The organism is Streptomyces sp. NBC_01261 (genome assembly GCF_036226385.1).
Classification (GTDB): domain Bacteria; phylum Actinomycetota; class Actinomycetes; order Streptomycetales; family Streptomycetaceae; genus Streptomyces.
In genome coordinates, this window is sequence record NZ_CP108463.1 from 1,432,719 (window position 1) to 1,488,752 (window position 56,034).

The 56,034-nt window shown below is 70.0% G+C and carries 54 protein-coding genes and 1 riboswitch (2 of these 55 running past the window's edge); of the genes, 26 read left to right on the forward strand and 28 right to left on the reverse strand.

The genetic code is table 11. The features are described 5' to 3' along the window. Positions 1-941 carry the final stretch of a hypothetical protein gene (locus OG226_RS06275; protein WP_329348243.1) on the forward strand. The gene continues 1,846 nt to the left of window position 1, outside the view, so 941 of the gene's 2,787 nt are visible here — the last part of the coding sequence; its start codon lies beyond the left edge, outside the window; the stop codon is at positions 939-941. Positions 942-1,057: 116 nt separating this feature from the next. Here the strand turns inward: OG226_RS06275 and OG226_RS06280 are convergent, their stop codons facing one another. The 3 genes from OG226_RS06280 to OG226_RS06290 are packed head-to-tail and all read right to left on the reverse strand — an operon-like array spanning position 1,058 to position 2,721. Beyond that, positions 1,058-1,528, reverse strand: coding sequence for a DUF1003 domain-containing protein (locus OG226_RS06280; protein ID WP_329348244.1), 471 nt, complete (start codon positions 1,526-1,528; stop codon positions 1,058-1,060). Between the two features lie 37 nt (positions 1,529-1,565). After that, entirely contained in the window at positions 1,566-1,952 is a 387-nt protein-coding gene (locus tag OG226_RS06285; RefSeq protein ID WP_328675716.1) for a PPOX class F420-dependent oxidoreductase, read from the reverse strand. A gap of 10 nt (positions 1,953-1,962) precedes the next feature. After that, positions 1,963-2,721 carry a type 1 glutamine amidotransferase domain-containing protein gene (locus OG226_RS06290; RefSeq protein ID WP_329348245.1) on the reverse strand — a complete coding sequence of 253 codons (759 nt, stop codon included), beginning with the start codon at positions 2,719-2,721 and terminating at the stop codon, positions 1,963-1,965. A gap of 166 nt (positions 2,722-2,887) precedes the next feature. On the opposite strand from OG226_RS06290, the gene OG226_RS06295 reads away from it, so the two are divergent. Together OG226_RS06295 and OG226_RS06300 are read left to right on the forward strand one after the other, a co-directional pair. Then, positions 2,888-3,871, forward strand: coding sequence for a hypothetical protein (locus OG226_RS06295; protein WP_329348246.1), 984 nt, complete (start codon positions 2,888-2,890; stop codon positions 3,869-3,871). Positions 3,872-4,012: 141 nt separating this feature from the next. Continuing rightward, entirely contained in the window at positions 4,013-5,380 is a 1,368-nt protein-coding gene (locus OG226_RS06300) for a S1 family peptidase (protein WP_329348247.1), read from the forward strand. Between the two features lie 140 nt (positions 5,381-5,520). On the opposite strand, the gene OG226_RS06305 is transcribed toward OG226_RS06300, so the two are convergent. Further along, positions 5,521-5,706: a hypothetical protein gene (locus OG226_RS06305; RefSeq protein ID WP_328675720.1), complete on the reverse strand. Its 186-nt coding sequence runs from the start codon at positions 5,704-5,706 to the stop codon at positions 5,521-5,523. A 99-nt stretch (positions 5,707-5,805) separates the two neighbouring features. Continuing rightward, positions 5,806-6,966 carry an ROK family transcriptional regulator gene (locus OG226_RS06310; protein ID WP_329348248.1) on the reverse strand — a complete coding sequence of 387 codons (1,161 nt, stop codon included), beginning with the start codon at positions 6,964-6,966 and terminating at the stop codon, positions 5,806-5,808. Between the two features lie 182 nt (positions 6,967-7,148). Between OG226_RS06310 and OG226_RS06315 the strand changes: the two genes are divergently transcribed. Genes OG226_RS06315 through OG226_RS06330 form a run of 4 tightly spaced genes read left to right on the forward strand, consistent with a single transcriptional unit; the run spans position 7,149 to position 11,648 of the window. Beyond that, complete coding sequence (locus OG226_RS06315) at positions 7,149-8,066, forward strand: carbohydrate ABC transporter permease (protein WP_329348249.1); 918 nt, start codon at positions 7,149-7,151, stop codon at positions 8,064-8,066. 15 nt (positions 8,067-8,081) lie between these two features. Beyond that, positions 8,082-9,038: a carbohydrate ABC transporter permease gene (locus tag OG226_RS06320; RefSeq protein WP_328675723.1), complete on the forward strand. Its 957-nt coding sequence runs from the start codon at positions 8,082-8,084 to the stop codon at positions 9,036-9,038. Between the two features lie 10 nt (positions 9,039-9,048). Then, positions 9,049-10,392: an ABC transporter substrate-binding protein gene (locus OG226_RS06325; RefSeq protein WP_329348250.1), complete on the forward strand. Its 1,344-nt coding sequence runs from the start codon at positions 9,049-9,051 to the stop codon at positions 10,390-10,392. Between the two features lie 56 nt (positions 10,393-10,448). Continuing rightward, positions 10,449-11,648 (forward strand): Gfo/Idh/MocA family protein, encoded by a 1,200-nt coding sequence (locus tag OG226_RS06330; protein ID WP_329348251.1) that lies wholly within the window; start codon positions 10,449-10,451, stop codon positions 11,646-11,648. Between the two features lie 32 nt (positions 11,649-11,680). Here the strand turns inward: OG226_RS06330 and OG226_RS06335 are convergent, their stop codons facing one another. Continuing rightward, on the reverse strand, positions 11,681-12,379 hold the full coding sequence (locus OG226_RS06335; protein ID WP_328675726.1) for a L,D-transpeptidase family protein: 699 nt from the start codon (positions 12,377-12,379) through the stop codon (positions 11,681-11,683). Between the two features lie 335 nt (positions 12,380-12,714). Here OG226_RS06335 and proP point away from each other — a divergent pair, with 335 nt between their 5' ends. Together proP and OG226_RS06345 are read left to right on the forward strand one after the other, a co-directional pair. Next, complete coding sequence (gene proP / locus OG226_RS06340; RefSeq protein WP_328686240.1) at positions 12,715-14,199, forward strand: glycine betaine/L-proline transporter ProP; 1,485 nt, start codon at positions 12,715-12,717, stop codon at positions 14,197-14,199. A gap of 85 nt (positions 14,200-14,284) precedes the next feature. Then, positions 14,285-15,685, forward strand: coding sequence for a pyridoxal phosphate-dependent decarboxylase family protein (locus OG226_RS06345; RefSeq protein WP_329348252.1), 1,401 nt, complete (start codon positions 14,285-14,287; stop codon positions 15,683-15,685). On the opposite strand, the gene OG226_RS06350 is transcribed toward OG226_RS06345, so the two are convergent. After that, a complete protein-coding gene (locus tag OG226_RS06350; RefSeq protein ID WP_329348253.1) occupies positions 15,659-16,462 on the reverse strand; it encodes an SDR family NAD(P)-dependent oxidoreductase in 804 nt (267 codons plus the stop codon). The two genes, OG226_RS06345 and OG226_RS06350, sit on opposite strands and share 27 nt — an antisense overlap. Before the next feature lie 50 nt (positions 16,463-16,512). Between OG226_RS06350 and OG226_RS06355 the strand changes: the two genes are divergently transcribed. Continuing rightward, positions 16,513-17,040 (forward strand): hypothetical protein, encoded by a 528-nt coding sequence (locus OG226_RS06355; RefSeq protein WP_329348254.1) that lies wholly within the window; start codon positions 16,513-16,515, stop codon positions 17,038-17,040. A 9-nt stretch (positions 17,041-17,049) separates the two neighbouring features. On the opposite strand, the gene OG226_RS06360 is transcribed toward OG226_RS06355, so the two are convergent. The 3 genes from OG226_RS06360 to OG226_RS06370 form a co-directional block, all read right to left on the reverse strand. Then, a complete protein-coding gene (locus tag OG226_RS06360; protein WP_328675730.1) occupies positions 17,050-17,964 on the reverse strand; it encodes an SDR family oxidoreductase in 915 nt (304 codons plus the stop codon). Positions 17,965-18,053: 89 nt separating this feature from the next. Further along, positions 18,054-18,683 carry an MBL fold metallo-hydrolase gene (locus OG226_RS06365; RefSeq protein WP_329348255.1) on the reverse strand — a complete coding sequence of 210 codons (630 nt, stop codon included), beginning with the start codon at positions 18,681-18,683 and terminating at the stop codon, positions 18,054-18,056. Continuing rightward, on the reverse strand, positions 18,683-19,771 hold the full coding sequence (locus OG226_RS06370; RefSeq protein ID WP_328675732.1) for an S-(hydroxymethyl)mycothiol dehydrogenase: 1,089 nt from the start codon (positions 19,769-19,771) through the stop codon (positions 18,683-18,685). Before OG226_RS06370 ends, OG226_RS06365 begins: the two co-directional genes overlap by 1 nt. A 185-nt stretch (positions 19,772-19,956) precedes the next feature. Here OG226_RS06370 and OG226_RS06375 point away from each other — a divergent pair, with 185 nt between their 5' ends. Next, positions 19,957-20,850 (forward strand): patatin-like phospholipase family protein, encoded by an 894-nt coding sequence (locus OG226_RS06375; RefSeq protein WP_328675733.1) that lies wholly within the window; start codon positions 19,957-19,959, stop codon positions 20,848-20,850. A 28-nt stretch (positions 20,851-20,878) separates the two neighbouring features. Continuing rightward, a complete protein-coding gene (locus tag OG226_RS06380; RefSeq protein WP_329348256.1) occupies positions 20,879-22,633 on the forward strand; it encodes an ABC transporter ATP-binding protein in 1,755 nt (584 codons plus the stop codon). 79 nt (positions 22,634-22,712) lie between these two features. Here OG226_RS06380 and OG226_RS06385 read toward each other — a convergent pair whose 3' ends face one another. After that, positions 22,713-23,009: a hypothetical protein gene (locus tag OG226_RS06385; protein WP_328675735.1), complete on the reverse strand. Its 297-nt coding sequence runs from the start codon at positions 23,007-23,009 to the stop codon at positions 22,713-22,715. Positions 23,010-23,180: 171 nt separating this feature from the next. Here OG226_RS06385 and OG226_RS06390 point away from each other — a divergent pair, with 171 nt between their 5' ends. Then, the gene (locus tag OG226_RS06390; RefSeq protein ID WP_328675736.1) at positions 23,181-23,546 is read left to right on the forward strand and encodes a nuclear transport factor 2 family protein; all 366 of its coding nucleotides are present in this window, start codon (positions 23,181-23,183) and stop codon (positions 23,544-23,546) included. 258 nt (positions 23,547-23,804) lie between these two features. Further along, positions 23,805-23,889, forward strand: a riboswitch (ZMP/ZTP riboswitch). A 21-nt stretch (positions 23,890-23,910) separates the two neighbouring features. Then, the gene (locus OG226_RS06395; RefSeq protein WP_329348257.1) at positions 23,911-24,759 is read left to right on the forward strand and encodes a bifunctional 5,10-methylenetetrahydrofolate dehydrogenase/5,10-methenyltetrahydrofolate cyclohydrolase; all 849 of its coding nucleotides are present in this window, start codon (positions 23,911-23,913) and stop codon (positions 24,757-24,759) included. Here OG226_RS06395 and OG226_RS06400 read toward each other — a convergent pair whose 3' ends face one another. Further along, positions 24,760-25,659, reverse strand: coding sequence for a CU044_5270 family protein (locus tag OG226_RS06400; protein WP_328675738.1), 900 nt, complete (start codon positions 25,657-25,659; stop codon positions 24,760-24,762). An 87-nt stretch (positions 25,660-25,746) separates the two neighbouring features. Next, a complete protein-coding gene (locus OG226_RS06405) occupies positions 25,747-26,268 on the reverse strand; it encodes an RNA polymerase sigma factor (protein ID WP_328675739.1) in 522 nt (173 codons plus the stop codon). 105 nt (positions 26,269-26,373) lie between these two features. On the opposite strand from OG226_RS06405, the gene ctaD reads away from it, so the two are divergent. Further along, positions 26,374-27,990: an aa3-type cytochrome oxidase subunit I gene (gene ctaD / locus OG226_RS06410; protein WP_329348258.1), complete on the forward strand. Its 1,617-nt coding sequence runs from the start codon at positions 26,374-26,376 to the stop codon at positions 27,988-27,990. Continuing rightward, positions 27,987-28,337 carry a hypothetical protein gene (locus OG226_RS06415; protein ID WP_443066870.1) on the forward strand — a complete coding sequence of 117 codons (351 nt, stop codon included), beginning with the start codon at positions 27,987-27,989 and terminating at the stop codon, positions 28,335-28,337. Before ctaD ends, OG226_RS06415 begins: the two co-directional genes overlap by 4 nt. Positions 28,338-28,400: 63 nt before the next feature. Here OG226_RS06415 and OG226_RS06420 read toward each other — a convergent pair whose 3' ends face one another. Then, positions 28,401-30,359, reverse strand: coding sequence for an RICIN domain-containing protein (locus tag OG226_RS06420; protein WP_329348260.1), 1,959 nt, complete (start codon positions 30,357-30,359; stop codon positions 28,401-28,403). A gap of 183 nt (positions 30,360-30,542) precedes the next feature. On the opposite strand from OG226_RS06420, the gene OG226_RS06425 reads away from it, so the two are divergent. Continuing rightward, positions 30,543-31,769, forward strand: a complete 1,227-nt coding sequence (locus tag OG226_RS06425; RefSeq protein WP_328675743.1) for a glycosyltransferase — start codon at positions 30,543-30,545, stop codon at positions 31,767-31,769. Here the strand turns inward: OG226_RS06425 and OG226_RS06430 are convergent. Next, positions 31,766-32,164 carry a VOC family protein gene (locus tag OG226_RS06430; protein ID WP_328675744.1) on the reverse strand — a complete coding sequence of 133 codons (399 nt, stop codon included), beginning with the start codon at positions 32,162-32,164 and terminating at the stop codon, positions 31,766-31,768. The two genes, OG226_RS06425 and OG226_RS06430, sit on opposite strands and share 4 nt — an antisense overlap. Before the next feature lie 108 nt (positions 32,165-32,272). Between OG226_RS06430 and OG226_RS06435 the strand changes: the two genes are divergently transcribed. Next, complete coding sequence (locus tag OG226_RS06435; protein WP_328675745.1) at positions 32,273-33,274, forward strand: helix-turn-helix transcriptional regulator; 1,002 nt, start codon at positions 32,273-32,275, stop codon at positions 33,272-33,274. Positions 33,275-33,290: 16 nt separating this feature from the next. On the opposite strand, the gene OG226_RS06440 is transcribed toward OG226_RS06435, so the two are convergent. The 6 genes from OG226_RS06440 to OG226_RS06465 all read right to left on the reverse strand — a co-directional run bounded on the left by OG226_RS06440 (position 33,291) and on the right by OG226_RS06465 (position 40,309). Next, positions 33,291-33,578: an ArsR/SmtB family transcription factor gene (locus OG226_RS06440; protein ID WP_329348261.1), complete on the reverse strand. Its 288-nt coding sequence runs from the start codon at positions 33,576-33,578 to the stop codon at positions 33,291-33,293. Next, positions 33,560-34,312 (reverse strand): transcriptional regulator, encoded by a 753-nt coding sequence (locus OG226_RS06445; protein WP_329348262.1) that lies wholly within the window; start codon positions 34,310-34,312, stop codon positions 33,560-33,562. The genes OG226_RS06440 and OG226_RS06445 overlap by 19 nt, the downstream gene beginning before the upstream one ends. 710 nt (positions 34,313-35,022) lie before the next feature. Then, positions 35,023-35,373 carry a hypothetical protein gene (locus OG226_RS06450; protein ID WP_329348263.1) on the reverse strand — a complete coding sequence of 117 codons (351 nt, stop codon included), beginning with the start codon at positions 35,371-35,373 and terminating at the stop codon, positions 35,023-35,025. A 114-nt stretch (positions 35,374-35,487) separates the two neighbouring features. After that, positions 35,488-36,177: a TetR/AcrR family transcriptional regulator gene (locus OG226_RS06455; RefSeq protein ID WP_328675748.1), complete on the reverse strand. Its 690-nt coding sequence runs from the start codon at positions 36,175-36,177 to the stop codon at positions 35,488-35,490. Positions 36,178-36,352: 175 nt separating this feature from the next. Beyond that, complete coding sequence (locus tag OG226_RS06460; RefSeq protein WP_328675749.1) at positions 36,353-38,209, reverse strand: cellulase family glycosylhydrolase; 1,857 nt, start codon at positions 38,207-38,209, stop codon at positions 36,353-36,355. 87 nt (positions 38,210-38,296) lie between these two features. After that, positions 38,297-40,309, reverse strand: a complete 2,013-nt coding sequence (locus OG226_RS06465; protein WP_329348264.1) for a translation factor GTPase family protein — start codon at positions 40,307-40,309, stop codon at positions 38,297-38,299. 253 nt (positions 40,310-40,562) lie between these two features. Here OG226_RS06465 and OG226_RS06470 point away from each other — a divergent pair, with 253 nt between their 5' ends. Next, the gene (locus tag OG226_RS06470; RefSeq protein ID WP_329348265.1) at positions 40,563-42,029 is read left to right on the forward strand and encodes an XdhC family protein; all 1,467 of its coding nucleotides are present in this window, start codon (positions 40,563-40,565) and stop codon (positions 42,027-42,029) included. A 310-nt stretch (positions 42,030-42,339) separates the two neighbouring features. Here OG226_RS06470 and OG226_RS06475 read toward each other — a convergent pair whose 3' ends face one another. Beyond that, positions 42,340-42,843, reverse strand: coding sequence for a metallophosphoesterase family protein (locus OG226_RS06475; protein ID WP_329348266.1), 504 nt, complete (start codon positions 42,841-42,843; stop codon positions 42,340-42,342). Positions 42,844-42,970: 127 nt separating this feature from the next. Here OG226_RS06475 and OG226_RS06480 point away from each other — a divergent pair, with 127 nt between their 5' ends. From OG226_RS06480 to OG226_RS06505, 6 genes are all read left to right on the forward strand, one after another. After that, positions 42,971-43,432, forward strand: a complete 462-nt coding sequence (locus tag OG226_RS06480) for a MarR family winged helix-turn-helix transcriptional regulator (protein ID WP_328675753.1) — start codon at positions 42,971-42,973, stop codon at positions 43,430-43,432. Continuing rightward, a complete protein-coding gene (locus tag OG226_RS06485; protein ID WP_328675754.1) occupies positions 43,429-44,832 on the forward strand; it encodes an MFS transporter in 1,404 nt (467 codons plus the stop codon). Before OG226_RS06480 ends, OG226_RS06485 begins: the two co-directional genes overlap by 4 nt. Before the next feature lie 39 nt (positions 44,833-44,871). Continuing rightward, entirely contained in the window at positions 44,872-45,465 is a 594-nt protein-coding gene (locus tag OG226_RS06490) for a hydrolase (RefSeq protein WP_328675755.1), read from the forward strand. Between the two features lie 137 nt (positions 45,466-45,602). Then, entirely contained in the window at positions 45,603-47,570 is a 1,968-nt protein-coding gene (locus OG226_RS06495; protein WP_328675756.1) for a glycosyltransferase family 2 protein, read from the forward strand. A gap of 70 nt (positions 47,571-47,640) precedes the next feature. Beyond that, the gene (gene rfbC, locus OG226_RS06500; RefSeq protein ID WP_318020658.1) at positions 47,641-48,249 is read left to right on the forward strand and encodes a dTDP-4-dehydrorhamnose 3,5-epimerase; all 609 of its coding nucleotides are present in this window, start codon (positions 47,641-47,643) and stop codon (positions 48,247-48,249) included. Positions 48,250-48,566: 317 nt separating this feature from the next. Beyond that, positions 48,567-48,941, forward strand: coding sequence for a hypothetical protein (locus OG226_RS06505; protein WP_328675758.1), 375 nt, complete (start codon positions 48,567-48,569; stop codon positions 48,939-48,941). Between the two features lie 65 nt (positions 48,942-49,006). Here the strand turns inward: OG226_RS06505 and OG226_RS06510 are convergent, their stop codons facing one another. The 6 genes from OG226_RS06510 to OG226_RS06535 form a co-directional block, all read right to left on the reverse strand. After that, positions 49,007-49,861 (reverse strand): class I SAM-dependent methyltransferase, encoded by an 855-nt coding sequence (locus tag OG226_RS06510; RefSeq protein ID WP_328675759.1) that lies wholly within the window; start codon positions 49,859-49,861, stop codon positions 49,007-49,009. A gap of 24 nt (positions 49,862-49,885) precedes the next feature. Then, a complete protein-coding gene (rfbD, locus tag OG226_RS06515; protein ID WP_328675760.1) occupies positions 49,886-50,752 on the reverse strand; it encodes a dTDP-4-dehydrorhamnose reductase in 867 nt (288 codons plus the stop codon). Continuing rightward, a complete protein-coding gene (gene rfbB / locus OG226_RS06520) occupies positions 50,752-51,723 on the reverse strand; it encodes a dTDP-glucose 4,6-dehydratase (protein WP_329348267.1) in 972 nt (323 codons plus the stop codon). Before rfbB ends, rfbD begins: the two co-directional genes overlap by 1 nt. Next, positions 51,720-52,787 carry a glucose-1-phosphate thymidylyltransferase gene (locus tag OG226_RS06525; protein WP_329348268.1) on the reverse strand — a complete coding sequence of 356 codons (1,068 nt, stop codon included), beginning with the start codon at positions 52,785-52,787 and terminating at the stop codon, positions 51,720-51,722. Before OG226_RS06525 ends, rfbB begins: the two co-directional genes overlap by 4 nt. Before the next feature lie 91 nt (positions 52,788-52,878). Continuing rightward, positions 52,879-53,163 (reverse strand): hypothetical protein, encoded by a 285-nt coding sequence (locus OG226_RS06530; RefSeq protein ID WP_328675763.1) that lies wholly within the window; start codon positions 53,161-53,163, stop codon positions 52,879-52,881. A 93-nt stretch (positions 53,164-53,256) separates the two neighbouring features. Further along, a complete protein-coding gene (locus OG226_RS06535; RefSeq protein WP_329348269.1) occupies positions 53,257-55,701 on the reverse strand; it encodes a SpoIIE family protein phosphatase in 2,445 nt (814 codons plus the stop codon). 207 nt (positions 55,702-55,908) lie between these two features. On the opposite strand from OG226_RS06535, the gene lanKC reads away from it, so the two are divergent. Beyond that, positions 55,909-56,034, forward strand: the start of a protein-coding gene (gene lanKC / locus OG226_RS06540; protein ID WP_329348270.1) for a class III lanthionine synthetase LanKC. 2,475 nt of this gene lie beyond the right edge of the window; 126 of the gene's 2,601 nt are visible here — the first part of the coding sequence; the start codon lies at positions 55,909-55,911; its stop codon lies off the right edge, out of view.

Here is a 56,034-nt window from a genome sequence, read left to right on the forward strand (position 1 = left end):
TCGGCCGGGTCCGCGTCGACGGCCTCCCCGGCACCCAGCGCACCGCCTCCTACTGGGCCCGCGAAGTCCGCGTGCCGCTGGCCGCCGCCTCGCACGCCGGGCTCGACCCGCGCCACATCAAGTCCCTCGACCTGACCCCGCGTTCGCGCTCCGGCCAGGCCTGGCTGATGGACGCCTGGGCCTGGCGCCCCGGCACTCCGGCGGTCACCTCGGCCCCGCTCCCCCGCGTCGACATCGGCCGACTCACCGTCAAGGAAGGGGACTCGGGCGTCAAGACGTACCGCGTACCCGTCCAGGTGTCCGGCCACGGCAGCGGCCAGGTCCGGCTCTACGTCGACAACCCGGCCACCGGCGAGGACACTTCACGTCTGGTGACGGTGAGCCCCGGCAGCAACGCCATCGACATACCGGTGAAGGTCGAGGGCAACACCCGCTTCGACTACGGCGTCCAGCACGACATCTTCGTGAAGGCGGTGCACGGCGCGGTCGTCGGCGCCCACCGCGGCGGGGTGACCACCGAGAACGACGACCCGATGCCCACGTTCACCGTCACGCCGATCGCCGACCGGGTCACCGAGGGGCAGCCCCTCCAGTGGAAGGTGACGCTGTCCGCGCCCGCCGACGTGGAACTCAACCCCGCGTTCCTCGTCCAACCGATCGCCTCGGGCCCGGAGTTGTCCACCCTGGACGTCGACCCGCAGTGGCTCAGTGAGAACTCCGGTGAGGAAGCCGCGCCGGAGCGCCCGCTGTCCAAGGTACTGAGCCTGTTCCTCTGGACGTCCGTCCCGGCGGGGCAGCTCAGCGGGGAGATCAGCGTCCCCACGATCACCGACCGGGTGACCGAACAGCCCGAGTCCGTACGGTTCCTGGCCGTGGACGACAACGGCGACCCGCAGAGCGGCGGACCGGAACTGACCGGCACGGTGCTCGACGCGTCGTAGCGGAAGGTCGTAACGGAAAGTCGTAAGGGAACATCGCACCAAATGAAGGGGCCGCAGCGCGAGAGCCGCGGCCCCTTCATCGTGCGACTGGCCACATCATGCGATCGTGCGGGTGCTCAACTCGGCTTCTGTGTCCCGCTGTTCATCTTGGCGCGGTTCTCGGTGAGGAGTTCCTGGACGCGTTGTTCGACCTCGCGGGGGTCGAGGCCGAGGGCGGCGCCGATGTGGGCGGACCAGACCTCGGAGCGGAGGTTCGTCTCGAAGTCGAGGTCGGCACGGACGTTCTCGCGGGTCGCCTGACGGTTCTGGCTCACCATGACGAAGGTCGACAGGAAGATGGCCTCCAGGCTGACGATCATCGTGAGCAGGCCGTACGGGTACGGGTCGAATATCCCGGCCCGACCGAGGAGCCCTTCGTTGAGGGCGATCCAGACGGCGAACCACAGCGCGTGGATGTAGACGAAGAGCATGGTGCCGGCGAACGCGGTGATCGCGTCGGCGACCCGGTCCTGGGTACCGCGCATCCGGGCGAAGACGACGCTCTCCTGCCGCAGGGGCAGATCGGCCGGGTTCAGCGCGGGGTCCACGGGCTCTCCCTGGGTTCGGTGTGCAAGGGAGTCGTCCTCAGGGTGCGAGCGTCACGCGGATGCCGATGGTGCCGTCGAGCCCGCGGCGCAGCCGGCTGCCGAGGAGCGTGATGCGCCCGGTGAGGCCGTACTTGCGGGTGATGAGCTTGCGGTAGCGGGCGGTGGTGTCGGCGTCGCAGATCTCGGCGGTGCCGGGGACCTGGTTGCCGGTGGGGTTGCCGCGCAGGTCGCAGGGGCCGACGAGGACATCGGCGCGGGCCCGGATGCGCTTCACCTTCCAGGAGTCGGCGACCGTCCACACTCCGAGTGTCTCGCCGTCGCGCACCACCCACACCGGGGTGGCGACCGGGGAGCCGTTCTTGCGGTAACTGGTGATCAGCAGGTACTGGCCTGCGCCGAGCCGGTCCAGCGGGGTCTCGTCCATGGTCGGCAGTCTAAGCACCCGCCGGTGCCCGCAGGAGATCCAGATACCGCCGAGCGAAAAGGTAGGCGTCACCGGGCCAGCGAGCCGACAGATAGGCGCCGTCCCGCACGACGAACGCATGCGTGTCGTCACTCGCGGTACCCCGCCGGGTGAGCTCCTTGGGCCCGCGCTCGAACTGCGTCCCCGGTTCGTCGAGAGCGGCCCGCACCTCGTCCTCCACGTAGGCGGGGTAGGTCCGGTAGTAGCGGCCCAGCCGCCAGCCGGTGGTCAAGTAGGCGGTACGTTCCATGTACTTGGGCAGACAGGTCGTACGGCGTCCGGCGATGACACTGCGACCGGTGTCCGGGTCCTGGGTACGCGCCAGCACGAGAACACCGTGGCAGATCGCGCCGACCGGACGGCCGAGCCTCCAGAACTCCCCTGCCTTGGCGCTCAGTTCAGGGGATCCCAGGTACTGGCGCATGCCGGGCGCGTGCCCACCGGGTAGCAACAGCCCGTCGAAGCGGCTCACGTCCAGGTCCGCCCACGCGACGGTGGCAGTGAACTCCGGTGCGGCGGTGAGCTGTTCGTAGAACCGCTTGGGTTCGTCCTCGGCACCGAGCTGCCGCAAAAGCACCCCGGTCAGCAACCGAGGATCTGCGGCGGGCAAGGTCCCGGCCCGCTCGGTGGCGAACACGACCTCGTGCCCGGCATCGGTGAGCAACCGCCACGGCACGGCGACCTCGGTGACATCGAAGTCCCGGTCGGGGACCGGCATCAGCACGCGCATGGGGTCATCATGGCAGCCGAGGTGGGTGTCCATGAGGGCACGGCGGCCCGGCTCGCTTCGACACGGACTCCCCACTCACCGCAACGCCCCCACCGCCAGGGGATTCGGTTCACCGGACGTCTCCTGCGGGATGCTGGTCATGAGGCACAGGACAGGGGGATGCGCGATGACCGGGAATCCTGAGAACGGCGCCCTGACGGAGATCGCCTGCGACGAGTCCGGCTCGGACGGCGAGAACCTCACCGGCGGGAACACGGACGTCTTCGCCCACGCGAGTGTGCGGCTTCCCGTGGAGACGGCCGCCGAGTACGTGCAGGAGATACGGCGCCGGATCCGCTCGCCGGCGACGGAGTACAAGGCGAACCATCTGCTGCGGGACAAACACCGGGCGGTGCTGGAGTCGTTCCTCGGCCCGGCCGGACCGTTGCGCGACGGGAACGCCCATGTGCATCTGATCGAGAAGACCTTCTACGTCGTGGACCGCGCCGTCGACCTGCTGCTCGGCGAGAACGGGGACGGCGACGAGGCGGTCACCCTCTTCCGGGAGGGGCCCCGGACCTTCGGCGAGCGCGGCTGGCGGGACTTCCTCGCCGCCTCCAACCAACTCCTCCGGGTCAGGAACGACGCCGCGGCGACCGTCCCCGCCGATGTCTTCTTCCGCACGGTCGACACCCTGCGCGACGCGCACTCCGGTACGACCGCGGGCGTGATCGTGGGGCGGCTCGCGGCGGCCCGGTCGCGGGCGGAGTCGTACCGGGAGCGGATGCGGGACTCCCCGGTGCTGTTCCCCGTCCTCAATCCGCTGCTCCCCGCGATCGTGAGCACGGCCCGGTACTGGCTCGCCGGTGGCCGGTCCGTTCGCCTCGTGCACGACCGGCAGAACATGCTCACCCCGGAACGGATCGCCTGGATCATGGAGTCGGCCCCGCTGAGCGACGTACAACTCGTCGCCGCCCGGTCCGACGCCCGGGTGCAGCTGGCCGACTTCCTCGCCGGTATCGCCCGCAAGCTGGCCTCGGACGAGCTGAACGGCCGCGGCGACCCTGCGCTCACCTCGCTGCTGCGCCCGTACGTCGGCACGGATTCCGTCTGGGGCGACGACGACAGCGGGCTCCGGCTGGGCACCGCCGAGGCCAACTCGGCCGTGTAGAAGGCTCGTTGGCCGCACGAGCTGAAGCCGATCCTCCGTGAGGTGAACACGGGAGCGCCGGGCCACGTATGGAGGAAGGGCACTCAACGACCGGAGAGCCCCGCGGTGTCGTACCGCACGTTCGGGGTTCGGGAGCCAAGCATGAGGCACGCACGACGACGGGTCATCCGGCGAGTTACACGGTTGGCGGCCGTCGGCGGACTCCTGCTGGGAGGTGCCATGGTCACCCAGGCGGCCATGGCCAGTGACTCTTCCGGCACGTCCGCCGCCACGCTCAGCGCGCCGCAGACGCCTGCGGACAAGGGTTCCGCCCTGGTGGCGAAGCTCGGTTCGACCCGTACGGCGGGCAGTTGGGTCGACTCGGGCGGCCGTACGGTCGTCGCGGTGACCGATGCGACGACGGCGGCCCAGGTGACGAAGGCGGGCGCCGAGGCGAAGGTCGTGCGGTACAGCATGAACGTGCTGAACTCGGCCGCCACGACACTGAGTTCGGCGCCCAAGGTGCCGGGCACCGCGTGGGCGATGGACTACCGCAACAACAGGGTGCTCGTGGAGGCCGACAGCTCGGTCTCCACCGCCGGCTGGAACGCCATGACGAAGGTGGCGACCGGCATCGGCGCCTCGGTCCAGATGCAGCGCACGCAGGGCAAGTTCACGACGCGGATCAACGGCGCGCAGCCGATCCTGTCGACCGGCGGGCGCTGTTCGGCGGGCTTCAACGTGACCGACGGGACCAACGACTTCATCCTCACGGCCGGGCACTGCGGGCCGGTCGGGTCCATCTGGTTCGCCAACAACCAGGGGGACCAGCAGTTGGGCAAGACGGTCTCCGACAACTTCCCCGGCAGTGACTTCTCCCTGGTGCAGTACGCGAGCGGTTCGGCGGGCGACGGCGCGGACGTGGTCGCGATCGGCAACGGCAGCGGGGTGACCATCACGGGCCTGGCCGACGCGGCCGTGGGCGAGAAGGTGTTCCGCAGCGGCAGCACCAGCGGGCTGCACGACGGCGAGGTGACCGCGCTCAACGCGACGGTGAACTACCCCGAGGGCACGGTCACCGGTCTCATCCAGACCACGGTGTGCGCCGAACCGGGCGACAGCGGCGGCCCGTTGTTCGCCAACGGCATCGCGCTGGGCGTGACGTCGGGCGGCAGCGGTGACTGCACGGCGGGCGGTACGACGTTCTTCCAGCCGCTGACGAAGGCGCTCGCCGCGCTGAACGTGAAGCTGCTGGTGGCGCCGAAGACGGCCGCCTCGCCCGCTCCGTCCGCCTCGGCCGCCGGCAGTGGGGCAGCCGCCGGTGCGGCCACGCCCGGGATCTCGGCGCCCGCGACGAACACCACATCGGGGTCGACGACCCTGGCGTCGCGGCTCACGGACCCGAAGAACGTGGGCCCGGGTCTGCTGGTGATCGCGGGAAGCCTGATCGCACTGGTGGCGACGCGCTGGATCCGCGCCGAGCAGGACCGCAAGGCCTTCCAGCGGCACTACTCCGCGATGTGGGGCTGATCATTCAAGGAAGTTCGACGGGGGATCGGGTCGGTCGGGTCGACAGGGGCTCGGCCGGCTGGACCGGGGTCACGAGGAGGGCCGGGCGGCGAGCTACCGACAACGACAGCGACACCTGCGTCGGTCGACAGCGGTGGCGCTCAGGCCGCCTCGGCCGACGGCGGAGCCGCGGCGGCCCACTCCATCACAAGCCGTCGGTACTCCTCGCGCTGTTCGACGCTCAGTGTCCCGCCCGATCGGTGCCACAGGGCCCTGATCTCCTCGTTGACCTCGGCTGCCGATCGCTCGGTGGCTGATTCAACGCTGGTGGACATGGTGTGAAGCATACGTCGCCGAAGGTGAAGGCGATGTGAGTAATCACGAGCGAACCGGACATATCGGACCGTGTTGCTGATCACGTCATCTGTCAAGCCCTGTAACGCAATTCACACCTCGGCCACACCGAGCACCAGCACCTGGATCGCCAACACCGCAGCGCCACGCGCCCAGTCGTGGAAGTCGGAGACCTTCGTCTCCACGTCGAGCGGGGCGGCCAGCGGATGCCGGTGGGCGCGGAGCGTGTCGTCCACCGTCTTGCCCGCCACGTCGATCAGGCCGACGCCCTCCCCGGCGAGCAGGATCTTCTGCGGCAGCACGAAGTTGGCGATCTGGGCGACCAACGTGCCCAGCGCGCGGGCCGCTTCGTCGATGACACGGGCGGCCATGGGCTCACCGGCGGCGGCACGGGCGAGGATCTCCTCGTAGCTCAGGTCGAGTCCGGTGGCGGCCCTGATCTGGTAGCGGATGCTGGGGATGGTCAACAGCGAGACGGCGCTGCCGCGTTGACCGGCGGGGGTGATCGGGCCGTTGGGATCCAGGATCCAGTGGCGGCCGAACCCGCGGTCCTCCTCGGCGTACGGCACGCGCTTGCCGCCGAGGACGAGGCCGTAGCCGATGCCCGCGCCGATGGTGAGGACGACGAAGCGGTCGAGGCCGCGCCCGGCGCCGAACCAGGTCTCGGCCTCGACGAACGCGGCCACGTCGTTCTCGACGACGACCGGCAATCCGGTGCGCTCCTCGACGAGTTGGGCCAGCGGGACGTCGCTCCACTGCAGGAAGGGCGACTCCCCCACCACGGCACGGTCCTGGACGAGTCCGCCGACGCCGATACCGATGCCGGTGAGCGTGGGGAACCGGGCGGTGATCTCGCCGGTCATCTCGCCCAGCAGATCGGCCACTTGGGCGGGGTCGTGGGTGGTGAGCGGCCGGTCGAGACGGGCGACGATCTCGCTCCGGAGGGTGGTGACCACGCCGTAGACCATGTCCTCGGTGACCTTGATGCCGAGGAAGGTGCGGGACTCGGCGACCACGTCGAGAGGTTGTGAAGGGCGGCCCTGGCGGACCTCGGCCGGGCCGCCGTCGTCGGGGACCTCGACCAGCAGGCCGGACTCGGTCAGCGGCTTGGTGAGGCGGGTGAGGCTGCCCGCCGAGAGGTCGAGCCGGCGCGCGAGGTCGGTGCGCGACAGCGGGCCGTGCACGAGCACCTCGATCGCGACGGAGCGTTCACCGGGGCTCAGCGGCTGCCAGCTGGCGGCACGTGTGGTCATGAGGGTCACACTCCCACAAGGATTCCCTCCCCGAGGTTTCTTTTCCTCTGGAAGTAACAGAGCCACTCTACGGCCGCAATCCCGCACGGAAAAGAACTCTGCACAGCTATTGACGCCTGGATTCTTTCGCGACGAAAGTAAGTGGCCCGAGGACGAGCCGTCGTAGACAAGGGAGTCTCCAGATGACCATCGCCTCCAGCAGTCCCCCGACCCGCAGGCCGCGGGCCCGTGAAGACAGCGGCGACGGTCGGCTGGCGGCGGTCTTCGTCGCCCCGGCCCTGCTGGGCTTCCTGGTCTTCCTGCTCTGGCCGACGCTGCGCGGCATCTATCTGAGCTTCACCCGCTTCAACCTGCTGACCCCGGCGAAGTGGGTGGGCCTCGACAACTACGACCGGATGGTCCACGACCCCATCTTCTGGTCGTCGTTGAAGGTCACCGTCGAGTACGTGCTCATCAACATCGGCATCCAGACGGTGGCGGCCCTCGCCGTCGCGGTCCTGCTCCAACGGCTCACCCAGTCCGCCCTGTTGCGCGGGATCGTGCTGACGCCCTACCTGATGTCGAACGTCGTCGCCGGCATCGTCTGGCTGTGGATCCTCGACACCCAGCTCGGCATCGGCAACGAGATCATCGGCGGGCTCGGCTTCGACCACATCCCCTTCCTCGCCGACAAGACCTGGGCGATCCCGACGATCGCCCTGATCAACGTGTGGCGGCACGTCGGCTACACCGCGCTGCTGCTCTTCGCCGGGCTGCAGGCCATCCCGGGTGACATGTACGAGGCCGCGAAGGTGGACGGCGCGAGCGAGTGGCGCATGTTCTGGCGGATCACGATGCCGCTGCTGCGGCCGGTCCTCGCGGTCGTGCTGATCATGACGGTGATCGGTTCGTTCCAGGTGTTCGACACGGTCGCGGTGACCACCGCGGGCGGCCCGGCGAACGCGACGAACGTCCTCCAGTACTACATCTACGGCTCCGCCTTCGGACGCTTCCAGTTCGGCTACGCGTCCGCGATGTCCGTGGCCCTGCTCATCGTGCTGAGCGCGATCACGTTCCTCCAGTACCGGCTCACCCGCGCCGGCCAGACCGACCTCGGCTGAACGGAAGGAGTCGACATGGCCACCCTGACCACCACGCCCAACGTGCCCAACACCCCTACGACCAGGGCAAAGCAGGAGACCGTACGGCCGCCCCGGCCCCGGCCCTCCGTCGGCAAGGTCGCCGCCTGGGTCGCGATGGCCGCGATCATGCTGATCACCCTGCTGCCCTTCTACTGGATCCTGCGCACCGCGCTCTCCACCAACACCGGTCTCGCCGCCCACCCCTCGGACCCGTTGCCGGTCGACTTCACCACCGGCGGTTTCGAGCGGGCGCTCGGCCTCCAGTCCACCAAGGAGGCGATCGCACAGGGCGGTTCGGGCGGCGGGCTGAAGTTCTGGCGCTATCTGCTCAACTCGGTGATCGTCTCGACCCTGGTCACCGTCGGCCAGGTGTTCTTCTCGGCGATGGCCGCCTACGCCTTCGCCCGCTTGCGCTGGCGCGGCCGGGACCGGATGTTCGGTCTCTTCCTGGCCGGGCTGATGGTGCCGGCGATCTTCACCCTGCTGCCGAACTTCGTCCTCATCAAACAACTCGGGCTCGTGGACACCCTGTTGGGGATCTCGCTGCCGACGATGTTCATGACGCCGTTCGCGGTGTTCTTCCTCAAGCAGTTCTTCATGAACATCCCGCGCGAGGTCGAGGAGGCCGCCCTGCTCGACGGCGCGGGCAAGGTCCGCGTCTTCTTCCGGGTCCTGCTGCCGATGGCGGCCACGCCGGTCCTGACGTTGGGCGTGCTGACGTACATCACGTCCTGGAACGACTACTTCTGGCCGCTGATGGTCTCCTACAGCGACAGTTCGCGTGTGCTGTCGGTGGCGCTGGCCATCTTCCGCTCGCAGACCCCGCAGACCGGCTACGACTGGTCGGGTCTGATGGCGGCGACCCTGATCGCCGCGCTCCCGATGCTCGTCCTCTTCGGGGTGTTCGCGCGCCGCATCGTGAGTTCCATCAGCTTCACCGGAATCAAGTAAGGGGCAGGGCATGCGATTTCGTACGGTCATGGCATTGACCGGGGCGCTCGCGCTCTCCCTGACGGCGGGCTGCGCGAAGGGCGACTCGGTGGGCTCGGCCTCGGACACGGTGACGTACTGGCTGTGGGACTCCAACCAACTCCCGGCCTACCAGGCCTGCGCGAAGGGCTTCGAGCGGCAGAACCCCGGACTCAAGGTGAACATCACCCAGTTGGGCTGGGGCGACTACTGGACCAAGCTCACCGCGAGCTTCATCGCGGGCACCCAGCCGGACGTGTTCACCGACCACATCCAGAAGTTCGGCCAGTTCGCCGACCTGAAGGTGCTCCAGCCACTGGACGACCTCGACATCGACCCGTCCGCCTATCAGCCCGGACTCGCCGCCAACTGGCAGGGCCAGGACGGTCATCAGTACGGCACGCCCAAGGACTGGGACACGGTCGCCCTCTTCTACAACCAGAAGATGGCCAAGTCGGCGGGCCTGAGCTCCGACCAGCTCAACAGCCTGTCCTGGAACCCGACGGACGGCGGCACCTTCGAGAAGGCCATCGCCCATCTGACCATCGACAAGAACGGCAGGCGGGGCGACGAACCGGGCTTCGACAAGCACCACGTCAAGGTGTACGGCATGGCCACCGGGGGCGCCGGTGACTCCGACGGCCAGACGACGTGGAGCCCTTTCACCGCCTCGGCCGGCTGGAACTACACGGACAGGAAGCGCTGGGGCACGAAGTACCAGTACGACAGCAAGACCTACCAGTCGACGGTCAAGTGGTACTTCGGCCTGGCGAAGAAGGGCTATCTCGCGCCGTTCACGGACTACAGCGACGGCGCGAACCCGCCCAACGCGCAGATAGCGGCGGGCAAGGCGGCGACCGCGTTCGACGGCGCCTGGATGATCTCCACGTACGCCGCGGCCAAGGGAATCAAGATCGGCACCGCCTACACCCCTACCGGTCCGACCGGGAAACGGGCGACCATGATGAACGGACTGGCCGACTCGATCACCAGGAACGCCCACAACAAGGCGGGCGCGCGGAAGTGGGTGACCTACCTGTCATCGGACAACTGCCAGAAGACAGTGGGGAGTTACGGCATCGTCTTCCCCGCGACCCCGGACGGCACGAAGGCCGCCGTCGCCGCCTACAAGAAGAAGGGCATCGACGTCACGGCCTTCACCCGGCCGGTCGCCGACAAGAAGGACTTCGCCACCTTCTCCTTCCCGATCACCAACTACTCGGCGGATGTGTACGCGTTGATGCGCCCCGCCATGCAGGACGTCTACGCCAACGACGCACCGGTCAGCGGCCTCGGCAAGACCAACAAACAGATCAACTTCATCCTCGGACAGTGATGTTCGTCCAGTGATTTCCGCTCAGGGAAATCCCCGTCAGAGAAGGACACGCACCCATGACGTTCTCCCTCGGCATCGTCGGAGCAGGCCAGTTCTCCGGCCAGTTCGCCCGGCTGTTCCAGGCCCATCCGGGCGTGAGCGAGGTCTATGTGACCGACCTCCTGCCGGAGCGGGCGGAGCAACTGGCCGCCGAACAAGGGCTGGCGGGCACTTTCCCCTCCTACGAGGCGATGCTGGAATCGACGGCCGTCGACGCCGTCGCGATCTTCACCCAGCGCTGGACGCACGGCCCCCTGGTCCTTCAGGGGCTCGGCGCCGGCAAGCACGTGTACTCCGCGGTCCCCATGGCGATCAGCACGGAGGAGATCGCGGCGATCATCGACGCGGTCCGGGCCACCGGGCTGACGTACATGATGGGCGAGACCAGCCAGTACAACCCGGCGACCGTGCACGCCCGCAACCAGATCGCGGAGGGCGCCTTCGGGCGGATCTTCTACGCCGAGGGCGACTACGTCCACGACATGGACCTGGGGTTCTACGAGGCGTACCAGTACAGCGGCGGCGACGGCTGGAAGGCGACCGCGAGCTATCCGCCGCTGCTGTACCCGACGCACTCGGTGGGCGGGGTGCTCGGCGCGTGGCAGACGCACGCGGTGAGCGTGTCGGCGATCGGTGTCGTGGACGAGCGCGGGGACGGTGTCTTCGACAAGGACGTCAGCCAGTTCGGCAACGACTTCTCCAACGCCACCGCGCTGTTCGAGGTCGCGGGCGGCGGCTCGTTCCGTACGAACGAGTTCCGGCGGGTGGGTTATCCCTCGCAGATCCGGGAGTCGCGTTTCCGGTTCTTCGGGACGGACGCGAGCATGGAGCAGCTCGCGACGGTGGCCTTCTGGCAGGACAAGAAGGGGGTGCAGGACATCAGCGAGCTGCTGGAGCCCAAGCCCACCATGTCTCCTGACGACCCGTCACTCCAGCACATCGCGCCGGACCTCCGCGCCGCCTTCACCTCGGGCTCGGCGCCGGTGCACGACCGGTCGCGGCTGCCGCGGGAGTTCGACAACCTGCACAACGGCCACGAGGGCAGCCACCACTTCCTGGCGGACGACTTCGTGACCGCGGTCAACTCCCGCACCCTGCCCAGCGTGAACGCGTGGGTCGCGGCCCGCTACACCCTGCCGGGCATCATCGCGCACGACTCGGCACGGCAGGGCGGGGCGCGGCTGGAGATCCCGGACTTCGGGGACGCGCCCGAGTAACTCGGCTGTCACGCAAGCCGGGTGACCGACTGTCAGGTCCCCGGCTTGCGGCCGTAGACGAAGACGTCGTCGCCGTTCTTCAGCAGCGACCAGTACTTCTTGGCGGTGGCCGGGGTCATGTTGACGCAGCCGTGCGAGCCCGGCGGGTTCCACATGCTGAGGTTGACCGAGTGGAAGGCCTGGCCGCCGTCGAAGAACTGGCTATAAGGCATGGGCACGTTGTAGATGTTCGAGACGTGGTCGATGTCCCGCCAGTAGATCTTCTTCAGACCCGTGCGGGTCTCGTAGCCGTTGCGGCCGGTGCGCACCGGGACCGGGCCGTAGACGAGCCGGCTGCCGTCCTGGATCCAGCTGATCTGGAGCGTGAGGTTGACGCAGGCGATGCGGCCCTTGTTGGTCGGGCACTTGCCGGCCGCGTTGGGCTTGGTGCCCACGGCCTTCTGCTTGTTCATGAGGTCCATCACGCCCCAGGTGACGGACCCGGCGTAGCCGATGTTCGGCGTGATGCCGTGCTTGGTCTGGAAGGCCTTGATCGCCTTGCAGTCGGCGGCGGACTGCTTCCCGTCGACCGGCCGGCCGAGGAACTTCTCGACCTGCTTCTGGTACGGCCCCTTCTGCGTCGTACAGCTCGTCGCCGCCTGCGCCGGAGCGCCGCCCAGCACGAGCGTGAGCGGTGCCACCAGCCCGGTGATACCGAGCGCTATGGCACCTCGTCTGCGTATGTCCCCCATGTCGGAACCTCCCCCTTCGCCGGAACTGCGATCTCTGCCACCTAGACCGGTGCGCGGGCGACAGGGTTGTGGCCCGGGCCGGACCGCGACGAAACGGTGACATTCTCCGCCGCCCACCGGGCTCGGCGGAAGACGGCATCCGTAAGCGGACGGTGGGTTTCCGGGTGGGTCACATGGGTTACCTGTGCTCAATCAGGGTTTCGCCACCGCGCGGCGCGCGAAGCGGAACCACCGACGACGACGCACAGGTGCACATGAGGTCAGACAAGCGGGACCCCACAGGCCCGAACGACCCACGAAGTGGGCTCGGCTCGGGAAACGCGCGCACCGAACGCATGGTGCGGACGCTGCTGCGCCGGCGCAAGAAGACCCTGAGCCCGGACGACGTGAAGGTGGCCGACCGGCCGGCCGTACGACGGGCCGTGTCAGCCGCGGCGCTCGGCAACACCATGGAGTGGTTCGACTTCGGCGTCTACGCCTACGTCGCCTCGACCCTCGGCAAGGTCTTCTTCCCGGGCAGCTCACCGGGCGCCCAGGTCATCTCGACGTTCGCGACCTTCGCGGCGGCCTTCCTCGTCCGGCCGCTCGGCGGGCTCGTGTTCGGGCCCCTCGGCGACCGCGTGGGACGCCAGAAGGTCCTCGCCGTCACCATGATCATGATGGCGATCAGTACGTTCGCGGTGGGATTCCTGCCGGGCTACAAGACGATCGGCCTGGCCGCGCCGGTCCTGCTGCTGCTCTGCCGGCTGGTGCAGGGCTTCTCGACCGGCGGCGAGTACGCCGGGGCCACCACCTACATCGCCGAGTACTCCCCCGACCGGATGCGCGGCTTCCTCGGCAGCTGGCTCGACTTCGGCACGTTCGTCGGCTACTCCCTCGGCTCCGGCCTGGTCACCGTCCTGACCGCCGCCCTGTCCGAGGACCAGATGGTCGACTGGGGCTGGCGGATCCCGTTCTACGTCGCCGGTCCGCTGGGGATCATCGGCCTCTACATGCGGCTCAGGCTGGAAGAGACGCCCGCGTTCCAGGAGGTCGAGGAGAAGCGCGGGGAGGAGGCCCGGATGTCCGGGAAGGGCCGCCTCAAGGAAGTGTTCACCGACCACTGGCAGGCCCTGCTCGTGTGCGTCGGTCTCGTCCTGCTCTACAACGTCACCAACTACATGGTCACGTCGTACCTGCCGACCTACATGAGTTCCACCCTCGGCGAGTCCGAACTCACCGCCCAGCTCCTGGTGTTGGGCACCATGGTGCTCGTCGCCCTCACCATCACCGTCGTCGGCCGCTCCTCGGACCGGTACGGCAGGCGCCCGCTGTTCCTGTGGGGCGGCGGCGCCATGGTGGTCTTCTCGATCCCGGTCTTCCAGCTCATCCGCCAGGGCGGCATCGTGCTCCCCGCCATCGGCTGCGTGATCCTCGGCCTGTTCCTGGTCTGCTTCGCGGGCACGAGCGCCGCGACCCTCCCCGCGCTCTTCCCGACCCATCTGCGCTACGGCGGCCTGTCCCTGGCGTACAACTTCTCCGTCTCCCTGTTCGGCGGCACGACCCCGCTGATCGCCTCCGCACTGGTCGACGTGACCGGCAACGAACTCGTCCCGGCCTACTACCTCATGGTCGCGGGCGCGATCGGGGTGATCGCCGCCCTGTTCCTGCGCGAGACGGCGCGCAAGCCGCTGCGCGGGTCCTCGGCGATGGCCGCGTCCGAGCAGGAGGCGCGCGAGATGGTCGCGCACAGCCGCACCCGTGCGGGCCGCCGGGCCCGCGACACCTGGCTGCGGCTGCGCCAGGGGCATCTGCCGCACCGCTCCCGCCGGGACGAGTGACACCGGCATGCTCGGGTGTGATCCAGTCCAGTTCCGTCGAAGTGGCCCGATACCCCGCGCGTGACCTCGGCCTACGCTGCCGCCCATGCACCGCACTCTCGCCGACGACCTCTCCCGGCTCCCCGCGCTCCTCCAGTCCGCCCGCGACATCGCCGCCCGTGAGCTGGACGGGATGGCCGAGCGGCCGGTCGTCCGGCGGGACAAGGCGCCGGGCCGGGAGCCGCTGCCGGTCGAGGGGGCCGGTGGCGAGGCGGCTCTCGCGCGGTTCGCCGAGCGGTGGGCGCCCGGACTGTCGGGGTCGGCGGGCCCGCGTTACCTCGGCTTCGTGACCGGCGGCGCGACACCCGCGTCGGTCGCCGGGGACTGGCTGACCAGCGCGTACGACCAGAACGTGTCCGGGGCGGCCGGTTCCTGGGCGGCGGCGCTTGAACGGGAGACGGTCGGCTGGCTGCGTGAGCTCTTCGGGCTCGGAGAAGCGCACTCGGGGGCCTTCGTCACCGGCGCGACCATGTCCAACACGGTCGGGCTGGCCGTCGCCCGCGAGTGGCTCGGCGAACGCCTGGGCGTGGACGTGTCCCAGGACGGCGCCGCCGCGCTCGGCCCGGTCGACGTCCTCTCCGGCAGCCCGCACTCCAGCGTCGGCAAGGCACTCTCCGTGCTGGGCATCGGCCGCGACCGCATGCACTACGTGCCCGTGCTCGCCGGGAACCGCGAGGCCGTCGACGTGGCCCGACTGGACGCCGCTCTGGGCGAGTTGAAGGGCCGCCCGGCGATCGTCGTCGCGAACGCCGGGACGGTGAACACCGTCGACTTCGACGACCTGCGGGCGATCGCCGCTCTCAAGGAACGGCATGCCTTCTGGCTGCACGTGGACGCCGCGTTCGGCGGCTTCGCCGCGCTCTCCCCCGCGTACGCCCACCTCGTCGACGGCCTCGACGCGGCCGACTCGGTCTGCGTCGACCTGCACAAGTGGCTCAACGTGCCCTACGACGCGGCCGTCCAGTTCACCCGCCGCCGCGACCTCCAGACCAGGGTGTTCCACAACGCGTCCCCGTACCTCGGCCCGCCGACCGGCGACCCGGACTTCCTCCACCTCACCCCCGAGAACTCCCGCCGGCTGCGTGCCCTCCCCGCCTGGTTCTCCCTCATGGCCTACGGCCGCGCCGGGCACCGCGAGATCGTCGAGCGCAACGTCGGCCTCGCCCACCGGCTCGGCGAGGGCATCGCGACGCTCCCCGGCCTGCGGCTGTCGGCACCGGTCCGGCTGAACGTCGTCTGCTTCACCCTGGCCGAGAACCCCACCCAGGAGCGGGTGTCCGCCGTCGCGGAGGCCGTCGCCGCCACCGGCGAGGCGTTCCTGACGCCGACGGTCTACGACGGGACCCCCGCGCTGCGTGCCGCGTTCAGCAACTGGCGTACGTCCGAGGCCGACACGGACCGGGTGCTGGCCGCTCTCGCCTCACTCCCACTTGGCCCTGCGCTCTGAAAGGGCCCGCAGGAAACCGGAGTTGACCGCGGTGAGCCCTCCGTCGACCGCGAGCGTGGTGCCGGTGATCCAGGAGGCGTCCCGCGAGGCGAGGAACGCGACGGCCGCGGCGATGTCCTCGGGCTCGCCGACCCGGCCGAGCGGATACAGGCCGCTCACCGCGTCCAGTTCGGCGTCCCGGCCCTCCCAGGCCGAGGTCCGCACCGTGCCCGGCATCACCAGATTGACCCGCACGCCGCGCCGCCCGGCGTGCCCGGCGAGGGTGCGGGTCAGCGAGGTGAGTCCGGCCTTGGCCGCGCTGTAGGCGTGGTTCCCGAAGTCCTGACTGCCGTTCACGGAACCGATGTTGACGATCGCCCCGCGTCCCGAGGCGACCAGGTGCGGGAGAGCGGCGCGGCAGCAGCGGTACGTCCCCGTCAGCGTGATGTCGAGGTCACTCGCCCACTCGTCGTCGGGTTCGTCCTCGAAGAGCGGGCGGTCGGGCGTGCAGTGCGCGGCGCTGTTGACCAGGACGTCGAGCGCCCCGAAGGACTCGACGGCCCGGGCGACGGCCCGCGCCACCGCCTCCCGGTCCCCCACATCGCACCCGAACGCCTCGGTCGCCAGGCCGAGTTCACGCAGCGCCGCCGCCGTCCTCTCCGCCTCGGGCAGATCGACGTCGGTCACCAGAACCCGCGCCCCCTCCTCCGCGAGCCGCCGGGAGATGGCCGCTCCGATGCCGCGTGCCGCACCGGTGACGAGAACTCCGTACCCCTCGAAGCGCGTTGTGTCAGTCATGGTCCCGAACGTACTGCCGGAACGATCAACTCGGCAGATAGCGTGCGGACATGCACGCGTTCCTACAGCAACTGCCGGCGCTCATCGGCGTCGTGGTCGGCGCCCTCGGCTCGTACGTGGCGATCGTGCGGGGCGATCAGGCGAGGTTCCGCCGTGAACGGGCGGCCCGTTGGGAGGAGCGGCGGCTGGAGGTGTACGCCGAGTACGCCCGGACGCTGAAGAAATCCGTGACCCTGACCTACCGGGTCGCGTCCCATCTCGACAACGACCCGCACCCTCATCCGCTGAGCCTGACGGAGGCGGAACCCCTGCTGGCCGAGGCGACCGTGGGCCGCGATCCCTCCGGTGAGGCGCTGATCCTGCTGGGAAGTCCGGAGGTGGTGGAGAAGGCCCGGGCGTGGGTCAGCGCGGTGATGGAGATGGAGCGGTTCATGCGCGCGGAGACCCACGACCCGGATGCCTGGCGGCAGTTGATGGACCATCAGCGCGCCGGCCGCGAGGGCTACTACGCGGCCGTACGCGAAGACCTGGCGCTCCCGCCCGGCCACTCGGGCCGCTGGCTGACGACCCAGGCGTGACCTGGTCCCTCACCGGTACCCGGTCACGTCCGCGGGTTTCCCCGCGTCCTGCACCTCCACCAGGTACCGCCACGCGTCCGGGCGGCTGCCGTCGAGGTCCGTGAAGCCGTACACCGGGGCGAGTCCTCCGCTGGACAGCGACTGCCCGTTCCAGCGGGCCACTTCGGGGTCGGCGGCGAGGGCGGCGACGGCGCGGCCGACGTAGCGCGGGGTCTCCGAGATGGCGAAGTGGGGGACGCGTTCCAGGGCGTCACGCCAGTTGTCCTCACCCACGCCGAACTGGCCGAGCATGATCTCCGAGCGCAGCCAGCCGGGGGTGAGTGCCACGGCGGTGGCGCCGCGCGGGCCGAGTTCGTGGCCGAGGGCGAAGGCCATGCGCAGGACGGACGACTTGGCGAGGTCGTAGAAGAAGGAGACCCGGTAGGTGTCGCGGTTGTACTCGGCGGTCCCGTCGGTCATCTCGACGACCAGGCCGCCGGGCCGGCGCAGCAGCAGGGGCAGCGCGTGGTGGCTGGTGATCGCGTGCGTCTCGACCGCCAGCCGGAGGAGCCGTAGTCCCTTGTCGAGGTCGTGTTCCCAGACGGGGGTGTCCCAGGCGAAGAGGTGCTCGCCGCCCCAGATGTCGTTGACGAGGAGATCGAGGCGCCCCTGTTCGTCGTCGATCCGGTCGACGAGGGCCCGTACGGCCGAGGGCTCCAGGTGGTCGGTGGGTACGGCGATGCCCCGGCCACCGGCCGCGGTGACGAGGTCGGCGGTGTCCTCGACGGTCTCGGGCCGGTCGTACTCGGAGCGCCGCGCGCGGGTGCTGCGACCGCTCACGTAGACGGTGGCGCCGGCCGCGCCCAGTTCCACGGCGATCCCGCGTCCCGCGCCGCGCGTCGCCCCCGCGACCAGCGCGACCTTGCCTTCCAGTGGACCCGGCATGTCCGACCTCCCGTGCTCGTTCGACTCGCTGTCATGTCGATCGTGCAGGAGAAGCCGGACATCTTCTGTCGGGTTTTAGCGGGTGCCTCTCAGTGCCCCCGCGCGATCCACTCCTCCAGGTGCGCGGCCTCCGCCCCGACGGTGGTCGAGTCGCCGTGTCCCGTGAGCACCTTCGTCTCGGCCGGGAGGGTCAGCAGCCGGTCGCGGATGGAGTCGATGATCGTCGGGAAGTGGGAGTACGACCGTCCCGTGGCGCCCGGTCCGCCGTGGAAGAGGGTGTCGCCGGTGAAGACCACGCCGAGCGCGGGGTCGTAGAGGCACACCGCGCCCGGGGCATGCCCCGGCGTGTGCAGCACCTTCAGGTCGGCGCCCGCGGCCTCGATCACCTGGCCGTCGGCGAGATGGGCGTCGGGGTCGCGGTCGGGGTGGGTCTGCTTCCACAGGGGCAGGTCGTCGGGGTGCAGCCAGATCGTGGCGCCGGTGCGGTCGGCGAGTTCGGGGGCGGCGTCGATGTGGTCGTTGTGGGCGTGCGTGCAGATGATGGCGGTCAGCCTGCGGTCGCCGATCGCGGCGAGGATGGCGTCGGCGTCATGGGCGGCGTCGATGACGACGACCTCGGTGTCGTCGCCCACGATCCACACGTTGTTGTCGACGTCCCAGGTACCGCCGTCGAGGCTGAACTGCCCCGAGGTGACGAGGTGTTCGATACGGGCGCCCATCACAGCTCCACCACCGAACGCAGCACGTCGCCGCCGTGCATCCGCTCGAACGCCTTCTCCACCTCGTCGAGTTGGATCGTCTCGGTGACGAACGCGGCCAGGTCCAGGCGCCCTTGCTGATGCAGGTCGATGAGCATCGGGAAGTCGCGGGAGGGCAGGCAGTCGCCGTACCACGACGACTTGAGCGAACCACCGCGTCCGAAGACGTCCAGCAACGGGAGTTCGAGCTTCATCTCCGGGGTCGGGACACCGACGAGGACGACCGTGCCCGCCAAGTCGCGGGCGTAGAAGGCCTGTTTGTACGTCTCCGGGCGGCCGACCGCCTCGATGACGACATCGGCACCGAAGCCACCGGTCAGCTCGCGGATCGCCTCGACCGGGTCGTTGGCCTTGGAGTTGACCGTGTGCGTGGCCCCCATGGAGCGGGCCTTCTCCAGCTTGCGGTCGTCGATGTCCACGGCGATGATCCGCGCCGCACCCGCGAGCCGGGACCCGGCGATCGCCGCGTCGCCGACGCCACCACACCCGATGACCGCGACCGTGTCACCGCGCCCGACGTTGCCGGTGTTGATGGCGGCGCCGATGCCGGCCATCACGCCACAGCCCAGCAGCCCGGCGACCGCGGGAGAGACGGCCGGATCGACCTTGGTGCACTGTCCGGCGGCGACCAGGGTCTTGTCGGCGAAGGCGCCGATGCCCAGGGCCGGGGAGAGTTCCTGGCCGGTCGAGGCGAGGGTCATCTTCTGCTTGGCGTTGTGGGTGTTGAAGCAGTACCAGGGGCGGCCACGCAGACAGGCCCGGCAGTTCCCGCACACGGCACGCCAGTTGAGGATCACGAAGTCGCCGGGGGCGACGTCGGTGACGCCTTCGCCGACCGACTCGACGATGCCGGAGGCCTCGTGACCGAGCAGGAAGGGGTAGTCGTCGCTGATGCCGCCCTGTTTGTAGTGCAGGTCGGTGTGACAGACCCCGCAGGCCTGTACCTTCACCACGGCCTCGCCGGGTCCGGGATCGGGCACGACGATCGTCTCGATCCGGACCGGCTCGTTCTTGCCCGGTGCGATCACGCCGCGTACTTCCTGCGCCATGGTCCTGAACCCTTTCGTCGCCGTTGTCCCTGCCCTCCGACCCTACGCGTGACTGATCGGTAAGGGCGCGACGGCGTCCTCCTGCGGAGTGGCCGCTCGCACCGGGATCCCGGTGCCGGGAACCGGCCGGACGTCCAAGTCACGGAAGCGGCAGGCGTGTTGCCGGGGTGGCGTAGGCTCGCGGCATGGCACATGGCGCACTGGTTCTGGCCGGCGGAGGTCTCGCGGGGATCGCGTGGGAGACGGGGGTGCTGCTCGGCATCCAGGATGTCGAGCCGGAGGCGGCAGCTCGTGTCATCGGGGCGCCGACGACCTTGATCGGCACGTCGGCCGGATCGACCGTGGCCGCTCACCTCTCCACGGGTGCACCGCTCGAAGCTCTCTTCGAGCGGCAACTCCACGAGACGCCGACCGAGGTGTATGTCGAAGCCGACTTCGACGCCTTCATGGCGAGCATGGCCGCGGCCCACAGCGAGGCGACCTCGCCGGACGACGCACGCCGCCGGATCGGCGCGATCGCCAAGGACACCAGGACAGTTGACCGTGCGGTCCGCCGCGGCACGATCGAGGCTCGGCTCTCCGGCATGACGTGGAGCGACCGCGATCTCCGCATCACCGCGGTGGATGCGGACACCGGGGTCCCGGTCGTGTTCGACCGGACGTCGGGGATCTCGCTCGTCGACGCCGTCGAGGCGAGTTCGGCCGTTCCGGGCGTCTGGCCCGTCGTTCCGCTGGCAGGACACCGCTACATCGACGGAGGGGTGCGCACGATGGCGAACGCGGACCTCGCAGTCGGCTTCGACCCCGTTCTGGTGCTCCTCCCGCAGCCGGAGCGCACGGCAACGGAATATTCGATCGACCCCGCGGAACTCGCCACGCTCGCGCCGTCACGCGTGCACGTGGTGTACGCGGATGCCGCCGCGGTCGCCGCGTTCGGCACCAACCCGCTTGATCCGGGCGTGCGCGGGCCGTCCGCCCTTGCCGGTCGCGACCTCGGACGAGAGATCGCGTCGCAGGTCGCCGCGTTCTGGACAGGCCACGACCGGCCGACACCGCGGGCGGCGACCGACGTAGCCTGAATGCTCCGACCGACTCCCGAGGAGCGCCGTGAGCATCGCAGGGACTCAGAGCGGTCCGCCGGCCTGGCGGTTGCTCCTCGACTACGTACGGCCGCACCGCTGGGCCCTGTTGGCGGGCGCGCTGCTCTCGTTGGTCACCGGGGGCACCGGGCTGCTGTTGCCGCTGGTGGCGCGGGGGCTCATCGACGACCTGTCGCACGACCGGACGATCACCGGGGCGCTGCTCGCGATGTCGGCGCTGGTGGTCGCCAACGCGGCGTTGGGCGCGCTGGGTTCATACGTTCTGCGGCGTACAGCCGAGTCGGTGGTGCTCGGTGCGCGGCGCGCGCTGTCGTCGTATCTGCTGCGGTTGCGGATCGAGGCCGTGGACCGCAGCGAGCCCGGCGACCTGATGGCCCGCATCACCTCGGACACGACGCTGCTGCGCGAGGTCACCACGGACTCGCTCGTCGGACTCGGCACCGGCGGGCTCACGCTCGTCGCAACTGTCGTCATGATGGGCATCGTTGACCCGGTACTGCTGGGCGTCACCCTGGCCGTGATCGCGGGCGCGGGCACCGTGCTCACCCTGATCCTGCCGCGCATCAACCGCGCCAGCCGGCAGGCGCAGGACGCGGTCGGCGTGATGGGCGCCTCGCTGGAGCGGATCCTCGGCGCGCTGCGCACGGTGAAGGCGTCCGGCGCCGAGGAGCGCGAGGAACGCACCCTGCACGCGGCGGCCGAGGAGTCGTGGCGGCAGAGCGTGCGGGCCGCCAAGTGGAGCGCCGCCGCCGGCAATACGGCCGCGCTGTCGATGCAGGTCGCCTTCATCACGGTCCTCGCGGTGGGCGGGGCGCGGGTGGCGACGGGTGCGATCGACATCGGCACGCTGGTCGCCTTCCTCCTCTACGTCTTCTACCTCATGCAGCCGATCCAGCAGGTCGTCGGTGCGATCACGCAGTACCAGACGGGCACCGCGGCCCTCTCCCGCATCCAGGAGGCGCTCCACCTCCCCGCCGAACCCCCGTCCCTGCCCGCCCAGTTGCCCTCCCCCGGCGCCGAACCAGCGGCCCTGGCCTTCGACGACGTCCGCTTCCGCTACGCCGACGACCTCCCCTACGTCCACCACGGCGTGACCTTCGGGATACCGGCCCAGGGCATGACGGCGTTCGTCGGCCCATCCGGCGCGGGCAAGACCACGGTGTTCTCCCTCATCGAGCGCTTCTACGACCCCGAGTCCGGCGCCATCACCCTCGACGGCCGGGACCTCGCGGAGTGGGAACTGTCCCAACTCCGGTCCGCCATCGGGTATGTGGAGCAGGACGCCCCGGTCCTGTCGGGCTCCTTGCGCGACAATCTGGTGCTCGGCAACCCTGACGCGGACGACGACGCCGTCATCCGCGTCCTGAAGACGACCCGGCTCGACGGCCTGGTCGCCCGCCTCCCGAAGGGCACCGACACCCTGGTCGGCCACCGCGGCACCCGCCTCTCGGGCGGCGAACGCCAGCGCGTAGCCATCGCCCGCGCGCTGCTGCGCCACCCCCGCCTGCTCCTCCTCGACGAGGCGACCTCGCAGCTCGACGCGGTGAACGAGGCGGCCCTGCGCGACACCGTCGCCGATGTGGCCCGTACGACGACGGTCCTGGTCGTGGCGCACCGGCTGTCCACGGTGACGATGGCCGACCGGATCGTCGTCATGGACGCGGGCCGCGTCCGCGCGGTGGGCACGCACCGGGAACTGGTGACCGCCGATCCGCTCTACGCGGAACTGGCGGCGACACAGTTCCTGGCGACGGCGGGCTGACCTCGCGGAACGGCTGAGGGCCGCCCGTTTCCGGACGGCCCTCACGGTCTGCGTGCTCCGCGGGATCAGTACTGCGGGCTCACGGCTCGATGCTGGGGAGGAGTCCCGTCACCGGCGCGGCCATGTCGGTGACCTGGTGCAGCTGCTGGAGGTCGTTCAGGTGGTTCATGCCCTGAAGCTGACTGGCGACCTTCGGGATCTCCGCCTGGTGCTCGGCGGGGATCTCACTCACCGCGAGCGAGTCCAGCAGGGCGACCGGGCTGACCTTGCCGTCCTTGAAGGCGGGCGCGTCGGCGGCGTTCGCCATCGGCGCGACGAGGCCGGTGACCCCGACGGCAAGACCAACGGCGGCGGCGATACGTCGTGTTGAGATCATGCCCTCAGCAACGCGGCCGGTCCCCACGCGGTCACGGGTACCGGGCACCGCTCACCCGTGAGGCGGAGCGCGCCGCCCGGTTTGCCGACCCCGGCGCGGCGGAGGAGTCTCGTAGGAGAGGCCCGCCGCGGCTCGCTCCCGTTCGGGCCGCGGCCCTCCGAGGAGGTCACCATGGGCACCGCGGCACGCCCCGGCTTCGACACCGAAGCCCTGCGCCGGGGCATCGAGGACCACACGGCGGCGACACTGCTGTCGCTCTACGCGGACGACGCCGAGATCCACGTCGTCGACCACCAGACCCAGCCCAGTCACCCCAAGGTCCTGCACGGCCGGGACGAGATCGGCGCGATGCTCGCCGACGTCTACAGCCGCGACATGACCCACAAGCTGGAGGAGTGCGTCGTACAAGGGGACCGGGTCGCCTACAGCGAGTCCTGCCGGTACCCGGACGGGGCCCGCGTCCTCGCCGAGTCGATGCTCCTGCTGCAGGACGGCAAGATCACCCGACAGACCATGATCCAGGCATGGGACGGCTAGCGCGGATGGTGCCGAGAGTCCGGATCAACACCAGTCTGACCTGGACCTTCTCGGCGACCACGGCACCCGCCCGCTCCGCCGCGACGCGACGCCGAGCACCGGTTTCCGCAGCGGGCCTGCGAGCGTCCGCCGCTCTGCTGGGGTCGGTGCTGCGAGCGGCACGATCCCGACCGCTTCCGCCACCACCTGCTGGTCGGACCCACCGCGTCCGGCGTCGGTGAGCGGGCCCTGACGGCCGTGGACCTGTCGGTTAGGCTGTTCGTGGGTCGTGACTGGCGCTGAGGTGGAGCACCACCGTGGAGCGGCCCACGCGGAGTCGATGCCGTGCGCCTGGGCGATTGGTCAACCAGCTCAGGAGTGGATCATGTCTCAGGCACGGCTCATGGACGGCACCGCGCTCGCCCGGCGCATCGTCGAGGACACCGCGAAGAAGGCCGCCGACCTCACCGCGCGCACCGGTACGGCGCCCTGTCTGGCGACGGTCCTGGTCGGCGCGGACCCGGCCTCCGTCACCTACGTCCGGATGAAGCAGAACCGCAGCCGCAAGGCCGGCATCGAGTCCCGGCACGTGGAACTCCCCGCCACCACGACCACCGCCGACCTGGTCGCCACCCTCGACGCGCTCTCCACCGACCCCGCCGTACACGGCATCCTGCTCCAGCACCCGATGGGTGAACACATCGACGAGCGGGCCGCGTTCGAGGCGATCGCGGCGGAGAAGGACGTGGACGGCGTGACCTTCGCGTCGTTCGCGACGATGAGCTTCGGCCTGCCGGGCTTCGTGTCCTGCACGCCCGGCGGCATCATCCGGCTGCTCGACGAGTACGACGTCGACCCGTCCGGCAAGCGGGCCGTCGTGGTCGGCCGCAGCGCGATCCTCGGCAAGCCGGCCGGCATGCTGCTCCTGGCCCGCGACGCGACGGTCACCTACTGCCACTCCCGTACCCGGGACCTGTCCGCGGTGGTCCGCGAGGCGGACATCGTGGTCGCCGCCGTGGGCCGCCCCCGGCTGATCCGCGGCGAGGACATCAAGCCCGGCGCGGTCGTCGTCGACGCCGGCTACAACGCGGGCAACGTCGGCGACGTGGACTTCGAATCCGCCGCCGAACGCGCCTCGTTGATCACGCCGGTGCCGGGCGGCGTCGGCCCGATGACGATCGCCACGCTCCTGGAGCAGACGGTGACCGCCGCGGCCCGGCAGCTCGGGGTGTGATCAACGCGTCCACGCGCTGTAGTCCATGACGTCCCCGGCCTTGACGCCGTACTCGGGCTGGTCCTTCGTGAAGGTGCTCTCCATCCCGAGGACGGCGCCGGTGGCCGGGTCCATGATCAGCATCAGGCGGGTGGCGGACCGCTGATAGACGTACGCCTGCCCGTGCCGCCCGAGGCGGTCGGTCACCTCCCCCACCGGCCGCAGCCCGTCCGCCCCCGCGAGCAGCCGCGCCAACCCGGCCGACTCACGCGCCCCGAGCGTCCAGTGGTCCAGCAACTCCCCCACGGCCGACAGAAGTTCGGGGGTGGTCAACGGCGTCTTGCTGTACGCCGTCTCCTGGAGGTACGCCCGCAGTCCGGCCATGTCGTGCGGGGGCCGGGCATCGGGCGGGACATCGCTCCAACTCGGCGGAAACGTCGTCTCCTTGAGGACATGCCCGTCCTCGACGACACGTTCCGTGTGACTGGCGTCCGCGTTCCAGCGCACGATGCGTTCCTCGGGGATGGTGACCGGCGGCTTGTCGTCGGACATGCCGAGACTCCACGACTGCACGTGAGTTCCCCTGCGCAGAGCGGGAGTTCCGTCGGCCGCGACCGCCGCGGCGAGGGCGGCGAGCTGCTTCAGGGACACGGGCGTGGAGTGCGCCTGCACGACCAGAGCACGGGGAGCCGCCACCGCCGGGGTACTGCTCGGCCCGCCCAGCACCAGAGTGAGCACGGTCGCGGCTACGGCAGCGGTGGCCGCAAGGCTCCACAGCAGTCGGCGACGCCGTGAACGCCGGTCATGCAGCAGCCCGTTGAGCCGACGCTCGGCGTGATGATCGAGCGGCCCGTCGCCGTAGGGGGACCCGTCGCTCGTGAACGGGTTGGCGCTGCGCAGGAGTTCGAGTTCATCAGCCATGGCGATGTTCCTTCAGGGTGACTGTGGCGCCCTCAAGGGACGCGGGGAACTGCGCGACCAGCCACGACGGCGCCGCGGAACACGTGTTCATCGCCCCGCCCCTCCAAGCACCGCGAGCCGATCGATCTCCGCTCTCAACCTCCGCCGCGCCCGATGCAACCGCATGGCCGCAGCACGCGTCCCGCACCCGAGAACGACGGCGACCTCCTCCACACCCAGTTCCTCCCACGCCGTCAACCGCAGCACCTCCCGATCAGCCGGAGACAACCGCGCCAACGCCTCGTGCACCCAGCCGCCGGGCGCGTCCGCACCGGGCCCGGCCACGACCTGCCGCCCATGCGCGCTCTCGTCGTTGCCCAGCCGGTCGACGAGCCGACGCCGCCGCCCGTACCCGCGCACCGCGTTGGCCAGGCAGTTACGGGCCACGCCGTACAGCCAGGGCAACGGGGTCGGCGGCAGATCCGCACGGCGGCGCCAGGCGACGGTGAAGACCTCCGCCACCACTTCCTCGACCTCGCTGCTCCGCCCGTCCAGTCGCCGCGCGACATAGCGGCTGACCGCCCAGTAGTGCTCGCGATAGGCAGCGGCGAAGTTCTCGTCGTTGCTCATGTTCCGTTCGTGTCCGGCACCGGGGCGATCGTCACACCCGATTTCGTGATTCTCCTCGCGTCCGTCGAGTGTGACGTGCGGGCGGCGCGTGGACACAGGCGGGGCGTGAGAGACCTCAAGAGCATCAAGTGGCTGACGACCACGGACCACAAGACGATCGGCACGCTGTACCTGGTCACGGCGTTCGGGTTCTTCTGCATCGGCGGCGTGATGGCGCTCCTCATGCGCGCCGAACTCGCCAGACCCGGCCTGCAGATCCTGTCGAACGAGCAGTTCAACCAGGCGTTCACGATGCACGGCACGATCATGCTGCTGATGTTCGCGACGCCCCTGTTCGCCGGTTTCACGAACTGGATCATGCCGCTGCAGATCGGCGCGCCCGACGTGGCGTTCCCGCGGCTGAACATGTTCGCCTACTGGCTCTACCTGTTCGGCTCGACGATCGCGGTGGGTGGCTTCCTCACCCCGCAGGGCGCGGCGGACTTCGGCTGGTTCGCGTACAGCCCGTTGTCGGACGCGGTCCGTTCGCCGGGTATCGGCGCCGACATGTGGATCATGGGTCTGGCCTTCTCCGGCTTCGGCACGATCCTCGGTGCGGTCAACTTCATCACCACGATCATCTGCATGCGCGCACCGGGCATGACGATGTTCCGCATGCCGATCTTCGTGTGGAACGTGCTGCTGACCGCGGTACTCGTTCTGCTGGCCTTCCCGGTTCTCGCCGCCGCGCTCTTCGCGCTGGAGGCGGATCGGAAATTCGGGGCACACGTCTTCGACGCCGCCAACGGCGGGGCGTTGCTGTGGCAGCACCTCTTCTGGTTCTTCGGGCATCCAGAGGTGTACATCATCGCGCTGCCGTTCTTCGGCATCATCTCCGAGGTCATCCCGGTCTTCTCCCGCAAGCCGATGTTCGGCTACATGGGACTGGTCGCCGCGACGATCTCCATCGCCGGTCTGTCCGTGACGGTGTGGGCCCACCACATGTACGTCACCGGCGGAGTACTGCTCCCGTTCTTCTCCTTCATGACGTTCCTCATCGCCGTACCGACCGGCGTGAAGTTCTTCAACTGGATCGGAACCATGTGGAAGGGCTCCCTGAGTTTCGAGACCCCGATGCTCTGGGCCACCGGCTTCCTCATCACCTTCGTGTTCGGCGGCCTGACCGGCGTCATGCTCGCCGCCCCGCCCATCGACTTCTCGACCTCCGACTCGTACTTCGTCGTCGCCCACTTCCACTACGTGGTCTTCGGCACCGTCGTGTTCGCGATGTTCTCCGGCTTCCACTTCTGGTGGCCGAAGATGACCGGCAGGATGCTCGACGAGCGCCTCGGCAAGATCACCTTCTGGACGCTGTTCATCGGCTTCCACGGCACCTTCCTGGTCCAGCACTGGCTGGGCGTGAACGGGATGCAGCGCCGGATCCCCGACTATCTGGCGGTGGAGGGCCTGACGACACTCAACACGGTGTCGACGATCTCCTCGTTCCTGCTGGGCCTGTCACTGCTGCCGTTCTTCTACAACGTCTGGAAGACGGCCAAGTACGGCAAGAAGGTCGAGGTCGACGACCCGTGGGGCTACGGCCGTTCACTGGAGTGGGCGACGTCCTGCCCGCCGCCGCGGCACAACTTCGTCTCGCTCCCCCGCATCCGCAGCGAGTCCCCGGCGTTCGACCTCCACCACGCCGACATCCCCGCCCTGGAACGGGAGTTGACGGCCCGGTGACCGCCATGGACGAACACCCCGTGGACACCGGGGCCTTCCTCAACGACGTCGAGGGCCACCTGCTGATCGCCGCGGCCCGCGCGGAGGGCCGTACGGCCGCCGCGCGTTTCACGGCACGGCTCGACTGGCTCACCGACGGCCAACGGGACGAGGTGCGGCGGCAGTTCGAGGCGGAGTACCTGACCCTCACCCGGCTGTCGTGGCAGCGGACGGCCGAGCGGGGCCGTCAACTGCGCGACGAGTACGAGGAGACGTACCGGCGACTGCGCCAACGCGCCCTCGCCTGCTGCCTGTTGGCGTGCGCCCTGCTGGCGGCGACGGGTCTGGTCACCGTCGCGCTCGCCTAGGGACGCGGGTCCCGCCGGTCCTGACGACCGGCGGGACGAGGTGCCGAACAGGAGGCGGTACGGCTAGCTCAGCGTCCACTTCTGGTTGGTCGCCGTGCCGCAGGTGTACAGGATCAGCAGGGTGCCGTTCGCCGTGGCGGCGCCGGAGGCGTCCAGGCACAGGCCCGCGTTGACGTTGGTGAGGGTGCCGTCGGAGTTGGCGGTCCACTTCTGGTTGTTCTGGCCGTTGCAGTCCCAGATGACGACCTTCGTGCCGTTGGTGGTGCCGTTGTTGTAGGCGTCCAGGCACTTGTTGCCGTAGACCACGAGTTCCTTGCGGGAGGTGTACGTCCAGGCCTGGTTCTGGCCGCCGTTGCAGTCCCAGATCTCGGCCTGTGTGCCGTTGGTGATGGTGTTGTTGTAGACGTCGGCGCAGCGGCCGGACCCGGTGCCGACGACCAGGGTGCCGTTCGTGCCCGGGATCGGCTGGACGTTGACGGTACCCAGGGTCGGCAGTGAACTGCCCGTCAGGGTGAGGGAGTTGGCCGATCCCTTGGACAGGTTGGCCTGCACCGAGATCGTGCCGGCGCTGGAGCCGGTCGGCGGGAAGGAGACCGTCGTCGCGGTCTGGCCATTGACCGAGAGGGTGCCGGTGACGGCCGTGGAGCCGGTGTTGGTGTAGGTGACGTCGACGACGTTCAGGCCGGTGCTGGCCGCGCTGATGCCGGTGTACTTGCCGGTGGAGGTGGCGGTGTAGTTGGTGCCGGCCGCCTCGGTGCCGCCGCTGATCTTCAGGAACACGGAGCCGCCGGCCGGGACACTGGCCGTGTAACTCGTGCCGTAGGAACCGATGTTGGCGCGCGACCACAGGTCGCGGACGGTGGCGGACGCGGTGGTCAGGCCGAGGTCCGGCCAGCGGACGGTGATGTTCTGGGCGGAGGAGGTGCGGTTGAGGAGGGTGACCGCGCGGTTGCCGAGGCCCGACAGGACCTTGCCGTAGACCTGGAGTCCGGTGGTGTCCTCGGCGACCTTGACGCCCTGGAGGCCGCGCGCGTCCTGGTCGACCGCGACGACCTCGGGGTTGGTGAGGATGCCGGTGGTCTCGGTGGTGAGGGTGGTGAGGTCGTTGCCGGCGAGGAGGGGGGCGCCGGAGATCGCCCAGAGGGCCATGTGGGTGCGGTTCTGGGCGGCGGTGAGGCCGGACATGCCGACCATCAGCATGTCGGGGTCGTTGTAGTAGCCGGTGTGCTGGGCTGCCGGGTGCAGGCCCTGGTCGAAGTTGGACAGCATGTTCGTCGTCGACGGCGAGTTGCCGTAGTAGATGATGTCCGTGCTCGTCCGGTACATGGGGGCCAGGCCGGGGGCCCAGTTCCAGGGGTTCTGGTCGCCCCAGTCGCAGATCGAGAGGGTCAGCGCGCGGCCCGTGGTGGCGGTGGCCTTGGTGACCGAGGCGCTGATCGCCTTGTACGCCGTCGCCGCGTCGAGGCCCTCGGCGTCGCCGCCGCACCAGTCGACCTTCACGAAGTCGAAGCCCCACTGCGAGAACTGCAGCATGTCCTGGTCGTAGTGGCCCTCGCTGCCGGTGTTCGCGGCGGCGGGGCGGCCCGTCGGGTAGTAGTAGCCGCAGCCGTTCGCGCCCGCATCGGTGTAGATGCCGGCCTTGAGGCCCTTGCTGTGGATGTAGGCGGCGATGGCGCTCATTCCGCCGGGCCACTCGCTGGTGTCGACGGTGATGTTGCCCGCGCTGTCGCGGGTGCCCTGCCACCAGCCCTCGTCGATGTTGATGTACTTGTAGCCGGCCGCCGGGAGGCCCGCGGCGACGAACGCGTCGACCTGCGCCTTGATGACGCTGTAGTCGATCTTCGCGGCGAAGCTGTTCCAGGAGGCCCAGCCCATCGGGGCGGTGGGCACGGCGATCTGACGGGTCGTCGAGGCGACGGGGGCCGTTCGGAGGGGGGCCACGGGGGCGGGTCCGGTGACGAGAAGCAGGGTGACTGCCGCTGCGGCCATCGCCAAGGCGCGCAGGATGGGGGTGCGGAACATGCGGCTCCTTTGCCGATATTTCGAACCTGGATCGGGTCGCCGAACAAAGCGGCGCGCTGAAGGTAGAACCACCCGGGGTCGAAGTCAACGGCTGTGACACGAGGGGCAGTTGGAATCTCCCGGCGGGAATCCCCCACTCGTCTGCCACCGGACGCGATACTGACCGGCGTGCGCGTAGCGATCATGACAGCGGGATCCCGGGGCGACGTCGCCCCCTACACCGGCCTCGGGCACGCCCTGGCCCGCGCGGGCCACGAGGTCACCCTCGTCACCCATGCGGGTTTCGCGCCCCTGGTGGCGGGCTCGGGCGTCGGCTTCCATCCGCTTCCGGTGGATCCCCGGGCCGAGTTGGAGTCCTCGCGGGGGCGCGGGCTGCACCGCAGTGCCTCGGGCGGGGGCAAGTTGCTGCGGGTGGTCACGATGGCGCGGGCACTGGTCGGGCGGATGACCGACGACCTGCTGACGGCCGCCCGAACCAGTGAAGTGCTGTTGCTGTCCAGCTCATTGGGGCCGCTCGGGCATGCCGTCGCCGAGGGGCTGTCGCTGCCGAGCATGGGCGTGTACCTCCAACCCCTCGCGGCGACAAAGGAGTTCGCGCCGCCGGTGCTCGGCGGCGGCTCCTGGGGCGCGGTCGGCAACCGGGTCGCCGGACGCGGGGTGAACCGGGCGGTGGAGCACGTCTTCACCACCGCCGTACCGGACGTGCGCTCCCGACTGGGCCTGCCCCGCACCCGCCCCGGCGCCGCGCTCCGCTCCCGGGAACGCCAGAACTGGCCCGTCCACCACGGCTTCAGCCCCCTGGTCGTACCCCGCCCGGCCGACTGGCGCCCCGGACTGACGGTGGCGGGCTACTGGTGGCCGTACGACGGCGAAGCCCAACTCCCGCCGCGGCTGAGGGACTTCCTCGACTCCGGTCCGGCCCCCGTCTTCGTGGGACTGGGCAGTGCCACCGTGCCCGATCCGGAGCGGCTGAGCGCCGAGATCGTGCGCGCGCTGCGCCGGGCGGGGTTGCGCGGGGTGATCCAGCGCGGCTGGGGCGGTCTCGAAGCGGCCGGTGACGACGTCCTGACCGTCGGCGAGGTCCCGCACTCGGCGCTGTTCCCGAGGATGGCGGCCGTGGTCCACCACTGCGGCGCGGGCACGACGGCCGCCGGGCTGCGCGCCGGGGTACCGGCCGTACCGGTGCCGATCCAGTTCGACGAGGGCTTCTGGGCCGCGCGGCTGGTCACGCTGGGCGTGGCGCCCGCTGCCGTACCGCTGCGCGGCCTGACCGCCGACTCGCTGTCCGCCGCGCTCGTACGAGCCACGGGTGAGCCTGCCTTCGCCGAGCGCGCGCGGGTCCTCGGTTTCCAGGTGCGCGCCGAGGACGGCTTCGCGCCCGTGCTGGCCGCCCTGGACACCCTGGCCTAACGCTCCTGCCGCGCCACGGCCTCGGGGGTGACCGGTGTGAAGAAGTTGATCAGGTTGCCGTCGGGGTCCCGGAAGAGGAGGGAGCGGTTGCCCCAGGGCATCGTGGTCGGCTTCTGGACGAGCTCGCGGTCGAGGGGCGCCAGGCGCTCGTACTCGGCGTCGACGTCGGCCACGCGGAACTCGGTGATCACCGAGCGGTTGGCGGCGGGGCGCGCGGAGTCGGTGCCGAAAAGGGCCACGGTGCGGGTGCTCGCGATCGCCAACGTGCAGGCGGGCGTGACGAGTTCGGCGAAGTCGGGGGTCGACCACGTGGCCGTGACGCCGGTGACCTGTTCGTAGAACCCGACGAGACGGGCGACGTCGTCGGTGATGACACGGATCGAGACGAAGTTCATGAGGGTCTCCCTGCCAGAGGTCGGAGGCGGTTCCGGATGAACCGGCGTCCCTCACGCTAGGACCGATACCGGACACCTTCCGCCCGGTATTCGAGGCAGACTTCCGGAGTGACCACATCGACCGCCCGCGTGCTCGCCCTGCTGGAGATCCTCCAGGGCGGCGGCCTCCGCACCGTCCCCGACCTGGCCACCCGCCTCGGCGTCGACGAACGCACGGTCCGCCGCTACGTCGGCCACCTGCTGGAACTGGGCGTACCGGTCGACTCGGTGCGCGGTCGCTACGGCGGCTACCGGCTCGCCCCCGGCTATCGGATGCCGCCGCTGATGCTCACGGACGAGGAGGCCCTGGCCGTGGTGCTCGGGCTGCTGGCCGGCCGTAGGGCGGGGCTGGTCACCACGTCCGCGGCGGCGAGCGAGAGCGCGACGGCGAAACTGCTGCGGGTCCTGCCCGCCGCTCTGCGCCGACGACTCGACGCCCTGCTGGACACGGCCGACTTCACCGCGCGGCCCCGTACCGCGACCGCCCCGGAGACGGACGTACTGCTCGAACTCGCCGAGGCCGCGCTCCATCGGCGGCCGGTGGCGATCGGCTACACCGACCGCGAGGGCCGCGGCAGCGACCGTACCGTCCTGCCGTACGGCCTCGTGGCGCATGCCGGACGGTGGTACCTGACCGGCGCGGACCCTGCCGACGGCGAGGTCCGCACGTTCCGGCTGGACCGGATCACCTCGATGAGCGTGCGGTCCGGCTCGTTCGCCGTCCCGGATGACTTCGACCCGGCCGCCACGGTGCTGGACAGCCTCGCGCGCACGCCGTGGACCCATGATGTGTCGCTGCGGATCCGGGGCAGTGCGCGGCACATTCGCACGCGGCTCCCGGCCGAGATCGCGACTCTGTCCACGGTCCCGACCGACGATCCCGAGGCCGACGACGCCGGCGAATGGGTCCACGTCCGGATCCGGGCCGAGCGGCTGGAGTGGATCCCGCCCGTCCTCGCCGCCCTCGACCGCCCGTTCGTCATCGAGCGCCCCGCAGCTCTGCGCGATCTCGTCCGCGCGCTGGCCCGCCGACTGGACGAGCACGCCATGGACGGCGCGGGAGACCAGTAGGACCCCGCGCGTCACGTCACACCAGGGCCTCGGTGTCGCGTCGGAAGCCGATCGCGTCCCCGGTGTCCGCGTCCAGGAGCCGGTGGCCCAGGGCCGTCAGCGAGTGCTGTACGTACTGGCCCGCCCGTCGGCTGGCCACCAGGCCTCCGTCGCGCAGGACGCCGAGCTGGTAGCTCGCGCTGGGCAGGGTGATGCCGGTCGCGTTGGCCACGTCGGAGGTGGTCTGGGTGCGGTGACGGGCGACCTGGGTCAGGACGGAGGCCCGGGTACGGCCCAGCAGCCGCATCAGCCCGTCGCTTCGCACCGCGGCCGTGTCCAAGGGGCGTGTGGTGACCGGGTGGACCAGGACCGGGTCCAGGGTGGGATCGGCGAGGACGGTGGGCCTGCGCCAGCAGAAGACGGGATGAGCCGCAGGCCGCGGCCCTCCAGGCGCAGTACCTGGTCGACGGGGAAGTCGACCTCCAGGACCGGGGGTTTCCACCGGGCGAGCGGACGGAGACTCTCCAGCAGGGCGCGGACACCGCCGTCGAGGAGGACGCCGGACGGCAGGCCGACCTCGTCGTCGACCGCTCTGCGGATGTGGGCCCAGTGCGGTTCGAGCAGGGCCCGGGAGGAGACCTCCAGAGCCGACACCAGGGCCGGCATGCTCCTGCCTCCGGGCCTGACGAGTGCGGTGGCCCACGACGGGAGGCCGCGGGCGGCGGCGAGCCTGCCCAACTCGTGCCGCATCCTGCCGCGCGGAGTGGTCCCCACCTCGTCGAGGGCCGCGGACAGGCCGCCCTGTGAGACGGACGGGGTGAGGAAGTCGGGGATGTAGCCGGCGGGCGGGACGAGCGTGCTCAGCATGAGCAGCGCGCGGTGCGCCTCCGGATCCTGGCCCACCCGCTCGTGCACGCCGCCGCGCCACGCCCCGAACTCCAGCGGCCCCTGCTGCGTGGCCATCCGGCAGACGGCGCACACGAGTTCCCACAGCGGATCGGGGTGACGGGCGATGCGGATGTTCTGTAAGTCGAGGGGCGTGAAGTGGATGCGGAGCATGCGACCTCATTCGTGGCAGTGGGGGGCCGAGCGGGATCGCGGCGCAGGTCGCGTCGGCAGCCCGAGAACCCGATGGCGAAGAGGTCGGCATGTCGCCGGGCTCCGAGGGGGCGGTCCGCTCCAGTACTCGCGGAACCCGGTGCAGGAGGCCGCCCACAGCGAGCCGCAGCCGCGTACCGTCACGGCGCGGCAGCAGTTGCTCGCGCAGGTGCAGCCTCTGTTGCTGTCGCAGCACCCCCGGCACACGTAGCCGCCGGTGCACCAGTCGTCCCACGTACAGCAGTTGCACGCACTCGCCGGCGCGAAGTCCGCCGGTCCCAGTTCGGTGAGCGGTGACCGTGCCTCGTCGATCCCGAAGACAGGGCCATCGCCGTTCCGGTCCAGGCGCGCACGGCGTCCGGGCCCACCCGTAGAAGGGTGGGGGCCGCCGGTGCGTCCGCGCCGAGCGCCTCCTCACGCCGGCGGGCGACGTTCCGCTGCGTCAGCGGGAGGACCTCCAACCGGTCGCCGGAAGCGGAGTTGATCGCGTCGGCCATGCCACGGCACGTTCCGCAGGACGCGTCGAAAGCGAGAATCCACTGAATCGGCGACTGGGACATGAGCCACTCCCGAAATGATCGTGCAGTGCCGTCGGCGGCATGAGCAGTCGGGCTGTTCGGCCGTTTCCGAAACACGAGGAGATTCCCGTTGAATTAACCGACAGGCACGGATCAGGTGTTCCCGGTGCAGAATTGCGGTACGCGACCGCCCCCACCGCAGGCGAAGATGGAGTGCGCGGTGAACACCTCGCCCGTGTTGATCGGACCGGGCCCGTACGTTGCCGACTGCGTGATGATCTGCCTGGTCGTCGCGTCGTAGATGCCGACCCAGACAGAGTGGTCGGTGTTGCCGGGATCGTAGTATTCGGCGTGAATACCGCCGTTGCTGGTGTTCCACCACAGCCGGACCACCGCGGTTCCGCTCCACTTCTCGGTCATCTCGACAAAAGAAGCCGGCGCCCTGGTTGACGCATTCGCCGTCCCGGTCTGTACGACTGCGGCCGTCAGCAGCAGTACGGCCATGGCGAGGACAGTCCTGAATTTGCGCATCGAGTTCCCCCTGTGTTTCCTGGTCAAAGGGCAGCGGCTTTTGTCGCCCTTCGAGGATGGGGAGCACGAGGAGAACACACAAGCAGTTCAATCCTCGTCGAATAGCGCCTCTCGCGGCACGGCCTGGCCGGTCCAGCCCGGCGGCCGCATGATCCCGAGGAGCTGTCGGACCAACTCCTCCACGACCTCGTCCAGTGTGGCGTCCACCCAGCCCGCGCTCCAGTCGTGGAGCAGGCCGTTGACGCTGCCGATGAAGGCCGCGGCGGCGATCCGGTAGTCGCGCCGGGCCGCCTCCCCGCGCTGGGCGGCGGCCCGTGCCTCGGTGCAGATGAGGTTGATCCAGCGGGCGCGGCGGGACAGTCGCTGTTCCTCCAGCCGGGCGCTGACGCCGATGATCTCGACGAAGGTGATGCGGATGCGGCGGGGGTCCACGGTGACGTTGGCGGCGTACGCGTGGAAGATCGCGGTGGCCCGCTCGGCGAGCGGCAGGCCATCCGCGGATCCCAGCGCGATCAGGACGGCTTCCTCCGCCCAGTCGTTGACCTGGAGGTGGAGGGCGGCCAGGACGTCCTCCAGGCTGCGGAACTCCTCGTAGAACTGCCGGGTGGACAGGCCGGCTGCCTCACTGAGGGCGGCGACGGTCGTGGCACGGTAGCCGGGGGTGTCGCCGAACAGCTGGAGCGCGGCGTCCAGGAAGCGTCCGCGCCGCTCGGCCTGCCGCTGCTCGGCGGACTTGCCGCCGTAACGACCCGTCGGCGCCTTGAGCCTGCCCGTCACTGTCACACCCCTGTCTCGTCGACCACCGGCCATCTTGTCGTGTCCGTGGTCTTTCAGAAAAGAGCACTCCTTCCTCACTTCTCATCAAGTTCACTCCGAATTTGCATTTGTTCGGATGTCTTCACATAAATATGGAAGGGCGCCGGCCTCCTGGAAGACCGGCGCCCCGTGGTGCTCAGCTGTGCGATGCCGCCCAGGTGGCCAGTTCGGACTTGGCCGCGCTCAGCAGCGTCGAGGAGGGGCTCGACGCGCCGTTGGCGATCAGGGCGTAGTGCAGGGTTCCCGAGCCGGTCGCGGAGAGCAGAAGGCGGTGGCTGCCGGTACCGCCCGGTTCGTTGGCGTAGCCGATGGGGGTCGAGGTCGTGTACGCCGGGACGCCCGAGATCGCTCCCAGATCGGAGACCACGGTGGTGGACGCGGCCGGGAAGGACGCCGGGAGGTGGAGTTCGGTCGGCGCGGTGGAGCTGTTGGAGCGCCACATCAGCAGGCCGTACTGGCCGGAGCCGACCAGCGAGGACACGTTCGGGAGGGAACTGGGGACCGGGTTCCAGGTCAGGGTCGTCGAGCCGTCGCGGGAGCGGTCCTCGTAGGTGAAGGCGACCGTGGTGCCGGCGGTCGCGCTCGGGTAGATCCGGTCGAGCAGACGGGCGTCCTGACGGAGTGTCACCGTTCCGGAGTCGGTCATGTTGACGGCGGAGAGGTCCTCGTCGTTCCAGGCGTCGCCGGAGGCGAGCACCTTGTCGGGGTTGTCGTTCATCAGCTCGCTGTGGCGGCCGTTGTAGATGTCCCACTGCCACTGCGTACCGGAGAGGACCGGCCCGGAGCCCGCCGGGTTGGACCACCAACTGGCGCCCGGCAGACGGGAGTCGAGGGCCTGGTACATCGCCTTGAGTACGGTCGGCGCCTTGCCGGAGACCGTTCCGGACAGCGGATGCCCGAACTCGCTGACGATGGCGGCGGTGCCGGCCGCGGCGGCCCGGTCACGGACCGTCCCGAAGTCGGTCGAGTACTGGCCGTCCGCCGCGTTGCCCCACATCAGGATGCCGGAGATCGCCTTCTGGTCGTAGAAGTGGGTGTTGAAGACATAGCGCGAACCGAGCGTGCCCGCGTCGAGGAGTCCGCCCACCTGCACCTGGCTGGAGATGTTGGAGTTCCAGAAGAGGTTCGGCTCGACGAGGGCGGGCTTGGCGCTCCAGCCGGCCGCGTCCATCCGGGCCCGGAACTTCACGTAGAACGGCCAGAGCAGGTTCTGTTCCCAAGTGCGGCTGGTCTGGCCGGAGTCGTAGGTGCCGGCGAAGGGCTCGTTGTACGGGTCGAAGCCGACGACACCCGCGAACTCCTCGGTGGTGAGGTGCTGTTGGATGTACGTCATCGTCGACTGCGCGGTGACGAGGAACGCGTCCTGGACGCCGTAGTTGTTGTGCCAGAAGTCGTACTGCGCCTCCGTCACGGCGGCGTTCTGGGTGATGTTCTGACCCCAGAAGAGGCAGATGCCGCAGGACTCCTGCGGGTAACTCCCCAGCGCCACGGCCCACTTGGGGGCGCCGTCACCGGTGTACCAACTGCCGCTGTTGAAGAGGTACTTGGAGTAGAGGTCCTGGTGGAAGTCGGGGTAGACGCGGATGCCGGCGTCGAGGAACGCCTGCATCTGCGCGGTGGCGGCGGCCAGGTACGCGGTGTCGACCTGGCCTCGGACGGGTTCGGCGTAGGCCCAGGAGAGCAGGAAGCGGACCGAGTTGCCGCCACCGAGGGCGCGCAGCGCGGTCGCGGACTTCTTCGCGTCGGCGACCGAGGCGAAGGGGAGACCGTCGTTCTCCGCCAGTTTGGTCTCGCCGGAGACGTTGTAGCCGCGCAGCACGACCTGGCGGCCGTAACTGTCCACGAAACTGCCGTTCTGGACGGTCAGCGCCGAGCCGTCGAACCAGAGGGAGTCGGTTGGGGTGGCGGCGGTTGCTGGCCCAGCGCCCAGCACCGACAGGAATCCGCAGAGGACAACCAGGACAACGATCAAACGCGCCCGGATATTCGTCATGTCCACTACAGTCCGGTGATTTCCGGACACTGTCAACACTTCTGACTCATGAGTAAGTCTGCGCGCCACAAGCCCTGTTGACACATCTCAGGCCACCCGACGTGTCACGTTCAACAGATACTCCTTCCGGTTGAGCGGGTTGTGGTCGGTGCGTGCCCGTTCCGGAACGGTCCCGTGCGCGACGGGCGCGTAGTGGTCGAAGGCGCTCTCCCACTCCCCCTCACCGCGCGTCAGCCCCGGCAACTGCCGCTCCAGCCCGTGCACTTGAGCCGCCGGCAGCTCCCCCTCCAGCACACAGAGCGAGCCGTGCGTCTCGGTGGTCTGCGGGACGGCGCGCAGTGCGGCCAGCACCGGCAGCAGCGCGGCGAGGGTGTCGGACGGGGCCTCGACGCGGAACCGGTGCATCGGCTCGTACACCTGACTGCCCGCTCCCCGCAGCGCCTCGACGAGGACGAGCGGGGTCAGCCCGCGGAAGTCGGCGCCGGTGCTCGACATGCTCTTGTCGAAGCCCTGGTGGGCGTGGCTCTGCCGGGCCGAGTAGCCGGAGTGCGTCATGGTGACCACGCAGTCGGTGACCCGCCAGCCGTGCAGACCCTGCCCGAGGGTCTCGCGCACGCTGTCCTCGACGGCCTTGAAGAAGGCGTACGGCATCGCGCCCAGCTCCACCTCCAGGCCGAACCGCACACCGGAGCCGACCGGGCCGGGGTCGACGCGCAGGCCGACCGTGGCGAGGAAGGGGTTCGCGTCCTTCTTGTTGAACTCGACCGCCGCGCCCGTGCCGACCGGCCGCTCGACGCAGAGCGGGGTCGTCTCGCGGAAGGTGACGTGCACCCCGAACTCGTCGGCGAGCGTGGCCTGGATGACCTCCTTCTGGACCTCGCCGTAGAGGGAGACGGCGGTCTCCCGGCGCACCTCGTCGTGGCGCAGGCCGATCAGCGGGTCCTGTTCGGCGAGTTGGGTGAGTGCGAGGTGCAGGGCACGGCGGTCGGCGTCCGGGCCCGGGACGACGACGGTTTCGAGAGTCGGAGGCGCGAAGAAGTACTCAACCGCCTTTCTCGGCACGCCGATCGAGTCCCCGATCCTGATCTCGCCGAGGCCTCGCAGTGTGCCGATCCGGCCCGCCGGGACGGAGTCGCTGTCGATGTCCGTCCCGTGGTCGAAGACGCTGATCGCGGTGACCTTGCCCTCGTCGCGAGTCTCGCGGGTCTCGCCGGTGTCACCGCCGGCGCCCGTGTCGCCCGCGCCGCCGAAGGTGATCCGGTCGCGGGTGCGGAGGGTGCCGGAGAACATCCGCGCGTAGGCGACCTTCTCCCCCGCCGGGCCGCGCTCGACCTTGAACACCGTTCCGGAGAGCGGGCCTTGGGGGTCGCCCTCGGCCGGGGGCAGCAGTTCCCTGATGCCGGTGATCAGCGCGTCGACGCCGGCGCCGGTGATGGCGGAGCCGAAGTAGACGGGGTGCACGAGGACTTGGCGGGTCTGGGTGGCGAGGGCGGTGCGCAGGAGGTCGTAGGACACGGTGTTCTCGACGTACGCGGTGAGGACTTCGTCGTCGTGCTCGGCGAGGACGGCGGGTGCGCCCGGGCCGAGCCCCGGCAGGAAACCGGCCTCGCGGGTCCCGAGTCCCTCGACCGTACCCATGGGGACGACGGCCGCCCTGAGCCGTTCGGAGATCGACGGGAGGAGGTCGTCGTAGCGTGCGCCTCGTCGGTCGACCTTGTTGACGAAGAGGAGGGTGGGGATGCGCAGCCGTTGGAGTGTGCGCATCAGGATGCGGGTCTGCGGCTGGACCCCTTCGACGGCCGAGACGACGAGAACCGCGCCGTCGAGCACGCCGAGCACCCGTTCCACCTCGGCGATGAAGTCCGGGTGGCCGGGGGTGTCGATCAGGTTGACGGTCACGTCGTCGACCGGGAACGAGACGACGGCCGACTTGATGGTGATGCCGCGCCGGCGCTCCAGCGCGAGGGTGTCGGTACGGGTGTTCCCGTCGTCGACGCTGCCGATCTCGTCGATCACACCGGCCGAGTGCAGGAGGCGCTCGGTCAGGCTGGTCTTACCTGCGTCTACGTGCGCGAGAATCCCGAGGTTGAGCAAGTGCACCTGGTGTCATGTCCTTTGGCGAGGGGGGCGTTCCTTCCTGGGTGGACATGAACGGTGCGCGCATCTCAGTACTCCTCGGTCGTCGCTGACTCGTCTTCGGTAGTTCAGCAGGGGTGGGGGTGCGGCGGCAACGGATTAACGCTGGGCCGGCGAGCCGGGGTGGGGTGGGCGCGTGGCGCTCCGGTGCAGGCCGGCGCCCGGATGCGACGCTTGCGCCGTCCGGCGGCGGTAGCGGTGGTGACAGGAGCCGAGCATGCGTGACCTTCTCCCGGTGCTGGGCGGCTGGTACGCCGCGGGCGCCCCGTTCGGCCTGGCCACGGTGGTCGCGGTCAGCCGCAGCGCGCCGCGCGATCCCGGTGCGGCGATGGCCGTGGGGCCGGGTGACGAAGTCGTGGGGAGTGTGTCGGGTGGCTGCGTGGAGGGGGCGGTCTTCGAGCTGGCGCGCGAGGTCGTGGCGAGCGGCGAGGCCCGGCTGGAGACCTTCGGGTACAGCGACGAGGACGCGTTCGCGGTGGGGCTGACCTGCGGGGGCGAGATCACCGTACTGGTCCGGCTTGTCACACCTGAGGTCGATCCCACGTTCGGGGCGGTGGCTCGGTCGGTCGCCACGGGTGAGCCGGTGACGGTGGCGACGGTGGTCGATGGGCCGGGGGTGCGGGGGGCCGTGCTTGCTGTTTGGGCGGAGGGCGTGGGTGGGGGTGCTGGTGATCTCGGTGGGGGCGGTGCCCTTGGCGGGGGCGGTACCTCTGGCGGGGGCGGTACCTCCGGCGCTTTCGGAGCCGCCGGCGCCATCCGCACGCCTGGCAGCCGTGGTGCTTCCGGCTCGCCCGGTGACCCTGGTGCTCTTGACAGCTCTGATGCCCTCGGCGCTCCCGGTACTCCTGGCGCCTCCAGCGTCCCTGGCACTCTCAGCACCCCAAGTACCGCCGGCAGCCTCGGCATTCCTCCCGCTCCGGGCGCCTCTGGTGCTTCTGACACTCCCAGCGCCCCTGGCACCCCCAGCGCTCTCGGTACCGCCAGGTCCCCGGGAACACCCAGCACCCCCGGCACTCTCGGCACCCTCGGCCCACCCGGCCTGGACGTGGCCGTCGCCGCCGATGCCCGTGGTGAACTCACCCTCGGGGCAACGGGGTTGCGGCACTACGGACCGCGTGGTGAGCGGCGTGAGGACTCCGTCGCGGTGTTTCTGCACTCCTTCGCGCCGCCGCCCCGGATGCTGGTCTTCGGTGCGATCGACCACGCGGCGGCGGTGGCCCGGATCGGTGACTTTCTCGGATACCGGGTCACCGTGTGCGACGCCCGCCCGGTGTTCGCCACGCCGAAGCGGTTCCCGGCGGGTGTGGAGGTGGTCGTGGACTGGCCGCACCGCTATCTGCGGGGCACGGACACCGACGAACGGACGGTGATCTGCGTCCTGACCCACGACCCGAAGTTCGACGTACCGCTGCTGGAGGAGGCGTTGCGCCGGCCGGCCGCGTACGTCGGGGCGATGGGCAGCCGCCGTACTCATGACTACCGTATGCGGCGACTGCTCGAATCCGGCCTGAGCGAGGGCGAGTTGGCTCGCCTGCGCTCACCCGTCGGGCTCGATCTCGGCGCGCGTACGCCGGAGGAGGTGGCCGTGTCCGTGGCCGCGGAGATCGTCGCGCTGCGGTGGGGTGGGACGGGGGCGCCGTTGACGGGGGCCGTGGGGGCGATTCACCGGGGGCCGGTGCGCTGACCTGGCCGACTCGGCGGGCGGGTTGACGCAGGAGTACCGATCGGCCGTCACAGAGGCGCTCAGGCTCCCGGACGGAAGGGGGCGTCGATCGTGCGCCCAGCAACAGGACCCGGGGAACGGCCAGTTGACCCGGAGTCTGAACCGACCGGTGAGCTGCCTACCGGCGAGCGGGCCGCCGGTAGGCAGCCGGCGCACCTGACGAGCAGGACGGTGCGGGGTGCGCTGTCCCGGCGAGCCGGATGCCGCGCCCCGGTTTCTCGCGTGTCGGCCATGCCGTCCTGCGCACCCCGGGAGGCGCCCGCGGTCCCGGTCAGCTTCTCGGCGGCAGCCGGTGCAGTTCGAGGTCCGTCAGCGTGCCGTCGTCCACCGTCACCGTCATGTACGTGCAGTACGGCTGACGTCGGCGGTCCGTCGGAGAACCCGGGTTCAGCAGGCGCAGTCCGCCCGCGGCCGTCGTATCCCAGGGAATGTGGCTGTGCCCGAAGACCAGCACGTCCAGGGCGGGGAATCGGGCCGCGCAGCGTGCCTCGCGGCCCTGGGCGGGGCCCGTCTCGTGGATGGCGCCGAAGCGCAGGCCGCCCAGCTCGGCGTACGCCGACTCGGGGAGCCGGGCGCGCAGTTCGGGGCCGTCGTTGTTGCCGTACACGCCGATGAGCCGACGGCTGCGGCTCTCCAGCAGGTCGAGGGTGGCCGTGTCGACCCAGTCGCCGGCGTGGAACACGACGTCGGCGCGCGGGAGTTCGGCGAGGAGTCGCGCGGGGAGTTCCTTGGCGCGCTTGGGGAGATGGGTGTCGGACATCAGGAGCAGTCGCACGGTCTCAGCCTAGGGGGGTGCCCCTGTCACAGCTTCCGGAAGCGTTCCAGTTCCCGGAAAGGATCTACAGGCAAGACTGATCAGTTGTGACTGGACAGTTTGTTCTGCCGGTTTTACGGTGGGGTTCATGGATCACCAGCTCACCGGCGCGCCCGCGGGCATCTCCGACTCCGCGGCCCGCTCCGCGCGCGATCTGCGCGTGGTGCTCAGCCGGCTGCGGCGGAGAATCCGCGAGGTCGCGACCGACGAGGACCTGACCCCGTCGCAGGAGTCGGCGCTCACGCTCGTCGGCAAGCACGGCGCGGCCACGGCCAGTGCCCTGGCGGCGGCCGAGGGGGTCAGGCCGCAGTCGATGGCCGCCACCCTCGCCGCCCTCGACCAGCACGGGCTGATCCGGCGCAGCCCCGACCCCGAGGACGGCCGTAGACAACTCGTCACCCTCACCGAGGCCGGACGCGCGCGGATCGAGGACAACAGGCAGGTCCGCGAGGAGTGGCTCGCGCGGGCCTTCGAGGACCGGTACACCGAGCGGGAGCGGCGGACGATCCTCGACGCGCTGGCGTTGATGGAACGGCTGTCCGAGCAGTGATATCGAAGCCCACCCAGGCACTACGGACCACGCGTCCCGCCCCCACCGGCTTCGACCGGCGCCTGATCGCGCCCATGGTCCTCGGCTCCGTTCTCAACCCGATCAACTCCTCGATGATCGCCGTGGGCCTCGTGCCCATCGGCATCGCCTTCGGGGCGCCGCCCTCGCAGACGGTCTGGCTGGTCTCGGCCCTGTATCTCGCCACGGCCGTGGGGCAGCCGGTGATCGGGCGGCTCGTCGACATGTACGGGCCGCGTCGTCTCTACCTCATCGGTACGGCCCTGGTCGGTGTCGCCGGAGTCATGGGCGCCCTCGCGCCGTCGCTCGGCGTGCTGATCGCCGCCCGGGTCCTGCTCGGGTTCGGCACCTCGGCCGCGTATCCGGCCGCGATGCGGCTGACCCGCAGCGAGGCCGAACGCACCGGCGAGGACAGCCCGGCCGGTGTCCTCACCGCGCTCGCCGTCTCCGCCCAGACGGTGTCGGTGATCGGCCCCACGCTCGGCGGCTTCCTCATCGGCGTCGGCGGCTGGCGCGCCATCTTCACCGTCAACGTGCCACTGTCCGTGGCCTGTCTGATCCTCGGCGCACTGCGGCTGCCGAAGACGAGCAAGGACAAGGACACGGCCGGCACCCGAGGTGATGTCGACCCGCCCGGCATGATCCTGTTCGCCGTCATGCTGGTCTCGCTGATGATGTTCCTGACCGCCCCCAGACTCTCCGAGTGGTACCTCCCGGTCCTCAGCGCCGCCGCGGCCGTCGCCTTCGCGAGACGCGAACTCCGCGTCCCGGAACCCTTCGTCGACCTGCGCGTGCTCGGCGGCAACCTCCCGCTGGTGACCACGTACATCCGCCAGTTCCTCGGCTACACCACCTCGTACGCCTTCCTCTACGGCTACACGCAGTGGCTGGAGGAGGGGCGCGGCCTGCACGCCTCCGCCGCCGGGCTCATCCTGCTGCCCCTGTCGGCCACCGCCCTCGGTGTCTCGACCCTCACCGGGCGCCGCGAGGCGATCCGCGCCAAGCTGCTCGTCGGCAGCGCGATCCAGGTCGTGGGCTGTGCCGCGCTGTTCCTGGTCGGCTCCGACAGCCCGGTCTGGCTGCTGCTCGCCGTCGGCGCCGTGTTGGGCGTACCGCAGGGCCTGCTCGGTCTGGCCGGGCAGAACGCCCTCTACCGGCAGGCCGAGCCCGCGCGCATCGCGTCCGCCGCCGGACTGCTGCGCACCTTCATGTACCTCGGCGCACTCGCCGCATCCGCGGCCACCGCGGCCTTCTTCCCGCACCGCGCCGACACCCCGGGACTGCACGACCTGGCCCTGTTCATGGCGATCGGGTCGGCGCTGCTCCTGGCGATCACCCTGCCCGACCGTTCCCTGCGCACCCTCACCCCGCAAGCCGCCTGACACTCCAGGATTCCCCAACACCCTTGAAAGGCCTGCCCCATGGCACTCACCACCCTCGACCCGCGCACCGCCCTCGTCGTCATCGACCTCCAGGGCGGCATCGTCGGCGCCCCGACCGAGCCGTACAGCGGGCCCGAGGTGGTCGCCCGTACCGTCGAACTCGCCGACGCCTTCCGGGCCGCCGACCTACCCGTGGTCCTGGTCCGGGTCACCTTCGCCGCCGACGGCGCGGACGCGGTCCCCGGCCGCAGCGAGCAGCGGCGGCCCGGTGGCGGGGCCCGCCCCGAGGGCTGGGACGTCATCGTCGACGAGCTGGCCGGACACCCCGGAGACATCCACGTGATCAAGCGGAACTGGGGCGCCTTCCACGGCACCGACCTCGACGTACAGCTGCGTCGCCGCGGTGTCACGCAGATCGTGCTGACCGGCATCGCCACCAGCATCGGCGTCGAGTCCACCGCCCGCGCCGCCCACGAGCACGGCTATCACGTGACCCTGGCCACGGACGCGATGAGCGACCTGGACGCCGTCTCGCACACCCACAGCATCGAGCGGATCTTCCCGCGGCTGGGCGAAACGGGCACGTCCGCCGAAATCCTGGAACTTCTGGCCAAGACCCACGACGCGAGGTGACGTCCGTCCACGGCGGGTGAACCGTTGCCCAACACCGGCCCAATGGGCGGCATCGAGGCCGACCGGGTTAGCATCAGCCCACCGCGCCGTTCCGATTTCGGGGGACGGGCAGCGCAAACAAGGGGGCTATAAACCGGATGTCGGTCAAGGTCAGTGTCGTCGTCCCTGTGTACAACCCAGGGCCTTATATCGAGGATTGCATCTCCTCTCTCCTCAGGCAGTCGCTGCCCAATGATGAGTACGAGGCGATCTTCGTCGACGACGGCTCGACGGACGGCACGCCCGCGCGGCTCGACGAGATCGCCGCCGAGCACCCCCACATGCACGTGATCCACCAGGAGGCGTCGGGCTGGTCGGGCAAGCCCCGCAACGTGGGAATCGCCGCCGCCAAGGGCGAGTTCGTCATGTTCGTCGACAACGACGACTACCTCGGCGACGAGGCCCTGGAGCGGATGTACGAGTACGGCGTGGCCAACGGCGCCGACGTCATCGTCGGCAAGATGGCCGGCAAGGGCCGCGCCGTACCCGTGGAGCTGTTCCGCAGGAACTACCCGCACGCGTCGGTCGCGACCGCGCCGCTGATGGACAGCCTCACCCCGCACAAGATGCTCCGGCGCGCGTTCCTCGACCGCATCGACCTGCGGTTCCCGGAGGGGCGTCGGCGCCTGGAGGACCACGTCTTCGTGACGGAGGCCTACCTCGCCGCGGACAACGTCGCCGTGCTCAGCGACTACGTCTGCTACTACCACATCAAGCGCGAGGACGCCTCGAACGCCGGCTTCCAACGCTTCGACCCCGTCGGCTACTTCAAGAACCTGCGCGAGGCCCTCGACGTCGTCGAGAAGTACACCGAGCCGGGTGCGGCCCGCGACAAGATCTTCCGCCGTTGGCTGCGCGTGGAGATGATGGAGCGCCTCGGCGGCGGCCGGCTGCTGAAGGCCCCGGACGAGTACCGCCGTGAACTCCTCAAGGAGATCCGCGGTGTCATGACCGAGCGCTTCGGCCCCGGTGTCGCGGCCGGTCTCGGCCCGCGGCTGCGGGTCGTCGCCGCCCTCGCCGCCGCCGACCGCTACGACGACCTCGTCGAGCTCGCCGAGTGGGAGGCCTCCCTCAAGCCGAAGGCCGTCCCGGGCGAGATCGAGTGGCGCGACGGCAAGCTGCTGGTCCACTACCAGGCCGAGTTCGTCATCGACGGCAAACCGGCCGTCTTCGAGGCCAAGGGCGCCCCCGCTCCCAAGCACCCGGAGCCGAAGACCCTCGCCGAGGCGACGGCGATGCTGACGGCCGACGCCACCGCCAACTTCAAGAAGGCGACGGCCGACCTCGTCGTCCGCGAACGCACCAGCGCCGCCTCGCACTTCCAGCCCGTGCAGATCTCGCACGAGACGGTCGCCGACGGCGACGGCGTCCGCCTGGTGCTGCACGCGACGGCCACCATCGACCCGGCCACCGCCGCGGTCGGCGCCCCGCTGGACAGCGGCCTCTGGGACACCTACGTCCGCGTCGTCATCGGCTCCTGGAACAAGGAGTGCCGCCTCGGCCCGGTCCCGCAGCACGGCGAGAACGCCGGACACGCCGGTGTCGTCGCCGGCCAGGTCACGCTCCCGTACTACACGGAGCCGCACGGCAACTTCTCCCTGGACGTCGGCAAGGCGGGCCAGCGCCTCGGCCTCGCCGACCTCAAGCCCGACGACTTCACGGTCACCGGCGCCCGCGTAGGCGTCCTGCTCCCCTTCTACGTCCCCGCCACCACCGACGTCCTGCTGCGGCTGACCCACAAGTCGTCCGGTACGACGCTGGACGTGCCCGGTGTGGTCTCCCCCGAGTCCTCCGGCGCACGGCTGGCCGCCGAGGTACCGGCCGCGGATCTGAAGGACGCGGTGTGGAACGCCTCGGTGTGCCTGACCCCGGCCGCGACCGGGCAGCGTTTCCTGGCGCTGCCGGTGCGGCTGACCGGTGACGCCGGTGGCATCCGGGTGGAGGCTGCGCCGAAGTCCGCGAAGCCCGCCGAGCCCAAGCCGGCGCCGAAGCCGGCGGCGGCCGGCCCCAAGCCCGGACTGGCCCGCCGGGTGGCGCGCAAGTTGAAGCGCGCCCTGAGCAAGTAGCAGTACCCGTAAGCGAGTTGCGGTACCCGAGCAAGCAGCAGTGCCCGAGCAAGTCGGAGGACGGAAGAACGTGCGATCACTGGGGATTGAAGGCGCCTGGGTCCTGGAACCCAAGGTCTTCCCTGACGACCGGGGCAGTTTCCACGAGTGGTACCGCGGCGAGGAGTTCCGCGAGGCCACCGGGTACGACCTGGCTCTGTCCCAGGCCAACTGCTCGGTCTCGCGGCGGGGTGTGGTGCGCGGAGTGCACTTCTCCGACGTGCCGCCGAGCCAGGCCAAGTACGTCAAGTGCGTGCGCGGCGCCGTCCTCGACGTGATCGTGGACATCCGCGTCGGTTCTCCCACGTTCGGTCAGTGGGAGGCCGTCCGGCTGGACGACGAGACCAAGCACGCCGTGTTCCTCGCGGAGGGTCTCGGGCACGCGTTCATGGCGCTGACCGACGACGCGACGGTCGTGTACCTGTGCTCGACGGGGTACTCCCCCGGGCGTGAGCACGGGATCAACCCGCTCGACCCGGCGCTGGGCATCGCCTGGCCCGAGGGCTTCGAGCCGGTGCTGTCGGACAAGGACGCGGAGGCTCCGACATTGGCAGAGGCGGAGCAGTCAGGACTCCTTCCGTCCTACGCGGACTGCTCCGCCTACTACGAGCGACTGCGGAGTGGACAGCTCAGCGACTGACGCCGAGCCGCCGCACCGAGCACCGACGGGGGGCTCCCCGCCGCAAGACCACTTGGTCTTGCGGCGGGGAGCCCCCCGTCGGTCGTCCCCCGGAAACCCGCTCGGACCAGCGCCGAACCGCACCCTCCGGCCGAGTGCTGTCGAGGAAAAACGTCAAGACGATCGAACAAGTCTTCGCTCGGCTGCTTTAAGTCAACATCCACGACACCCGTACGCCGTGATCGTCTCAGCACCTAGAGTTACTCAGGAGTCGAACACGCATCCGAATCTGGATTGACTCGTTCCACTAGAGGCACCACGTTCATCAAAGGAGACAGATGAAGCGCAAGCTGATCACCGTGCTCGGACTGGTGGCGGCCGGGATCTTCGCGGGGGCGGGAACCTCCTCGGCGGCCGACGCGGGCGTGTACACCACCACCGGAGGTGGCTGGGGTGGTTGGACCGAGAACGGCGACACCTTGACCGTCTGCGACCTCAGCTCGGACGGTTACGGAGTGCGGGGCTACATCTACACGCCCTCCTCCGACGCGCCGCAGAACGGCACGGTCCTCATCAAGGGGAACGACCCGAGCAACGACGGCAGCTGTGCGACCTTCGCCGAGAATCTGAGCGAGACGATCCACATCTCGATCAAGGTCTGCGAGTACGCGGGTGACGTCGTGACGTACTGCGACTACACGCCCATCCGGTAGGCCTGACGCAGCGGAACACGGCACTCTCCACCATCTTCGGAGAGTGCCGTGTTCCGTTCGTCGTCCTACGAAGTACTCGCGGGTGAGGTGCCGTAACGGTCCTTGAGCGCCCGCTTCTTGTTCGTGCCCTCCGCGTTCGCGCCCTTCTCGATGATCACGAGATTGTGGAAGAAGTGCACGGCGCGGATGTTGAGGTCGAAGTACGTGGGCTTGTAGTCGTCGTCGACGAACTCCTCGTAGTTCAGCCCGTCCGTCAACCGCTTGAGCATGCCCATGCTGGTGTCCGGGGACTCACGGTCCTCGCTGCCCAACCACTCGGGCCAGTACGAGGACTGGGTGTCCTCGACCACGTAGATCCCGCCATCGCTGAGCAGCGGGAACAGGGTGTGGAACGTGGTAACGACGTGCGGGCTGCGGTGGCTCCCGTCGTCGATGATCACATCGAGCCGGCCGATCTTCTCCTGGATGGACAGCAGCGACTCGGGGTCGGACTGGTCGCCGATGAACGTGGTGATCCGGTCTTCGTCGACGAAGGACTTGTCCTGAATATCCATGCCGTAGATCTGCGCCTGCGGGAAGAAGTGCTTCCACATCCGCAGCGACGCACCGCCCTCACCGGCCCGGTTGTAGCCGCCGATGCCGATCTCCAGCAGGTTGAACTCCTCGCCCCTGAGGTGTTGCAGGTAACGCTGGTAGTGCTGCGCGTACTTGTGGGCGCCCCACTTGTCGGTCTTGAAGTGCGCGGCCAGCTTGCACAGATCGTCGGAGATCGCGGCGACACCCGTGGGCTTCGGAGGAGCCACAGGTGCCTTCGGCCGATTGTTACCGACCGCCTTCCGCTTGACCCGGCGCAGCGCCTGCCAGCCGCGCTCCCCGACTACGGGTTTGACGACCTTCTTCACGACAGACTGGATCGACATGCTCCGAAATCACCCTCGCAATAGTCAGTTCAGGGACGGCAAGGCCGCTGCCAGCGCCTCCCGCCAGTCCCGTAGCGGTTCCAGCTCCGCTTCCTTCCACCTGTCGTGCCCGAGGACGCTGTACGCAGGCCGCGGCGCCGGCCTCACAAACGCCTCGCTATCGGTGGGACGCACCCGGTCCGGATCGGCCCCGATCAGTCGGAACACCTCTCGGGCCAGTTCAAACCAGGTCGCCTCACCGGAGCTGGTGGCGTGGAAGATACCGTGCGGGCCATCCCTGTGGGACAGCTTTGCGCCAAGGATTACGACTTGTTTCGCCACGTCCGCGCTCCAAGTGGGCTGACCGCACTGGTCGTCGACCACGTCGAGGGTGTCCCGACGGGCCTCCAGCTCGATCATCGTGCGCACGAAATTGCGGCCATGAGCCCCGTAGAGCCATGCCGTACGCACCACCGCGCTCGCCCCCGGAAGCTCCTCCAGAACGGCCTGCTCGCCCGCGAGTTTGGTCCGGCCGTAGGCGGTGCGCGGGGCGGTGGAGTGGTTCTCCGGATACGGCGTGGCCCGGGCCTCGCCGTCGAAGACGTAGTCGGTGGAGACGTGCACCAGTCGCGCGCCGGAGGCGGCGCAGGCGCGGGCGAGGAGCCGGGGCCCCTCGCCGTTGATGCGAAGGGCCCGCTCCTCGTCGGTCTCGGCGTCGTCGACGGCGGTGTACGCCGCGCAGTTCACCACCACGTCGGGGTGGTGCTCCGCGAACGCCCGGTCCACCGACGCGGGGTCGGTGATGTCCAGGGCGGCGCGGTCGAGACCGACGAACTGCTCACCGCGGCGGGCGAGTTCCTCCAGCACATCGTGGCCGAGCATCCCGCCGGCACCGGTGACCAGCCACTTCATCAGCCGCGCTCCACCCGTGCCTTGAGGGGCTCCCACCAAGCACGGTTGTCGCGGTACCAGGCGACGGTGTCGGCGAGGCCGCTCGCGAAGTCGTGCTGCGGCTGGTAGCCGAGCTCGTCGTGGATCTTGGACCAGTCGACGGAGTAGCGCAGGTCGTGGCCCTTGCGGTCCTCGACGCGCTCGACCCGGTCCCAGTCGGCGCCGCAGGCCTCAAGGAGGAGGCCGGTGAGCTCCTTGTTGCTGAGCTCGGTGCCGCCGCCGATGTTGTAGACCTCGCCGGCCCGGCCCTTGGTGCGCACCAGCTCGATGCCCTGGCAGTGGTCCTCGACGTGCAGCCAGTCGCGGACGTTGAGGCCCTCGCCGTAGAGGGGGACCTTCTTGCCGTCGAGGAGGTTGCTGACGAACAGCGGGATGACCTTCTCGGGGAACTGGTGCGGCCCGTAGTTGTTCGAGCAGCGGGTGACGCGCACGTCCAGACCGTGGGTGCGGTGATAGGCCAGGGCGAGCAGGTCCGAGGACGCCTTCGACGCGGAGTACGGCGAGTTGGGCGCCAGCGGGTGGGTCTCGGGCCAGGAGCCGGTCTCGATGGAGCCGTAGACCTCGTCGGTGGAGACGTGCACGAACGGGGTGCGGTAGCGCAGGGCCGCGTCCAGCAGGACCTGGGTGCCCACCACGTTGGTGCGGACGAAGTCGGCGGCTCCGTTGATCGAGCGGTCCACGTGGGACTCGGCGGCGAAGTGGACGACCTGGTCCGCCTCGGCCATCAGCTTGTCGACCAGTTCTGCGTCGCAGATGTCGCCCTGGACGAACTCCAGGCGCGGGTGGCCTATGTCCAGGTTGTCGAGCGTGCCGGCGTACGTGAGCTTGTCCAGCACCGTGATGCGGGGCGCGTCGGCCGCGTCCGAGGCGAGGAGCGTGCGGACGTACGTGGAACCGATGAAGCCGGCGGCGCCGGTGACGAGGAGATTCATGAACGGATCTGCACCTTGCTGTGGTCTCCGAGAACGAGGCGGTGGGCGCTGGGTACCCCCGGAGCGGGGGTCACTTCGACGTGCTTGCCGATGAGCGAGGACTCGATCCGGCCCACCCCGAGAATGGACGAGTCCTGCAGCACTATGGAGAACTCCAGCTCACTGTCGGTGATCTTGCAGTTCTCCGCGACCGAGGTGAACGGTCCGACGTAGGAGTTGCTGACGACGGTTCCGGCGCCGATGACGACGGGTCCGACGATGCGCGACTTCTCGATGCGCGCGCCCTCTTCGATCACCACGCGGCCGATGGTCTCGGACACGTCGTCCACCTCGCCGTCGATGCGGCGGTCCATGCTCTCCAGGACGGTCCGGTTGACCTCAAGCATGTCGACGACGTTGCCCGTGTCCTTCCAGTAGCCGTGGATGACCGAGGAGCGCACGTCGGCGCCGTCGTCGATCAGCTGCTGAATGGCGTGGGTGATCTCCAACTCGCCGCGCCAGGACGGCTTGATGGCGCGTACAGCGTCGTGGATGACGGGCGTGAACAGGTAGACACCGACCAGAGCGAGGTCGCTCTTGGGGTGCTCCGGCTTCTCCTCCAGGCCGATGACCTGGCCGGATTCGCTGAGTTCGGCGACGCCGAAGGAGCGGGGGTCGGGCACGTGGGTAAGGAGGATCTGCGCGTCGGGCTTGTTGGCCTGGAAGCCCTCGACGAGACCGGTGATGCCGCCGACGATGAAGTTGTCACCGAGGTACATCACGAAGTCGTCGTCGCCGAGGTACTCGCGCGCGATCAGGACGGCGTGGGCCAGTCCGAGGGGACGGTCCTGCGGGATGTAGGTGATCTGCAGGCCGAACTTCGACCCGTCACCCACCGCCTCCTCGATCTCCGCCGCGGTGTCACCGACGATGATGCCGACCTCGGTGATTCCCGCGTCGGCGAGTGATTCGAGCCCGTAGAAAAGGACGGCCTTGTTGGCCACCGGGACGAGCTGTTTTGCCGATGTGTGTGTGATCGGCCTCAGGCGGGATCCAGTGCCGCCGGAGAGAACGAGAGCCTTCATCGCTTCACCTTAGCGTCATCTTCGGACGTGCATCGTTCCTCCCTGTGTTCGTTTGTTACGACCGGCCAACGATGAGGAGGCCGTGCGGTGTCTAGCCTGCCGAAGGACCGGACCGACCCCCCGCCACCCGTGCCACGTCCGCCTCCACCTCGGCCCGGTCGAGACCCTCGTCCCTCGCGTACTCGTCGGCGGCGGACTGCATGTCGCGGGCGAGGTCGCGCCAGGCCCGCCAGGCGGTCTCGTAGATGTCGGTCTCGGCCTCGGTCCAGGACTCGTGGGCGGGGGCTCCCAGGGAGTCCCGCATCTCCTGGACCCGGGCGCGTGCCGCCTGGGCCGCGCGGTGCTTCTCGACCAGTTCTTCGAAGGTGTGTGCCACAAGCACGCACCCCATCACGGTGGACCCGCGCAACCGTCCCGACCTGCCGCTGCGTGCCCGAACAGGCACCCGTGCGGCGGTCAAGGCAGGGGACTACCGGTCGAGTGCGATCTCGGCCCACACCTGTTTGCCGCCGCTGACCGGCACCGTGCCCCAGGCCGCCGACATGGCCTCGACGAGGAGGATGCCCCGGCCGCCGGTGGCCTCCCAGCCGATGCTGGTCGGTTTGACCGGGGTGCGCGGCGAGGAGTCGGCGACGGCGACGCGGAACCGCCGGTTGACGAGGGTGAGGTCGAGGCGGACCGGCCCGTCGGTGTGCACCAGGGCGTTGGTGACCAGCTCGGAGACCACGAGCAGGATGGTGTCGGTCTCCTCGGTGACACCCCAGGTGCGCAGGGTGCGCCTGGTGAAGCGGCGCGCGTGCCGGGCGGCCTCGGGGACGCGCCACACCGTCCAGTTCTCCCGGCGCGGGCGGGTCGCCAGGCCGTCGTAGCGCATGAGGAGGAGGGCTACGTCGTCCTCGCGGCGGGCGTTGCCGAGCAGCGCGTCGGCGACGAGGCCCAGGTGGGCGGGGTCGGAGACGGCGAGGCCGTGGGCGAGGCGGTCGAGGCCCTCGTCGATGTCGGCCTCCTTGGACTCCACGAGGCCGTCGGTGGTCAGGGCGACGACCGTGCCGGGCTGGAGCCGCAGCGGGCTCATGGGGAAGTCGGCCTGGGTCACCACGCCGAGCGGTGGTCCGCCGTCCGCGTAGGGGATCTCGGTGCTGCCGTCCGGGTGGCGCAGGACGGGCGGGAGATGGCCGGCCCGCACGTACCAGGCGGAACCTTCCTCCAGGTCGACGTCGACGTAGCAGCAGGTGGCGAAGAGGTCGGTCTCCAGGTCGATGAGGAGACGGTTGGCGTGCGAGACGACGACGTCGGGCGGGTGTCCCTCGACGGCGTAGGCGCGCAGCGCGGTGCGCATCTGGCCCATGAGGGTGGCGGCGCCCGCGTTGTGGCCCTGGACGTCGCCGATGACGAGGGCGACGTGGTTGTCGGGCAGCGGGATCACGTCGTACCAGTCGCCGCCGACCTCAAGCCCGGCCGTGGTCGGCAGATAGCGGGCCACGGCGACCGCGCCGGGCAGGGTGGGCAGGCGGCGCGGCAGCAGCTGGCGCTGGAGCATGCCGACGAGTTCGTGCTCGGCGTCGAAGGCGTGGGCGCGCATCAGGGCCTGCCCCGCGAGGCCGGCGGAGGCGGTGAGCAGGGCGCGTTCGTCGGGCCCGAAGACGTGCGGGGCGTCCCAGCCGATGAGGCAGGCACCGGACACCCGGCCGCCCGCGGACAGCGGCAGGACGGCGAGGCCGCCCGGGCCGACCTCGGCGAGGGCGGGTTCCAGGTCGGTGCCCGCGGGCCAGATCGCGGCGCGGCCCTCGCGCAGCGCGGCGGCGAGGGTGGGCATCGTGCGCACCGGTGCGTCGGGCCACTCGCTGCGCCACTCCAGGCGCCACAGCTCGGGCCATGCCTCCGGTTCGGGCGGGTCGAGAACGGTGACGACGAGGCGGTCGCCCTCCAGTTCGGCGAGCGCGATCCGGTCGGCGCGCAGCGGTTTGCGGAGGGCGGCGACCACGGCCTGGCTGACGTCGCGGACCGTGCCGGCCATGGCGAGGGCGGCGGCGAGGCGCTGGACGCGGGCCACGTCGTTGACGCCGGAGCGGAGCTGGGAGGCGGCGCCGACGGTGCCGACGAGGCGGGCGGGGCGGCCGTCGCCGCCGGGCAGGAGCCGCCCGCGCAGCCGCAGCCACTTCGGTGTTCCCGAGGGCTGCAGGACCCGGAACTCCAGTTCACGGTCGCCGATGGCCATGTGGTCGGCCTCGACGACGGACATCAGCGAGGGCAGATCCTCCGGCACGGTCATCCCCAGCAGGGTCTCGACCTTGCCGTCGAAGTCGCCGGGGCCGAGCCCGAACAGCTCCAGGACGTCGCCGCCGACCTCGACCCGCCCGGTGTCCATGGCCAGGTCGAACGCGCCCGCGGCCACGTCCTCGCCCGCCACCGACTCGGCCGGTACCGGGATCGCGACCGCCTCGGCGATCAGCGCGAGGCACTCCCGGTCCTCGGCGCCGAAGCCGTCCGGGCGTTCCCCGACCGCGAGCAGACAGCCGCCGCCCCGGTCGCCGCGCACGGGCAGCGCCGCCAGATGGAACTCCCCCGACGGCAGCCGTCGCGCGTCGAAGCCGGCGGCCAGCTCCTCGGGGCCGAGCCACACCGCGCGCCCGCCCCGCCGCACCTCGGCGACCGGTGATCCCCCGGCCGCCGGATAGCCGTCCCGCAGCCCGTACAGCGTCCTGGGCACCCCGACCGACTCGACCAGGCACAGCAGGTCGGCGCCGTCACCGGGTGTGTACACCCCGGCGAAGCTCGCACCGGCGAACACGAGGGCCTGTTCGAGGACACGACGCAGCCGTTCGCGGGGATCGAGATCGACGGTGAGCGTCTTGAGGGCAAGTTCGGCACGCGACGTTCGCGTTCCGCGTCCCTCAGCGCCCTCACTGACCACGTCCGCAATTACAGCGCTTATGCGCCGACTGCGCAGCCCCTGTGACCGTTCCGTGGAGATGAGGGTCCGTATGGCCCTCTTCCGACTCGAAAGGTGCCGAACAAGTCTTCACCCATGCGTTCCGCACGGGGATCTCGTGACAGGCGTGACTGTCCGCGACCGTCGCCCGGCTGACAGATTCGAGCCGGGCCACGAAGGGGGACGACCATGGACAAGCGGTACGAGGTGTACGCGCTCGCCGACCGGCACTTCTACGAGACACCGGACCGCCTGTCCGCAGACGGCACGGGCACCGCCGCGCCCCTGTTCGACACGGCGGGCCGCGAGGTCCCC

What these genes read in the sequence shown, in the direction of transcription:
- OG226_RS06490 (WP_328675755.1), top strand. Translation starts at nt 44,872, where the DNA reads ATGGCACTCACCACCCTCGACCCGCGCACCGCCCTCGTCGTCATCGAC.
- OG226_RS06470 (WP_329348265.1), top strand. Translation starts at nt 40,563, where the DNA reads ATGCGTGACCTTCTCCCGGTGCTGGGCGGCTGGTACGCCGCGGGCGCC.
- OG226_RS06305 (WP_328675720.1), bottom strand. Translation starts at nt 5,706, where the DNA reads ATGCTTCACACCATGTCCACCAGCGTTGAATCAGCCACCGAGCGATCG.
- OG226_RS06495 (WP_328675756.1), top strand. Translation starts at nt 45,603, where the DNA reads ATGTCGGTCAAGGTCAGTGTCGTCGTCCCTGTGTACAACCCAGGGCCT.
- OG226_RS06395 (WP_329348257.1), top strand. Translation starts at nt 23,911, where the DNA reads ATGTCTCAGGCACGGCTCATGGACGGCACCGCGCTCGCCCGGCGCATC.
- OG226_RS06385 (WP_328675735.1), bottom strand. Translation starts at nt 23,009, where the DNA reads ATGATCTCAACACGACGTATCGCCGCCGCCGTTGGTCTTGCCGTCGGG.
- rfbD (WP_328675760.1), bottom strand. Translation starts at nt 50,752, where the DNA reads ATGAAGTGGCTGGTCACCGGTGCCGGCGGGATGCTCGGCCACGATGTG.
- OG226_RS06345 (WP_329348252.1), top strand. Translation starts at nt 14,285, where the DNA reads ATGCACCGCACTCTCGCCGACGACCTCTCCCGGCTCCCCGCGCTCCTC.
- OG226_RS06445 (WP_329348262.1), bottom strand. Translation starts at nt 34,312, where the DNA reads ATGCTCCGCATCCACTTCACGCCCCTCGACTTACAGAACATCCGCATC.
- OG226_RS06285 (WP_328675716.1), bottom strand. Translation starts at nt 1,952, where the DNA reads ATGGACGAGACCCCGCTGGACCGGCTCGGCGCAGGCCAGTACCTGCTG.
- OG226_RS06430 (WP_328675744.1), bottom strand. Translation starts at nt 32,164, where the DNA reads ATGAACTTCGTCTCGATCCGTGTCATCACCGACGACGTCGCCCGTCTC.
- OG226_RS06330 (WP_329348251.1), top strand. Translation starts at nt 10,449, where the DNA reads ATGACGTTCTCCCTCGGCATCGTCGGAGCAGGCCAGTTCTCCGGCCAG.
- OG226_RS06295 (WP_329348246.1), top strand. Translation starts at nt 2,888, where the DNA reads ATGACCGGGAATCCTGAGAACGGCGCCCTGACGGAGATCGCCTGCGAC.
- OG226_RS06460 (WP_328675749.1), bottom strand. Translation starts at nt 38,209, where the DNA reads ATGACGAATATCCGGGCGCGTTTGATCGTTGTCCTGGTTGTCCTCTGC.
- OG226_RS06450 (WP_329348263.1), bottom strand. Translation starts at nt 35,373, where the DNA reads ATGGCCGTACTGCTGCTGACGGCCGCAGTCGTACAGACCGGGACGGCG.
- OG226_RS06375 (WP_328675733.1), top strand. Translation starts at nt 19,957, where the DNA reads ATGGCACATGGCGCACTGGTTCTGGCCGGCGGAGGTCTCGCGGGGATC.
- OG226_RS06325 (WP_329348250.1), top strand. Translation starts at nt 9,049, where the DNA reads ATGCGATTTCGTACGGTCATGGCATTGACCGGGGCGCTCGCGCTCTCC.
- OG226_RS06425 (WP_328675743.1), top strand. Translation starts at nt 30,543, where the DNA reads ATGACAGCGGGATCCCGGGGCGACGTCGCCCCCTACACCGGCCTCGGG.
- rfbB (WP_329348267.1), bottom strand. Translation starts at nt 51,723, where the DNA reads ATGAATCTCCTCGTCACCGGCGCCGCCGGCTTCATCGGTTCCACGTAC.
- OG226_RS06360 (WP_328675730.1), bottom strand. Translation starts at nt 17,964, where the DNA reads ATGCCGGGTCCACTGGAAGGCAAGGTCGCGCTGGTCGCGGGGGCGACG.
- OG226_RS06355 (WP_329348254.1), top strand. Translation starts at nt 16,513, where the DNA reads ATGCACGCGTTCCTACAGCAACTGCCGGCGCTCATCGGCGTCGTGGTC.
- OG226_RS06525 (WP_329348268.1), bottom strand. Translation starts at nt 52,787, where the DNA reads ATGAAGGCTCTCGTTCTCTCCGGCGGCACTGGATCCCGCCTGAGGCCG.
- OG226_RS06400 (WP_328675738.1), bottom strand. Translation starts at nt 25,659, where the DNA reads ATGGCTGATGAACTCGAACTCCTGCGCAGCGCCAACCCGTTCACGAGC.
- OG226_RS06420 (WP_329348260.1), bottom strand. Translation starts at nt 30,359, where the DNA reads ATGTTCCGCACCCCCATCCTGCGCGCCTTGGCGATGGCCGCAGCGGCA.
- OG226_RS06365 (WP_329348255.1), bottom strand. Translation starts at nt 18,683, where the DNA reads ATGGGCGCCCGTATCGAACACCTCGTCACCTCGGGGCAGTTCAGCCTC.
- OG226_RS06335 (WP_328675726.1), bottom strand. Translation starts at nt 12,379, where the DNA reads ATGGGGGACATACGCAGACGAGGTGCCATAGCGCTCGGTATCACCGGG.
- OG226_RS06505 (WP_328675758.1), top strand. Translation starts at nt 48,567, where the DNA reads ATGAAGCGCAAGCTGATCACCGTGCTCGGACTGGTGGCGGCCGGGATC.
- OG226_RS06300 (WP_329348247.1), top strand. Translation starts at nt 4,013, where the DNA reads ATGAGGCACGCACGACGACGGGTCATCCGGCGAGTTACACGGTTGGCG.
- OG226_RS06405 (WP_328675739.1), bottom strand. Translation starts at nt 26,268, where the DNA reads ATGAGCAACGACGAGAACTTCGCCGCTGCCTATCGCGAGCACTACTGG.
- OG226_RS06290 (WP_329348245.1), bottom strand. Translation starts at nt 2,721, where the DNA reads ATGCGCGTGCTGATGCCGGTCCCCGACCGGGACTTCGATGTCACCGAG.
- OG226_RS06370 (WP_328675732.1), bottom strand. Translation starts at nt 19,771, where the DNA reads ATGGCGCAGGAAGTACGCGGCGTGATCGCACCGGGCAAGAACGAGCCG.
- OG226_RS06480 (WP_328675753.1), top strand. Translation starts at nt 42,971, where the DNA reads ATGGATCACCAGCTCACCGGCGCGCCCGCGGGCATCTCCGACTCCGCG.
- OG226_RS06315 (WP_329348249.1), top strand. Translation starts at nt 7,149, where the DNA reads ATGACCATCGCCTCCAGCAGTCCCCCGACCCGCAGGCCGCGGGCCCGT.
- OG226_RS06310 (WP_329348248.1), bottom strand. Translation starts at nt 6,966, where the DNA reads ATGACCACACGTGCCGCCAGCTGGCAGCCGCTGAGCCCCGGTGAACGC.
- proP (WP_328686240.1), top strand. Translation starts at nt 12,715, where the DNA reads ATGGTGCGGACGCTGCTGCGCCGGCGCAAGAAGACCCTGAGCCCGGAC.
- OG226_RS06510 (WP_328675759.1), bottom strand. Translation starts at nt 49,861, where the DNA reads ATGTCGATCCAGTCTGTCGTGAAGAAGGTCGTCAAACCCGTAGTCGGG.
- OG226_RS06390 (WP_328675736.1), top strand. Translation starts at nt 23,181, where the DNA reads ATGGGCACCGCGGCACGCCCCGGCTTCGACACCGAAGCCCTGCGCCGG.
- OG226_RS06350 (WP_329348253.1), bottom strand. Translation starts at nt 16,462, where the DNA reads ATGACTGACACAACGCGCTTCGAGGGGTACGGAGTTCTCGTCACCGGT.
- OG226_RS06320 (WP_328675723.1), top strand. Translation starts at nt 8,082, where the DNA reads ATGGCCACCCTGACCACCACGCCCAACGTGCCCAACACCCCTACGACC.